We start from the raw sequence: 57,512 nt of genomic DNA on the forward strand, positions 1-57,512 counted from the left end.
CATTGGATAAGCGGCAAGTTCCACAGATATGGCAGTAATCTCCAATCCGGACATTCTTGATCGAGCCCGTATTGAGAATCATCACATGATTGCCAATACTGCCGACAGCAGAAGCATGTTTGTTGGAATAATAATCCGCAATGGATTTCATGCGGTTAATCAATTCGGGACGATGGCGGTACAGTGCAAGTATATATGCCTGATGTGCCGACAGCTTGTCGTTCATCAACACTTCACGACCTCCCGTTTCATTCAAGACTGCCACTTCCACCCCATTACCGAAAGTGCTCAACCCATCCACTAAGATAATATCTACATTCTCAATGAAGGTATCACTGCCAATTTCGTAATTAGCAATATAGTTCTGGATATTCTCAATACAACAGTTATCGCCCACCGATACATTATGCAACGTCACATGACGTAATCCCGAATGTTTCTTGATTCCCCCCGGCAATGTAAATTCTGCTTCGAATACTCCCAGTTTCACTTCACCCGAGAAACGGGTATGATGGACGTACTCACAATTAAACCCCTCTGCCACTGATACATTTCCCCAATCATCAGCCAGACACGACTGACTCTTCAACTGAAGTACCTCATCTTCAGTCAATCTACGATAGTCTTTCATTTTTAATAATGTGTTAATGTGCCCATATGCCAATGCGCCAATTCCGATGCAGTACACGCAGCCAGTTGGCACATCAGTACATAAGCATATTGATGAATTATTCCTCTTCTTCGTAGGTCTGATAAAGAAAATCGTTATAGGGATATTTCTGAACGTGTAATTCTTTCACTCGCTGATAAACTACATTTTTCAGTTCGTCTATATTGATTCGTTCGCGGGCGGAAATAAAGAGGCAGTTGTCCTCCATCTTTGCCATCCACGTCTTCATCAGTTCTTCGAGTGTTAAGTTTTCCTTTGTTCGGGGGGTAAGGTCGTCCGGCGCTTTCTCCACGTAGGTGTAAGCGTCTATTTTGTTAAATACAAGTATCATAGGTTTGCCACTGCCACCAATCTCTGCCAGTGTTTTGTTCACCACTTCAATCTGTTCCTCAAATCCGGGGTGGGAAATATCGACTACGTGTACAAGCAGATCCGCTTCACGCACCTCATCCAGCGTTGATTTGAAAGATTCTACCAGATCGGTAGGCAACTTACGAATAAACCCTACCGTATCCGACAACAGGAACGGTAGATTATCGATAATCACTTTGCGTACAGTGGTATCCAACGTTGCAAACAGCTTGTTTTCTGCAAACACTTCGCTCTTTGCGAGAAGGTTCATCATGGTTGATTTTCCCACATTGGTATAACCAACCAGTGCAACACGTATCATACGTCCGCGGTTCTTACGCTGGGTAGCTTTCTGTTTGTCAATGTCTGCCAGACGTTCTTTCAGCAATGACATACGGTTCAGGATGATACGGCGGTCCATCTCGAGCTGTGTTTCACCCGGACCACGAAGTCCCACGGAACCTTTACCACCACCGGCACCGGAACCACCTCCCTGGCGTTCCAAGTGAGTCCAGAGTCGCTGCAAACGTGGCAACATATATTTATACTGTGCCAGTTCTACCTGTGTCTTCGCATTGGCAGTCTGTGCACGCATGGCAAATATATCAAGAATCAGTGAAGTACGGTCCAGTATCTTCACTTTCAGTTCAGCTTCAATATTACGAATCTGTTTCGCAGAAAGTTCGTCATCAAAGATGACCATTCCTACTTCACGTTCTGCTTCCTCTTCGTCATGGATATATTGTCTGATTTCCTCCAACTTTCCCTTTCCGACATAAGTCACAGAGTTAGCCGTCGGTAACTTCTGCGTAAATCGTTTCACAACTTCCGCCCCAGCCGTCTCGGCAAGGAAAGCCAGTTCATCCAGATACTCGTTTGTCTTACGCTCATCCTGCGTTTGTGTGATGAGTCCTACAAGCACTGCTGTTTCTACTTTGGCTTCGGATATTACAAATTCTTTCATTCTTTTATTATATATAATATTGCGGGTGCAAATATAACAAAAAAAAAGAGGACAATGTTTTAGAGGACATTGAAAAAGTCCCCATATTACATTATCCTCATTTTTTATATACTTAGGTTCAGAAATTGTATACCAAACAGCCTCCTATTTTCCTCCAAACTGAAGTTCATCGTTATAGTCCGTCTCATTCAACGGCACATCCCAAGTCCATTTATTAACACCGTCAGCAGGAATAGTAATGGCAACAGAAGGATATGCATTGCCACCTTGTGCAACAGACTTCCGTACCACGGGACGGTTCCAACGCTTGTAGTCACTCCATGCAAAACCTTCACCCCAAAGTTCAAGTTCACGATAATCCATGATTTCATTCCAAAGATCATCACCAATCTTGGTGCAAGTATATGAAGGATTACGTCCGGAAGTGGCATTCAAATCAACCAATGCAGCTTGCGCATCAGTTGGCTTATCCAAAAAATAATTGGCTTCTGCTTCCACCAATACCATTTCCGAAGAACGGATGAAGGGCAAATAAGATACTCCCGGAGTGTCGAACACATAGAATTTCAACTGTGCACCCAAATAATAAGTTCCAGCCTGATAAGGAGCCTCCAAACCGGACACGGCTATTCTGTCTATATAATTTTTCACGTCACTATTCAAAGCATCGTCCCAGAAAATAGCATAATCAGGATCTAACACATCCTCATCCGTCCAATCATATCCGGGAAACTTATCCTCTGTCAGAAACAATGCTTTACGTGCGTCATTGTCAGGAATCCGGTTGATTAATTCGCGACCAATAGCTCCGGCACCTTCATATGCACCTTGTTTGTTCGCATAATAACCGTTACAAGCATACTGTGTGCCATAACTCCAATACCAGTTATTTTCTTGGGAGCTACCGAAACTGCCAAACAACCATTCACTTGTAGGATTACAGAATCCATTCTGATAATCAGTGTTGTTCATTAACGGATATCCCTCACGGGCAAGTTTGGCTTCGGAAAGAGCTTTCCCATAATCCTGTTTAGTCAAGGCAGCACGAGCATAAACAGCGTGGGCGACATTAATGTTCGGAATCCAAACTTTTCCATTTTCACGGTCAAAACCAGATTGCTGAAAAAGAGAAATAGCATCATCCAAATCTTTATAAATTTGCGTATATGTTTCCGCCAATGTAGAGTAAGGCATACTGCCTGTCGACTCATCCAACCGGAGGACAAGGCCTTGAGAAGCCCCGTTGTTGGAATCTTGCCAACGCCAGCAATAATAATGCGTCAGCTTCTCGAAAGCATACGCACGAAATGTCAGTGCAGACGCTTTGATGAAATTCTTTTCGCTATCACTTCCTTCCGCTGCGTCAATATTACAGATAATGGTATTCGCATTACCAATAATCGTATAATAATAGTACCATGCGTATGCATCATAAATGCTATTTGTGCGGTTATGAAACGTCTGATTGAAAATGGGCGCCCATCCGTTCGCATAATAGTTATAATTGTAGTTTTCGCTCGGATAGCTTTCATATTGAATCATAATGTTGTTTTCACCGCAAAAGCCACCACCGAAGTAATATTGCTGGGTAGTCATGATCTTAGCAATTCCATTCAATGCCTTCATGGCATTGTCGGTTGTACCGACAGCATCGCCCGTTCCGATAGAGTCGGTTGGAGCTGTATTAAGATAGTCGCTGCTGCAAGAAAATACCAGTAAAGATGCGCCTGCAACTAAAGCTCCTATAAACAATCTATTGATATATTTTTTCATAATTATTCTTATTGTTTTAAATGTTCCAGTCTTTAGAATTTGACAGTCAGCCCCAAGTTATAAACTCGAGCAGTTACATAAGTATCATCATATTCACCATTAAATGAGAATTGCGGATTCAATCCCTTGCGCGCAGTGACTGTAAAGAGGTTTTCAACACCGGCAGTCAATGTCAATCCACCAATCCCCCAATGATTCAACCATTTCTTCGGTAAACTATAAGACAAATTCAAATTTTTGAATACCAAGTAAGAAGCATTTGCCAACCAACGGTCGCTCACAGCGTTGTTATCAGAAGCGCGGTTAAAATCATAAGCGGGTGTTCCATTAGGATCAATGCGGTCAGCAGATGTAGCAGTCATTCCTTCAGGAACTCCATTCCATGATTTCAACACATCTTTATGCAACGCGGAACCTGATGACATCACTGATGAGCCCATCAACCCCTGATAACTACCATCATACACTTTACCACCCAAACCATAGGTTAACAAAACATTCATGCTCAAATCTTTCCAAGTAAGCGTAGAACGTACAGAACCATAAACCGTAGGTAACGCAGAGCCTGCCCAATCCCGCTTTCCATAAGAAGTTATAGTCGTATAATCCGTACCATTAATCGTAGTCAGCGCATCATTTTCCGCAGCAGCATCCTTTTTATCAGGATCAAGGGTATAAAGCGACTGTCCGGTCATTTGATCAACTCCAACGAAATGATAGGTATAAAATTCATAAATAGAATGACCTTCCGAATAATTTTGTCTACCGTGCAAGATATCTTTTCCATCCGGCAATTTAATCACCTTATTCTTCAGAAAAGTAGCGTCCATTCCGATATTCCATTTCCAGTCTCCTTTATTGACGGCATCCACATCCAAAGAAATTTCAAAACCACGATTGGACACCGTACCAATGTTCCGATATTGAGTAAGGTTCATCGGTGCACCATCATCCACCCAAGGATAGGAACCAGCCGAAAGTGGCAGTCTCACTTCAAACAACAAGTCTTTGGAACGTTTGTCAAAATAGCCAATCTCAAAATTCAAACGATCGAACAAACGACCTTCCAAAGCGAAATCGAATGTCTGGGTAGTTTCCCATTTGATGTCCGGAGCCGATAAAGATTTTTTCAACAAAGCGGCCTCATTAGCATTCTTGTCAATAGTATACAATGCCATATAACCATAATAACTTACGCCTGCGTCGTTACCCACTTCGCCATACGATGCGCGAAGTTTCAAATGGTTTACCCAGTCGATATTCTGCATAAAAGCTTCGCGCTTCACATTCCAACTTGCACCCAATGAATAGAAATTCCCCCAACGATTGTCCGGATGGAAACGGGAAGAACCGTCACGACGGAAAGAAGCCTCAATAAAATAGCGCTCATCATAGTTATAACGTGCACGCGCTAGATAAGACTCTGTTTTATATTCGTCATCATAACCAGCGAAATAAGAATTAGTAAGGAAATTACCCATCGTCAGATTACCATCGACAGCCATACCCGTATTCATTCCATAGGTCACTTTACGCTGCCAGCTATAATTTTCATGCCCCAGCATCACATCCACATTATGTATATTCTTATAAGTATGATTCCAGTTAATTAATTGTTGCATAGTATAATTGGTATACTGGTAAGCATAGTTAGTCAACCGTCCATTGTTTGTGGCACCGTCACCAATCTTGGGGTTATCATATTTCTTATTATTCGAAGTGCTGTTGCTCATATCCCCCTTGACTGTTACTGAAAAGTCATACGGCAGATTAATCGTAGCAAATGCTTGTCCACCCAATACATTACGACGGCTTTCTTCCTTATTATTACGCAATTCGTAAGCAATATTACGATTACTCAAATAAGAAGAAGTAACATCATATTGCTTTTCACCAAATTCATCCAAAGCATAAGAGCCATCGGCATTGTGCATAAACAACGGATATACCGGAGCCATATAACGAACAGTATAAAACGGATTGGCAAAATAATCTCCGGTAGCATTGTCATTGTAATCTCTCTTAGTTATAGACCCGTTTAAGTTAACCCCCGCTTTCAACCATTTGTTTGGAGTATAAACAGTATTAATACGTCCGGAGAAACGTTCGTAACCGGAAGCAATGATATATCCCTTTTCATTCAGATAACCAATAGAGGAATAAACATTCAGTTTCTCGGAAGAGGAACTGGCGGATAAGTTATATTCCTGACGGTATCCATTGCGTTCAATGTCCTTTGCCCAGTCAAGGTCATCATACCCTGGTAACATATTGGCTATCAGTTTGCCATTGGCATCGAATAAAGCATCGTCAGGAGCATCATAAATATTGCGACGCGCATACCCCTTTATAATATTCTTTGTGGCATAATCTGCGGCATCAGCTTCGTTATATCCCAAGCTACCGGTCATGGCATAGTTTTTCAACCCCATCCATGATGTTTCCATCCATTGATTAGCGCCAAGCCGTTCATATTCCGGAATACCACGATTATAAATACCTTGATTTATTTGCAAAGTAATAGTTGGTCTATCCGAGCCACGCCCGCTTTTTGTTGTAATCAACACAACACCGTTAGCAGCACGATTTCCATACAAAGCGGCAGAAGCGGCATCCTTTAAGATAGACATGCTTTCAATATCGTTAGAGTTCAATTCAGCAATATTTCCATCAAAAGGCACACCGTCTACAACAATCAATGGATCGGAAGCTCCTGAAACCAATGTCCCGAAACCACGTATACGGATAGAAGGCGCTTTACCCGGTTCCCCGTATGTATTATTTACCTGAACACCGGGTGCAGACCCTTCAAGCGCTCCGGTCACACTAGTGGTAAGACGCTTTTCTATCTTTTTTGAATCAACCACTGAAATGGAACCTGTCAATGATTCTTTCTTAGCCGTACCATAAGCTACGACTACCACTTCGTCCAATGCTTCTGCATCAGTCTTCATTACCACCCTCATTTTAGGCTTGATAGCCACTTCCTGAGTTTGCATACCGATGTACGAAATCTGCAAAGTCTTTGCAGAACTAATAATTTTGTAATATATTGAATGCTAAACAGTTATCATTCACGCAAACACGTGAAAAAAAAAGTATTATTTGATTAATAATGAACTAGATATTTAATTAACAGCTGATTACAAGAAAAAACGCGAACAGTTCATTTTGCATATGTGATACTATTTCTCTACCCAAATAACACACAATGAGTTAATAATCAGGTAAATAATAGTTTAACTAAAAATATTTATATAGGGTAAGTAGTATCTTGCTGTTTTCAGGCATCTTCATTTGTATATAATTAGTCAGATATTAGTAAACCTCTCAATAAAAATGTTGTTTGCTCTTTTTATTCTAGTGGAGATAAATCTCTTGTAAATATTGCAAAACTTTTTCTCCTTATATATTTAATGATTATGAGATATAAAAGGCCACTCCGAAATTCGAAGTAGCCTTTTATATGATTGTACGGTTTTCTAATTAGAAATCGTCAGCAGGAAATCCAGTACGACGGAATCCGGAAACTTTATAAGTTAATCCATTTTCATCGTCATCAAACTGTACCATGTATACAATACTATCAGCAGGCATACCACTAGGAGTTGTCGCTGCATTCTCTAATACTTTCCCATCACTGATCTTTACTTTAGATTCATAAATAACATTGTTCACAAAATCAGGAGTTGAGAAAGTCCGCTCGGCATAGTTCACATTCACTTTCAATTTATACTCCCAAAAATTATTTAAATCATCCAACCACATTTCAGTATTACTGTTGCTAGCGGTATTATAAGTACTCATTTGTATATGTCCGGCACCATATGGGTCTTCTACTTCTTCTCCATCAATTATTGCATTCACTGTAACCCACCAGTCACCAGCCATTTTTTCAATAGCAGTACCACCTGGTTCTGTGTCGTCATCACATGCCACAACTGTAAAAGCCAGTGAAGCCAAAAGCAATATCATATATTTCTTCATAATCATATTTTTATTTTTTTACTATAATATCAAAAGATAATTGACCGGCATAATCGATGCTCCATCTCAAAGTTCCTGTTGCAGGATCCAACGATGTATTAGTCATTTGATCCATAGAGTCTCCCCAGCCTGCAACATAACTTTCTATAGGAGTAATGGTATTGTCTTCATTTAATTCAAATTTTCCAACCATTGCATAATCTGGTCCGTAGCCTGTACGCTGATCATACCAGCCTCCCAAGAAATCCGTGATATAAAATATTCCCGGTTCTATTTGAAATATTACAATCTCATATCCACTAAAAGCCACAACTGAAGGAACTGTCCGTTTGCTTCCTTCAGCCAAAGTATAAATCCCGGACTGTAGTGGAGAAGGAGTATTATCTGCCACATATACTGTTCTCGTAAAGGTTTTGGCAAAACCATCTTCATTATATGCCGCATACACTAAGTTATAAATACCCGGGGTATTTACATCAACATTTCCTTTTATCTCTACGGATGATGTGATATCTTCCCCATTCATTTCTGCGTAGTATCCAGGCTCTACATAAGGTTGCCCTTTTTCTAAAACAATCTTTGTGTCACCCAGTCTTTCTAACGTTACGAAGTAGGTAACCTTGGAGGTATCATCCGTTGATTTGTCGCAAGACCCGAAGACAAACGACAAACATATCAATATGCTATATGCTATTTTTTTCATATGTAAAACTTGCTAAGTTATTTTTTATTTGATATCCCACCAGATAGGAGTACTTCCCGGTACCCCTGCAGGAGTATTTGCATTCTGTTGACGTGCACTTAACGGATAAGTCATCCGTTTCATCAGCCCGCCTGCTTCCAGCCCATTGGTCCATGGTGCAACTAAATCTCCCGGAGTGTATATTGATTCATTAGCTTGTATCTGTGCTGCCGAATAAGAAGATAGTTGCGGACAATCTGTGCGTCGGATCTCACTCCATGCTTCCATGTGGTCCATATAGAAAAGAGAAACCCATTTCTGCATATAAATCAAATTCAGTTTTTCAATTGATGTGGAAGCTGTAGACCATGCACATGCTCCCTCTAAGATAGTGTTCTCTTGTCCTGTAAATCCGCGAACAGCAAAATCAGCAGTTACCCCTGCTTCATATGCACTTTTCGCATTTGCGTCATCATTCAGAAAGCGAATATAAACTTCTGCTATTAAGAATTGTAATTCAGCCTGAGTAAAAAAGTAAACAGGTTTTGTTGGACCGATGGAATAATCAATAGCACTTACATTTTTATTTTTCCAATTATCAGTACCCAATATGCTTTGCATATGTGTTTTTCCTCCAGGAAGTTGTCCGACATATTTTCCATCTGCATCCGTTTTGTTAATACCATAGGCAATACGTGGGTCTCCTGTACTATTCAAATAAGAAATCAGCGGATATGCAGCGCAATGATTACCCGTCAATCCTACTGCATTTGTATTATACCATGGATTACGTTTGTCTGTTTCATCTACAAAGCAGTCTAATTTAACATCTCCGGTAAAGAATTCATTGTTTTGTACCAGATTTTTCACTTTCTCTGTGTAAGAGGCAACGTCTATATTGGCATCAATGAAACGTAGATACATACGAAGACGGAGAGCATTGGCAAATCCTTTCCATTGAGCAAGATCCTTATTGAACACCAAATCCGGTACGTCCATACCACTTCCATCCAAGACTGACTCTGCTGCATCCATTTCATCCAATACGCCTCTATATACAGTTTCGCCATTATCCCATTTGGGTGTTGCATTGGCATTCCCTTGCAAGGCTTCAGAATAAGGCGAGTCGCTTGTATTGTCTACCATTATTTGAAAAGCGTACGCTCTCAAGATAGTGGTGGCAAAACGGTCTGCCGGATTGGTCGTCTTTTCCAAAACCTGTTTGGCATCTTCTAAAGCACCTGCAAACAAGATTCTATATGAATAGTCCATTTGCTGTGATGATTCTGTAAAAGTGTACTCACATAAAGTATTGTATTGGTTCGCTTCCGGCTTTTGTTCATAGTATTGGGCGAAAAAGCCTGCATAATTATAAATTTCTCCTCCTACTGCCGAAGCGATAGAAGCACTAATGGAAGGGAATATCAAGTCGGCTGTTACCTGATCGTTCATCGGATAGTTCGGGTCGTTGTTGATATCCAAGTCGCAACTTGTAAATAATGCCGTTGTTGCCAATGATGCATATAATAATATTTTCTTCATATTTATTCCTGTTTAAAATTTAACCATTAAGTTGAAACCGAAACGGCGTGAGCTAGGATTAGCTGTGTATTCTCCATAGTTACCTTCAAGATCATTGCCAAATGAAGTCATTTCGGGATCAATAAATGTATTGCTGGATGGGGTCCAGATGAATAAGTTATTACCATATGCGGAAACTTTCACTGCCTGAAAAGGTGTTTTGGCCAGCCATCTTTTTGGCAAATCCCAACCTAATACTACAGAGCGAAGTTTTACATACGATTTATCTACAAGGAAGCAACTTCCCAGATCGGAACCTCCGTCGCCCCAGTATTTATAAATATTAGAACTGGTAATGGGCGTTGTATTTTCTACGTAAGTAATTTGATCTCCATTTACAATCTTATTTACAGAGTTTGGCACAATAAAAGGATTTCGATCGTTATAAGTAGTCTGGATTGCATTACCTGTAAAATAATTAATATCTTTGGTACGTGAATACATGACTCCACCCTGACGGATATCAAAGTCAATACCCAAGCTTAAACCTTTGTATCTCAATGTTGTAGAAACGCCCATTTGATATTTATTATTCATATCTCCACAGATTCCGAACTCACCAGCTTCAACAGGTAGACCTGTTGAAGAGTTGACAACAACTCGTCCTTGAGGGTCGCGTTCAGCTACTTGTGCTTTGAATACTCCGACAGGCATTCCTGTAATAGCGTACATACTAGTTCCCCCATTTAATCCATAAATATTTGTAATACCACCCAGTTCTTCAGGCAAACTGATTACTTTACTCCAATTCTTTGTAAAGTTCCATGTTAGTTCCCAACTGAAATCTTTAGTTCTGATCGGGGTTCCACTAATTAACAATTCTATACCACGATTTCGTATCTTACCTAAGTTCATGTTTTGCGCTGTATAGCCTGAAGCCGGATCCATGGCTAAAGAAAAAATCTGTTTGTCAGTATTACGATTATAATAAGAAACATCGAAAGACAAGCGATTTTTGAAGAAAGCCATATTTAAACCGATTTCAGCCTCTGTCGTCATTTCCGGACTTAGTGTATTACTACCTAAAATGTTACCTGCCGAATAAGCATTGACACCTCCTAGCGGGAAGGTGAGGTATCCAAAAGGTATTCTATTTGAAGATTGTGCATATACAGGATTAACCATATACACATCAGCATCATTACCGGTTTTACCCCAGCTGGCACGTATTTTACCAAAAGAAATGATATTGCTTAAATCACTATTTAATAATTCGCTGAAAATGAAACTGCCGGTAAAACCCGGATAGAAGAAACTGCGGTTCCCTTTCGGAAGAGTAGAAGACCAGTCGTTACGAGCTGTAACTGTCAGATACAGCATGTTTTTCCAAGAACCTTCAAACTGTCCGAACACACCCATCAGACGTCTAAGTTCCAAATGTTGTTCAACAATTGGAGTTTTACCAGAATTCTTCAAGTTAAACCATGTCGGGATAGTCAAATCGTTTACCTCCGAATATTGGTAAGAGACTTTACGCTCATTTCCATTGAATCCGACTAACGCATTGATATTAAAATCACTGATCGGCATATTGAAATTAACCATAATATCTTGATTAATTTCACGACGCCGGGTTATCTGTTCTGTATATTGTCCTGTCTCACCAGAGAATGGACTACTGGAACCTTGTCCTTCTCCGTTGGGTGTTCCTTCGTAATAAAGAGCATATAAATTAGGTTTTCCTTTATCGCTCTGGCCGGTTGTAGTATCCAATCCCATACGATATGTGAATTTGAAATATTTCAAGAATTCATAATCTAATTGGAATTTGCCATAAAATCTTTCAGATTCATATTCGTTCAAATAATTTTCCAGAATATAATATGGATTCATCACGCCATAAGGAGTATAATAATAGCCCGGAGTGTTAAACGGATCATTCTGGTCTTCCAGCCCTATAATACTGACATCGCGTGGTGATTGATAGAGGGAGTTCAGCATAGAGAGCCCTTGCCCCGTAGTAGCAAACTTATTTTTCTGATAGGCATAGTTTAATGAAGAAGAAAATGTTAATGCGCCTACCTTATGGCTGCCACGTGCGGAAAAGGTATATTTGTCATAACTGTCAGCGTCTGTTGGAATCATACCATCGTCGCTAATTTGAGAGAAAGAAACATAATAATCACTTTTGTCTGTTGCTCCATTAAATGAAAGGCTATTGCTATACCTGAACCCGGCATCAAAAAAGTCTTTAATGTTGTCAGGCATTGCTACATAAGGCTTCAACTTTTGCGAGTTATTATACACATTTCCCCATAATTGCATTGAACCATCAAAACGAGGTCCCCAAGAACCATTTTCCAACTCCGTATGGTTACCGTTCCATCCCATACCAAATTCATTCTGAAATTCCGGTAAACGTAAAATTGTAGACCATTGTACACCGCCATTGTACTCAATACCAACACCTTTATTCTTTCGTCCACTTTTCGTTGTGATCATGACTACACCATTTGCAGCACGACTACCATATAAAGCAGTTGCTGCCGCACCTTTTAGAATTGTCATGTTTGCCACATCATCCGGATTAATAGCGTTTGCTCCATTACCAAAATCATATCCGCTGTTCAAACCATCTGTAGAATATACTGTAGAGTTATTCAATGGTACACCATCCACTACATATAATGGTTGATTTGTACCCGATAGTGAACTAACACCACGAATAATTACAGAATTTGAAGAACCAGGATCTGATGAAGTACTGGAAATCTGAACCCCCGCAATTTTACCTGCTAAACTTGACATAACATCGGAAGTACGACTCTCCGCAATTTTGTCACCTCCCACAGAAGTCGCAGCATACCCTAATGCTTTTTCGGAGCGTTTAATACCCATTGCTGTAACAACAACTTCATCAATTTGCTGGGCATCAGACCTAAGTACTACCTTTAAATTAGATTTGATAGCTACTTCTTGAGTCTGCATACCAATGTACGAAATCTGCAAAGTCTTTGCAGAACTAAATACAAGTATAATATATTGATTACTAACAATATACACCTATCTACTTTCCTGTGACAATAAATCTTTTGTTGTGGTTATTGTGCAGATTATCAATATGTTAAACACCTGTCAAACATATTAAATTGCTGATTTATGATACCAGATTTCTATCAAAAATAGGACATAACCTTCTATTAATTAATTGTTTAAGCTCTTATCTTATATGATATAAACTAAAAATTATTTCCATCTTAACGCTTGAAGATGGGTTTTCTTGTTCTAAATTATATCCAATAATTACTGATTATAATAATATATCCATTAGTAAACAATAACCTATGAAAAAGAAAAACTCCAAATGAAAAAATGCATATTTTATTACTGTATATTTTTAAATATGCAGGGGCGGACTCAAATCTTCCTCAAAATCGTAGAGAATATGATTGATGAATATTCATATTGAATGGTTATATACTTATTTTATATCAAATAGATTGCATAATTACATATAACTATATCAAAGGAACCATTTGTCATTTATCTGATGAACAAATGGTAGAACCAAAAATACCGAATTTTAGTAGCTATTAGAGGTCGTCAGGTTTATAAATTAGCTTTTAATCCTCTCCTTTTAAAGAAAGCAAAGGCTTCTCTACGACCAATGACTCGTTCCTTTTAAAGGAACGCTTTATTCCTTTAAATGGGACGAGTAATAATATTCGTAATAATAATGTATATTTAGATTATGTATATGCGTTTTCGGAACTTATATTGCATATCCTTTCATTTAATTATACACACTTTCTTCTATTAGAGAAAATTATACCTTCCATTTCTAAAACCAAATCTTAAAAACAGAACACTTTCGTTTAGGCTTTGTGCTTATTATTATTTGAAGAGGCAGTTTTCTCGAGATCACGCACCACTGTAATATCCATTATATTTGCATATACCTGTGTGGTCTTTACACTTTTATGCCCTAATAGTTTTTGTACAGTAGTTATATTGGCACCATTATATAATAATAAGGTAGCATTTGTATGACGGGCGGTGTGAAACGATACACGTTTATCAATTTTAGCCAGACCTGCCAATATATTTAATTCCTTATTAATATTAGAATTGTCTTTTAACTTGAAAAAACTGTTGAGGTCATCTTTATAGCGTTGCAATATTTGGATTCCTTTACCTTCAAATAATAAATATAAAGGAAGACGTACTTCCATACCTGTTTTGACAGATTTGTATATTATCCAAGTTTCCTGATGAAACTCAACAATATTTGCAGAGGTCAGATTAGTGAAATCAGAATATCGTAATCCTGCATAACAACAAAATAAAAATGCATCTTTTGTTTTTTGCAGTCTCGTATATCTTCCTGTCAACTGTAAATTCTCAAATTTGTGTAACTCTTCCGGAGCTAAGTGTGTATGGCTTCCTTCTATACTTTTAATTTTATATTTTCTAAAGGCATACTTCTGTATATCCATATACTCCTTATTTATTGCAACATTAATATATCGTTTCAGATGCTTCATGTGCTTGGCAATAGTATTAAGGTGATAACCTTTAGATTGCAGGTAATTATCAAAGGAAGACACAAATTCAAATGTCAAATCGGTAAATAATACCTCTTTCTTGAATTCCTGAAGTAATTCAAGCGTGGAAAGGTGATTTTGACGGGTACTCTCTTTCAAAGAAGAATTAGCTATCTCCTCTTTAAAAAAAGTCAAAAATGACCTTCCGTTGCTTAGGGGTTTATCAATAGAATTTTTTAATAAATCTAACGATATGGACTTTCCCTGTTGCCATAGTCCAAGTTCTGTTTGCTCAATAGCCGCTATATTTTCATATAACATACGATTCAAGACATTCGCATTAGGATGATTCCTCACCATTTTTCGTTTGGTATCCCACTGTTCCGGTTTGAGATATATTTTGGTGGAGAAATACATTTTTTTTCTGTTCAAGTATGCCTCTACCTGAACTAATGCCATTCCTCTTTTATTCAATCTCTTCTTTCTGTTAAACACAAGGTTGTAACTGATCTTTTCCATACTTTTATTTTTTAATTAATAATAGAACAAATTAGACGTGATTCTGTGCTATATTAGAGGCAAATAAGCATTAATATCTCTAAAAAATAAATCCTCAAATCACTTGGTATTCACAAAACTTTAAATTAAATGCCACTTTTTTATTCCTTTTTTTGCGGAAAAAGCAAAAAGAACAACTTTTAAAGACGTTTTATGACCAAAAACGAGTAAAAGAAATATTAAAATATACATTTTGTTTATGCAAAAAGCTATTACTTGCTTTATTGATCAACGTTTTTAATTAATACAAATATGCTTTTCAACATGAATTCAGTATAAAAAATAACAAAATGTTATATTTGCAACCTTTTTTTATTAATATAGTTGTTAGTTTCAGTTTTATTAATATATTTGCAAATTGTTAGAGTAAAGATACAAATAATGTAAAGTTAAACTTTAAGAGAGATTTTATGAAAAGAAAATTAATGCTGTTATTGGCATGCCTTTTTGTGGGCATAGGTCTAGTAACTGCCCAAACTCAAAAGGTCACAGGCGTTGTGATTTCTGAAGAAGACGGGCAGCCAGTTGTTGGCGCTTCTGTGTTAGTAAAAGGTACTACTCAAGGTACAATCACAGATGTAGATGGTAATTTTAATTTATCAAATGTACCAAGTTCTGCAAAGACTTTGCAGATTTCGTATATCGGCATGCAGACTCAGGAAGTGGCGATAAAGCCCAATTTGCGAGTGATTCTCAAATCTGATGCACAGCTAATAGATGAGGTTGTGGTAACCGGATATGGGGTAACTAAAAAAGCGGCATTTACGGGATCTGCCCAAACGGTGGATAACAAGGACTTGATGAAAAAAACAGATGCAAACTTTATGAAGTCTTTGGAAGGATCAGTTGCTGGTTTACAAGTAAACAGCTTGACTGGACAACCTGGTGCATATGCTTCTACTACTATTCGTGGGGTCGGTTCAATGAACTCCGGAACTGAACCTTTATATGTAATTGATGGTATTGCCATCTACACAGACAAAATGGGAGCTTATAACAAAGCCGGAACAGGGGATATGGCAGCAAGTCCGATGGCTAATATCAATCCTAACGACATTGAGTCCATCACAGTTTTGAAGGATGCTACAGCAACGGCTATTTACGGAGCTCGTGCAGCGAATGGAGTAATTGTAGTTACTACTAAAAAAGGTAGTCTGGGAAAAGCGCGTTTTAATGTGAACGCAAAAGTCGGAACTAGCTTTATTGGTAAGATAAATCATGATTACCGTACGACAAATCTGGATAAATACAAAGAAATCTGGACTGAAGGACTAACAAATGCAGGATATGACGGTGAAGATGGCATGACTTCTGCTGAATGGCTGAATGCCTATGTTATGGATTGGTATAATGTGGACTTGACGCAAAATATCAAGAGTGTGGATTGGCTGAAGGAGATTCTGCAAAATGGTTTTTCACAAGAATATGATATCAGTGCTCAAGGTGGGAATGAAAATTTGCGCTATTATATTAGTGGAGGATATTTTCAGAATACAGGTATCGTCATCGGAACTGGAATGAAACGCTATAGCGGACGTATTAGTTTAGATGGAAAAAGCGGGCGGATAGGATATGGACTTTCTGTGAATGGAGCACTCTCCGATATAAACAACACGATGACTGAAAGCCAATATACTAATCCTATTGTAGCAGTATATGACATCCGTCCGTTTGAACAGGTGCGCAATGAAGACGGAACATATAATACAAATGTTAATTATAATCCTGTAGCTATTAACGATAAAGAAAAAGGTGATAAACGTAATCAAAAGCAGATTACATTGGTTGTGAATCCATATTTTACTTATAATATTATTGATGGCTTAACATGGAAGACAAATGCAGGATTGAGCCTGATTGACTTGGACGAGTTCTTTTACAGTTCAATTTATAATCCTCAATATTCCGGTAGCGGTATGCTTGGTCAAAGAAACCAAGAAAGGGCAACAACCTTAACCATTACCAATACCGTAAACTTCAACCGCACTTTCAAAGACATGCATCATTTGAATGTATTGTTGGGACAAGAAGCACAGAAAATATCTTATAGAACAATTTATGCAGCTGCCAGTGGATATCCTAGTGATGCTGTTTTTGAACTGGACAATGCTTCCAAACCAACAGGGGCAGGATCTTCAACCAAAGCAAGCACTCTTTCTTCATTCTTTATGAATGCAGAATATAATTTGAATGATAAATATTATCTGTCAGGCAGTTTCCGTTATGACGGTTCGTCGAGATTTGGTATAAACAACAAATGGGCTCCTTTCTGGTCTATAGGAGCAAAATACCGTATTTCTAACGAAAGCTTTATGGAAAACACCAAAAGCTGGTTGACAGATTTGACTATCAGAGGCAGTTATGGAACTGTAGGTAATCAGGATATTGGTTATTATGCAGCAATGGGATTGTATAATTATGGATATTCTTATAATGGCAAACCTGGAGCTATTCCTTACCAAATAGCCAATCCGGATCTTAAATGGGAGACTGTTGCGAAAGCCGATATCGGTATCCATGCTGTTTTCTTCGAAAGACTGACACTCGAAATAGACTATTATAACCAACGGACAAAAGATATGATATTTGATGTACCACTTTCTTACACAACTGGGTTCGGGTCTATTCTGAAAAATGTAGGTGAGATGGAAAACAAAGGTATAGAATTCTTGATTAACGCTAACGTACTTAGAAATAAGGATTTCAGTTGGGATGTTCGTTTCACTGGTACGGCAAATAAAAATAAAATCATAAAACTTGCCACAGAAAAACCAATTGAGAATACTCTAACTATCAGAAAAGTTGGCGAAGCATATAATACATTCTATATGCCGGAATATGCAGGAGTGGATCCTGAAACAGGAGAAGCAATGTGGTATAAAGGACAAGAAGGGGATGAGAAAACAAAAAATGTAAATGAGGCCGGTCAGCGAATTGTAGGCTCCGCCGATCCTAAATTTTATGGTGGCTTTGGAATGAATTTCAAATACAAAGGTTTTGACTTCTCTTTTGATACCAGTTTCACCCTGGGAAATAAAGTGTATAACTCCGGATTTGCATTTGACATGCAGGTTGGACACTATTTCTTAGGCCCGGTGTCCAACTATGTTTATGACAATCGCTGGCAAAAGCCGGGAGATATAACCGACGTACCCAAATTCGTAGCTGGAGACAACTCGGGAGCAGAAACTAATTCCAGCCGTTTCTTAATGAATGGTTCTTATTTAAGAATGAAATCCATGGTTTTAGGATATACTCTTCCAAAGAACCTTATGAATAAAGTGGCTATTGACAATTTAAGAGTTTATATCTCTGCTGACAATTTGTTCACTATCACTGCTAAAGATTTTATAGGATTTGATCCACAAACTAGATCTACCGGTATGCAGTCTTGGGCATATCCTGTAGCTAGAAATATCATGTTCGGTCTTAATCTCAGCTTCTAAAAAAATAACTTTAGAAATTTATGACAATGAAGAAAATATTATTTGCTTTATTAACCGGTTGGATGGCAATTTCATTCACCGCATGCGATGACTTCTTGACAGAAACGCCATCAACTTCTGTTCCGACAGAAGAAGCCTTGGTTACTACCCAAGATTTTCAGAATGCTCTAAATGGTGTATATTACACATTAGGTTCATATCGTTTTCTGGGACGTGATGTATTAGCAATTGGAGATGCGCCAACGGATATCACTTCACATTCCGTTGCAACGTCTCATTTCTATGACATCTTCCGCTATCAGATACTGGATACTAATTCATACATAGAAGAAATATGGGCATACGGATATTGGGCTATCGACCGTTGTGCACGTATCATTAAAGAAGGTGCTTCATTTAAAGAAGTAACAAAGGGGGATCTGGCAGAAGTGGAAGGATGCATCGCTCAAGCCTATGCAATTAAAGCCCTCTGCTCTTTCTATTTGACTAATATGTTCGGTTTGCCATATTCGGAAGCCAATAAAACGACATTAGGTATCGTGAACGTTACTGAACCCGTTCCTGCCTATTCACAGGTGTCAAGAGTCAGTGTAGAACAAAATTATAGCCTGATTCTTGATGATATAACGAAAGCTAAAGAATATTATGCTAAAGAAGGTGTTGAAAATGTAGGTAAACAGTATATGAATACGGCTGCAGTTGCTGCACTTGAAGCTCGCGTAAAACTCTATATGAAAAATTACGAAGGGGCTATTACAGCGGCTCAAGAGGCAATAACCCTAAGTGGCGGTACAATTGTATCAACCAAAGAAGACTATAAGAATATGTACACGACATTAGCTGTTTCGACAGAAGACATTTTCTTTATAGCAAAAGCCGAAGATGATTATTTGTCCGCTAATGCTCTGAATACTTTATGGAATAAATACGGTTTGTCTATTAACAGCGCAACAATAGCAGAATATTCACCTAATGATATTCGTCTGGCACTTCTTGGCGATACGTGGACTGGTGGAAAAATGCGTGGTATTACAACCAATAATCAGATTTCTAATTTGCCGGTTTTCAGACTGCCTGAAATGTATTTAATACAGGCAGAAGCATATGCAAAACAGTCAACTCCTGATTATGGCAAAGCCAAAGAAAAACTATTGGAAGTAGCTGCAAAAAGAAACCCGGACTTGGATGACAGTGAAATTGCAGAGGATCAAACGGTTATTGATGCCATTGATAAAGAAAGAAAATTAGAACTGGTTCAAGAAGGACATCGCTTCTTTGATGCAAGAAGATTAGGCAAAATTATTAGTGTAGCAGATGGATCGTACACTAATTTCAACATCGCAAAATTTGTGTACCCAATACCTTCTTTTGAAGTCAATTCAGGTTTTGGAGTTATACAAACAGAGGGGTGGAGTAATAATCTACCTCGATAATACTTTTTAAAATTGTCTTTAATATAAGGATCAGTTTTAAGTAAAAGATGAGACCTGCAAATTTTGAGTCAATCGAATTTGCAGGCCTCACTATTTATAATCAGATAACCCTTTATTACAATAGAAACACCCATCTCGCTTATTCATTCAATCTCATAAAATACACTTTTCCGTACATTCGACCAACCAACATATTTTCTTTATAAAAAGAATTTAAAATAAAAAATGTTCCTTATATTTGCCATCCATTTAAAACCTTTACATTAAAAGAGCATATATTTTCCCTTATAAACAACGATTAAGAGACTTATGCTTCTCTAAATGTTCTCTGAAAGAAACTGAAAACACAAAATTATATGGATCAATTTTTAGAGAAAATAGATACACATACTTTATCACTTTTACAAAAAGGTGATGAGAAAGCCTTTGATACTATTTTCTGGAAATACAATTCACGTGTATTCCACTTTATTCATTCACTTCTATATGATAGAACACTAGCAGAAGACCTCACTCAAAATGTATTTCTGAAGATTTGGGAAAGACATCAGGATATCAAACCGGAAGAAGGTTTTGAAGCCTATCTTTTCACGATAGCACGCAACATGGTATATAAAGAAACAGAGAAGCGGCTGCTCTCGGAACGTTTTCTGGATTCAATCAAACAAACTGATGCCGACAAGCACTTTGAAATAGACGTTGACACCGACTCCCTACAAGAATATATAGACGAGCTGGTAGAACAGTTACCCTCTTCCCGGAAGAAAATCTACCTCATGAGCAGGAAACAACATCTGACAAATAAAGAAATAGCAACCCAATTGTCTCTATCTGAAAAAACAGTTGAAACGCAATTATATCGTGCCCTTCATTTCTTACGTTCTAAATTAGCTAATGAAATTGTAGCTTTGGCTCTATTTTTTCTTTCTTATAATTTTAAATAGTGTTAAATACAGAGTAAAATCTTTGCCCCCTGTAAGGATTCTTGGCTCCATGGAGATATACATAATAAAAGCCCATGGAGAAGAATACGAATATATTATTATTAGAATGTTTTATGCGGGGAGAAACCTCTCCGGATGAAGAACGAATACTGTCGGACTGGCTCCACAGTCAGGAAGCAAAAGAACAGTTATCCAACTATTATCAGGAAACCTGGAAAGGCTCTAATAACAAGCTCATTGCCGAAGTACAAGGACGTATGTTTGAACGGGTCAAAAGTCAAATGCATAATGCTGCACAAGAGTTGAATAGACTCAAACAGAAACGGACAATGCGAATCAGACGTTTATTCCAGTATGCAGCAATCATTCTTTTAATTATAGGAGCAGGAATAGGAGGTCATTTATATACAGTTTCTCTCACAGAACCCACAGTAACGGACAAGAGCTATCTTGTCCAGACAGGAAAAGGCCAACGGGCAAATATTACCTTACCGGATGGTACAGTCGTCTGGCTAAATTCATATACCCAACTGCATTACAATGCAAATTATGGAGCCACCCAACGAGTGGTGTCATTGACAGGCGAAGCATATTTCGAAGTAGCTAAGGATAAGGAGAAACCATTTATTGTAGAAACGGCGGGAATGAATGTAGAAGCTTTGGGAACTACTTTTAATGTAAAAGCCTACCGGGAAGACTCTCAAATCATCGCAACACTTTTTTCCGGTTCGGTCCGTGTTTCTTCCGATAGAGATAACGTTATTCTTTCTCCTGACGAAAACGCTACATTTGAACGGAGTTCTGGCAAGCTGATAATGCATAAACTGGATAATTCATCGTATGCAAAAATGTGGCGAAACAATGATCTTGTCTTTAATGGAGAAACGCTGGAAGAAATTGCCGTGCTACTTAACAGGATGTATAATGTCCAAATAATATTTAAATCCGAACGTATCAAAAAACACCGCTTCTCCGGAGTGATCTGCAACAATAGCCTTGATAATGTAATCGAACTAATTAGCCTAACCTCTCCCATCACTTATGAAACTCGTGGAGACACCATAATACTAGGCAATAGGTAACCCAATATATTTCTAATTATTAACCTTTAAAATCCAATGCGTATGAAATAGCCCCGATAGAATAAAAAAAGATAGCCTGACAAGGTCAGGACTATCTCCTTTAAGCTTAAATCGGAACTTGGAAACTCACTCTGATACTGACAACTGGCGGAAGGCAGTGTCAGAGGGTATATACACCCGATTTTCAGCTTGTAAAGTTACATCTTTTTTATTGTTTAATGATTAATTTCCTATAAAATGAGTAACATCAAGCATCTCTTTTCCCGAATATTATATATTATTATATTTTTATCAAGTAGTCTAAGTGTCATGGGGCAGATCACTCTCACCATGAAAGACAAACCTTTGAAGAAAGTGATAAAACAGATAGAAAAAGTAAGTGAATATCGTTTCTTCTATAATGAAGAGTTGGCTAATCTCAATAAGGCAGTCTCTCTCGAAGCACAGAATAGCAGTATAGAAAAGGTTTTAAAAGAGCTTTCTTCGCAGGCTCCATTCAGTTATCTAATTAAGCCTAATTTCCAGATTGTATTATCTGACGAATTGCCTTCACAACAGACAAAATTACAGAGCATAACAGGGCGTGTAGTAGACACAGCGAACAATCCTATAATCGGTGCAAACGTGTTAGTGAAAGGAACTACCAATGGAGCCATCACTGATATTGACGGTAATTTCTCCTTAGAAAAAGTTCCGGTACAATCACAACTGCAGGTATCTTATATCGGATATGAGACTAAGGAACTGGCCGTAGTTTCCGGAAAGACAAATGTCAAAATCATAATGGCAGAAAACACCAAATTATTAAATGAAGTCGTAGTGACTGGCTTTGGCCTTGCTCAAAAGAAAGCCACCCTGACAGGAGCTATCGCCTCCATAGGAGCTGATGATATAGGCAGATCTTCAGCGGTAAACACTTCCGGAGCATTAGTTGGAAAGGTAGCCGGATTGAACTACAGATCTACAGACAGTCGCCCGGGAAATGCCACTACCTTGCAAATCCGTAACATGGGAACACCCTTATTTGTAATTGACGGCGTGCAGTCTGATGAAGGCCAATTCAATAATATTGACTTTAATGACATCGAATCCATTTCCATTCTGAAAGACGCCTCTGCTTCCATTTATGGTGTACGTGCCGCTAATGGAGTCATTGTTGTAACCACCAAGAAAGGAAAGAAAAACAGCAAAAGTACAGTTACGCTAAATACTTATTATGGCTGGCAACATGTATCACGCTTACCGGAACCGGCAGACGCCGTAACGTATGTAGAGAATTACATACAGTCTGAAACGATTCAGGGAAAGACGTCCCGTTTATATAATAAAGAAGATCTGGAGAAATGGCGGCAAGGTACAGAAAAGGGATATGTGCCATTTAACTGGTATGATTACATCTGGGTGACTTCTCCGCAATATTATGTCAATGCCAATGTTTCCGGAGGTTCGGACAAGATCAATTATTATTTCAGTGTCGGACACATGAATCAGGAATCTGCCATTCGCAATTATGGCGGTATGAAACGATACAACGTACAAATGAATGTCGAAGCACAGGTCACTGATAAATTCAAAATCGGCATGAACATGAACGGACGTATCAAACAGTTGAAGAATCCGGGTGTACCGGGAACCGACGACTATTCAAACCCGACAGCGGCCACCTACCGCAATCTACCGACTGTCCGCCCGTTTGCCAATGACAATCCTAACTATCCGGCATCAGTAGGCTCTGACAATGGCTTAAACTTCGGATTATTGAATTTTGAGAAAAGCGGAACCTTTGAAGACACTTGGCGAATGGCCCAATTAAACCTGAACGCAGAATATGAAATTATCAAAGGACTCAAAGCTAAAGCCTTGTTCGGATATTATTTTGCAAGCGAATTACTTAACAATCAAGAATATACCTATCGTGTCTATAGATATGACGAAGCAACGGACGAATATGTAGATGTAGGTGGACGCGCCAGTGCCTGGAGGGAAAGAACGAATGCTTATGTGGAAGAGTTGACTTCAAACATTCAACTGGCTTATGAAAAAGCATTCGGAGCACATTCCATCAATGCAGTTGTCGGCTTTGAAGCAATAAAAAGAGACACCCCAAAGTCTTGGCTGCATGCCATCCCGGCTTCCAACTCATTGCATCTGATCTATTATGATACGATTGACAAATACGAAGATACCGGTAACAATACGGAAGCACGTTTAGGCTGGCTGGGACGTTTCAACTACAACTACGCCAACAAATACCTGATAGACTTCTCCGCACGCTATGACGGTTCATGGAAATTCCCGCCCAATCATCGCTGGGGTTTCTTCCCTTCCGCCTCATTAGGCTGGAGAATATCAGAAGAAAACTTCTGGAAAGAATCAAGAATAGCTTCAATTTTCAGCGATTTAAAGATCCGGGGATCTTATGGATTGGTAGGAGATGACAACGTTGACGGCTACAGTGCTTTCGACTATATGACAGGCTACGACTACAAACAGGGAGGAGGAGTAATCGACGGTTCCTATATCATTGGTACTACCCCACGAAACCTGCCTGTTACCACGCTCTCATGGGCAAAGGCTAAAATTCTGGACATTGGTCTCGACGTTGCTTTCCTGAACAACCGTTTATCAGGAAGCGTAGATTTCTTCCGACGTATCAAAACCGGTATTCCGGCTTCCCGTGACGATGTATTACTTCCGGAAGAAGTGGGCTTTGAGCGTCCCAAGGAAAATCTCAATTCCAATGTTCACATACCGGATATGATTTGCTTGCACGTTGGAGTGATAAGGTCAATGACTTTCACTATTCTATCAGTGCCAATTTCACCTATTCCCGTTTCTACAACTGGGAACAGTATAATCCTAAGTTCAGTAATTCATGGGATGAATATCGTAATTCTACATGGCATCGTTTCGGAAATGTCAACTGGGCATACGAGGCAGACGGCCAGTTCCAAAGTTGGGAAGAGATTGCGTCGTGGCCGATTGACAATGACCAGAAAGGAAATACGACATTACGCCCGGGTGATATCAAATATGTCGATCAAAATGGGGATGGCATAATCAACGATATAGACAAACGCCCCATCGGATACAAAGAAGACTCCACACCCGTTCTGAACTTTGGATTTAACCTTGCATTCGCATGGAAAGGTTTCGATTTAGCATTGGATTTCTCCGGTGCGGGAATGTCTACCTGGAATCCGACATTAATTCAAAAAATCCCATTTAACAATAATGGAAACAACCCGGCTTACTATATGGAAGATACATGGAGACTAGCCGACATTTTTGATGCAAACAGTGACTTGATTCCCGGAAAATACCCGACATTACTAATCGGAAACAATGCCAATAATCACAGTAATTATTGGGAAAGTTCTTTCTGGAAGTACAATGTCCGCTACTTAAAACTGCGTAATCTGGAATTTGGTTACACTTTCCCTAAAGAGTGGCTGCAAAAATGCAGAATTAACAGTCTAAGGTTATATCTTGCCGGACAGAACCTGTTCACACTCACCAATGTACCTATCGATCCGGAAGTTTCAGCCGGTAACGGAACAGCTTATCCAAGTATGCGAATTATCAATCTGGGTTTAACACTTAAATTCTAAAAGCAATGAAATATATAAAAGGATACCTGTTATTGGGTTTAACTTTGATATTAGGATCTTGTTCAGATTTTTTAGATCGTGATCCCGATCAGATATTGACAAATGACCAGATCTTCAGCGATGCTAAAATGATTAACTCCGTATTGGCCGGTTTTTATGGAAATACAGAGAATTGGGGACAAAGTTTTGCTACTCCCGCCAGCTTTACTAAAGTGGACGACGGTTGCGTGACCGATGGCGGCCGTGATAACATGCAGGAATACAGTGACAATCAATGGCGAGTTTATCCATATAAATATATTCGCAATTTAAATCAGTTCCTGGCGGGATTAAGAGCTACAACCGTACTTGAATCTACAGAGAAATTGCGATATGAAGGTGAAATTCGCTTCTTACGCGCCTGGGCATATTTTAGTATGTGCAGAGGTTTAGGCGGTGTACCTATTGTGAATGATAACGTATACGAATATGAGGCAGGAATGGATGTTTCAGGTTTGGCTGTTCCCCGTTCCAAAGAATCAGAAGTCTACGATTATATCATCAATGAATGTGCGACTATTGCAAATTACCTGCCTACAAAGCCTACCACCAATGCCGCCCGTGCCACACGCTGGGCTGCCCTGATGTTAAAAGCACGTGCTGCCGTTTATGCAGGATCATTGGCCAACTACAATAATAAGATGGTTGCCCCTATACGCACAGAAGGAAATGAAGTCGGTATTCCGGCGGAAATGGCTACCCCATATTACGAAACAGCATTGGAAGCAGCCAAAGAGGTGATAACTCAAGCTTCTGCCTATTACAACCTGGACATAACGGTTCCTAATGATCTGGGACAGAATTTTTATAATGCAGTCTGTGTCAAAGAGAATAATCATGAAGTGATCTGGGCCAAAGATTATGCATATCCAGGAGCCACCCATGGATTCACACAAAAGAATATTCCCGCTTCTCTAGCAGAAGATCAGGAACGTTGTTATTCCGGCGCAGTATTAAATCTGGTAGAAGCATTTGAATACAAAGACAACCGCGACGGCACAATCAAAGTTAAGGATGAATCCGGAAATTACATCATGTACAGTCGGCCGGAAGATGCCTTTGCCAATAAAGATGCCCGGTTGTGGGGAACCGTACTTTATCCGGGAGCCAAATTCAGAGGTAGTGAAGTAGTGTTGCAAGCTGGTCAGAAAGTGCCCGACGGAAACGGAAATTGGAAAGAAATCATAGGTAAAGCCGATTCTTACGATGACAATAACCGCCTGATAACTTCTATCAACGGACCAATGGAATCAAATGAAATCCGTATAAACAAAACAGGTTTCTTCTTCCGCAAATTCCTGGACGAAACCATCGGTGCTTCTACCAATTCAAAGATGAGTACCATGTGGTATCCTCGTTTCCGTATTTCAGAAGCATATATGATAGCTTGTGAGGCTGCTTATGAGCTTAATAAAACCGGAGAAGATGATCCGTTGAACTACATCAATCCTGTTCGTACACGCGCCGGTATCAGCGAACTGGAATCAATCACATTGGAAGATATTGTTCACGAATACCGGGTGGAATTTGCATTGGAAGATCATCGTTACTGGGATCTGAAACGCTGGCGCCTGGCTCACGAAATCTGGGATGGTAATTCGGAAAATCCGGATGCGCAGCTCTACGAGCTATTCCCTTATCAGGTCAATGATCCGGGAAGCGCCAATGACAAGATGTGGGTATTCGACAAAAAGAAAGCCTACATGGTTCCTTACCCCCGCTATTTCCAGATGAAGAACTATTATAACTTCTTCGATAACAGCTGGCTCAACAAGAACCCGCTATTAGTGAAAAATCCGTATCAGTAAAACATAAAACTGTAAAACAATGAAAAAAATAGGAACTATATTTTCTTTGCTTTCACTTTCCCTGCTTGCCGTAAATTGCGGTTTAGACAATTACGACGAACCCGAATCATTTCTGGAAGGGAAAATCACGTATGAGGGAAAACAACTCGGTTTGAAAGGTACAAACGGAGGTATTCAACTACAACTGTATCAGGATGGTTATGCCAACCATGATCCTATCACCGTGTATGCCACACAGGACGGAACTTTCTCTGCAGTACTTTTCGATGGTCCGTACAAACTGGTAACTAAAGACAAAAACGGTCCCTGGCTGAATAAACGCGATACCATATATGTGGAAGTAAAAGGAAAAACACAGTGTGAAGTAAAAGTCACCCCTTATTTTACAATATCAGACGAAAATATCACATTGGATAACAACATCGTATCCGGCACGTGCAATATACAGCAAATAGTACAGGATGCAAAGATAAGCCAGGCAATGCTGCTCGTCAGCAAAACAACTTTTGTTGACGAGAACACGAATATAGCCCGGCAAAATTTATCCAATATAAATCCCGGAGTAACAAATATTTCGCTGGATATTACGAGTAATCAGAATGTACAGTCGGCCAAAGCCCTATTCGCCCGCATCGGTATAAAAGCGAACGGAGCGGACCAAGCTGTCTATTCAGAAATTTTCAGACTGAAATAATTCACCTGAGAAATAATTTATAAGTATATTTGTCAAACAAATAAACTAACCCAAAAATAAAACAAAATTGTATGACAAACAAAAACATGTTATTAATGGGAACTGCATCCTTACTGTCTCTGCATGCAGCAGCCCAGAATGACCCAAAGCCCAACATTGTCTTAATTATGGTGGACGATATGGGATATTCCGACCTAGGGTGCTACGGAGGAGAAATTCCTACGCCCAATTTGGATAATCTGGCAAAGAAAGGAGTACGCTTTACCCATTTCTGCAACACAGGACGCTCCTGTCCTTCCCGTGCCAGTCTGCTGACCGGACTTTATCCCCAACAGGCAGGTATCGGAATGATGTCCGAAGATCCTCACTCTGCCGAAGATCATGGAGTGCACGGATATATGGGATATTTGAACCGTAATTCAGTCACTATAGCAGAAGTGCTGAAAGAAGCCGGTTATCATACCTATATGTCGGGGAAATGGCATGTCGGTATGCACGGACAAGAGAAATGGCCGTTGCAACGTGGCTTCGATCATTTTTATGGTATCTTGTCGGGAGCTTGCAGTTATCTGCAACCTCATGGAGATCGCAATCTGACTTTAGACAATCAACAGTTGCCTCCACCGGAACAACCTTATTACACTACTGACGCATTTACTGATTATGCGATTAAATTTGTCGATGAACGCCCCAAGGATGACAATCCGTTCTTCCTTTACCTGGCATACAACGCTCCCCATTGGCCGTTACATGCTAAACAGGAGGATATAGACAAGTTTGTAGGCAAATACCGGAAAGGTTGGCAGAAAGTACGTGAAGCCCGTTTGAAACGTATGATTAAAATGGGATTGGTGGACAAAAACTGGGACCTTGCTCAATGGGAGGGTCGCCAATGGTCCGAACTGACCGAGGATGAACAAATAGAACTGGATAGAAGAATGTCAGTATATGCGGCACAAGTTCATTGCATGGATTATAATGTGGGACGGTTAATAAAGTACCTGGAAGAAAAAGGGGAGCTGAATAACACCTTACTTATTTTCTTGTCGGATAATGGTGCATGTGCCGAGCCTCATCGTGAGAAAGGTTTCGGAACCATCGATATGATTAACAATCCAAATGAATGGGTCAACCCGTCTTATGGTCTGCCATGGGCACAGGTGAGCAATACACCGTACCGTAAGTATAAAGTAAGAGCGTATGAAGGCGGAACTTCCACTCCATTGATTATTTCCTGGCCCGACAAGTATGCAAAATACAATGGCGAGATAAGACACAACAGAGCTTTCCTGCCCGACATCATGGCAACCTTCATCGATGCAGCGGAAACAACCTATCCGAAGACCTATCACGGAGGAAATGAGATCATTCCTTTGGAAGGCGCAAGCATGCTACCGATACTAACCAATACGGACACCGAATTGCACGAATATATTTTTGGTGAACACTTTGACAACTGTGTAGTATGGTGGAAAAACTGGAAAGCCGTTAAAGACCAGAATTCTAAAGTATGGGAACTTTTCAACTTGGAGAAAGACCGTACAGAACGTGTTGATTTGTCCAGGGAAAATCCCAAAATTCTAAAACAAATGGTAAATGAATGGAACAAATGGGCAAATACACATTATGTATATCCCAAAGGAAAATAGCCACAGAAAGGTAACATAAAGACATGCAAAATGTCTAAAAAACGTATCTAAAAGCACTTGCCCCTGTTACAAAAAGAGTTGTAGCAGGGGCAAGTTTCATTATAGGAACTCTCCGTCCCTCATATTCTTATTCATCAGGGAATCATCCCTTCTCTCACAATATCTACCAGAATCGGCTTCAATCCGCTAACGAAACATTCCACTGCAATCACCATCAAAATCAATCCCATAAGACGCATCATCACATTATTACCCGTTTCACCCAAGACTTTTACCAATCTCGTGGAAGCACGAAGAATAAAGAAAGTCAGCAGATAAATCAGGGCAATAGTACCGATCAGTATCCCCTTCATTTCATAAGAATGAGCATCCTGCATCAAAACGATTGCATTGGCAATCGCTCCGGGACCGCATAACATAGGAATACCGAGAGGCGTAATAGAGATATCATCCGCATACGTTTTGATTTCTTCGTCCTTCAACTTCATCGGTGTATAACGGGCTTGAAGCATATCAAAACCTATCTTGAAGATAATCACCCCACCGGCAATACGGAAACCATTGGTAGAGATACCGAAGAATTTGAAAAGAAACTGGCCGGCAAAGACAAATACCATCAATGTAATAAACGACACAATAGTAGCACGACGTACGATAGACTGACGTTCTTTATCCGTCATACCATGAGTCATGGTAAGAAAGACAGGCATCGTTCCCAATGGATTGGTCAATGTGAAGAATGAAGTGAAACAAAGCAAGGCGAAAGGTAGAAGCGTACTATCCATGATTATATCGTATTTTATGCAAAACTAAAACGCAACAAAAATACGACTTAATCCAGAAAACCTATAATAAATCCATTAATTCTTTCAAGGAATGGATGTGATAAGTAGGGAGGAAAGGGAAAGCAGTCCGTTCTGTCACATTGTAGAAAGCCTGATGCATGCCTACTCCGTGTGCTCCGGTTATATCCGCTTCCCAACTGTCACCAATCATCAAGGATTCGCGCAACTCGGATTGAGTAGCAGACAAAGCAAAATTGAATATCTCCGGCCAAGGCTTCAGCACTCCGAGATCTTCCGAGAGAATCACCTTTCTGAAATACCCGTCCACTCCTGCCGAACGCATCTTACGTGATTGCAATTCACGAAACCCATTGGAAAGGATATAGAGATTATATTTGGGAGCAAGATATTCCAATACCTCCTTTGCATAAGGCATCAAAGTACTTTTGGTAGGAATAATAGCGAAAAAATCTTTCGAGAACTGTTCGGCGAGGGCTTCATCTTCCACTCCCACAGCCTGTAAAGGATAAAAGAAACGCTGGCTGTTCAATTCATCCTTCGTTATCTTTCCTTCACCGTACTCAATCCAGAGTTCTGTATTTCTTTGTTGATAAAGAGTATAATAATGATTGAATGAGTCAAAATAGCGGTCGAACGAATATTTCTGATATACTTCCTCAAAAGTGTCACGGGCATTTTGAGAAAAAGCCCAGATGGTATCATCAAGATCAAAAAAAAGATTTTTATATTTCATCAGTAGTTATGCGTATAATAAGAAACAAAAAAAGCCAATGTGCTAATTTCTTGAATCCAGGAATCAGCACATTGGCAATTCAAAAGGGACATCTACCTTATTTTACCTGGATAACCAAGTATCTGGATACACTCCAGAATTCAGTAGGATTAGTAATCTTCAATGTCAACTGACCTTTGTCATCTTTTACCAATTCATAAGAACCGGTCGGATGAGTAGTCAGTAACTCAGCGCGTTTAGAGTACAACTTGATTTCTTTGGTTGTACGGATATCGATCTGAGTGAAATAATCCTTGTTGAAATCAGCGCTCTTCAATACGTCTCCGCTCTGAAGAATCTTTTGAGCTTTCAATTCAGATTTAGTACCGAATACAAACCAGGCAGCATTCAAGCTCTTTTCCTGTTCGGCAACGGTTTTAGCTTTCGCTTCGTTTTCTGCAGCCAGAGTTTCTTTTGCTACAGACAGATCGCTGACAGCAGCATCCAATTCCTGAATACGGATATTCTTGGAAGCCAGTTCAGTTTGCAGTTCCTCAATACGCTGTTGTTTAGCATTCAATTCAGCAGTCAAAGCGGCAACAGCTTTTTTCATCTGTGCAGAATTGTAATTGCTGTTCTTCAACTGTGCCTGTAACTTTGCAATCTGCGCTTTGTTTTCTTCCATTTGCTTGGAGATGAATTCGATGTCAGAAGCAATCTGTTGCTTGGCACTGGCAGAGTTCTCAGTGATGGTTCCACGCTGCAAGTCAACACGGCTTTCGGCAGCATTGATCTTACGGAAACCTTCCTGAACTTCATTGAAAGTACCCATCATATCATCCAGTTCAGCATTACGCTGGTTCAGTTCCATCAAAAGAGAATCATTTTCAGCTTTCAGGTCTTTACTTCCACCTTTAAAGCCATCACACGAAGCCAACATGGCTACGCATACAAATAAAACAGCTAACTTTTTCATACGTTTACGTTTTACGTTTTTTAATGAAGTTATTTAATCATCTATTCCTGCTAATACAATCACAATCTCGCCCCGGGGTTCGGTAGCGGTAAAGTGTTCTATCAATTCAGCCAAACTGCCCCGAACTGTTTCTTCGTGGAGTTTGGATATTTCACGCGACACGGTTGCCTGACGTTCAGCGCCGAAATATTCGGCAAACTGTGTTAACGTCTTCAACAGACGGTGGGGTGATTCATAAAACACCATCGTGCGGTGTTCTTCCGCCAATGTCTTCAGTCGTGTCTGCCGTCCTTTCTTCTGGGGGAGAAATCCCTCGAAGCAGAACTTCTCGTTCGGCAATCCCGATGCAACGAGTGCCGGAACAAAAGCGGTTGCTCCCGGCAAGCACTGCACTTCAATACCGTTGCGCACACATTCACGAACAACCAGAAATCCGGGATCGGAAATTCCAGGCGTTCCGGCATCCGAAATTAGTGCCACCGTTTCACCTGCCTTTATTCTATTAACAACACTTTCCACCGTTTTATGTTCATTAAATTTGTGGTGGGATTGCATTGCATTCTTTATTTCAAAGTGTTTCAGCAAGATACCGGAAGTACGTGTATCCTCCGCCAAAATCAGATCGACCTCTTTCAGGACTTTGATAGCCCGAAAAGTCATGTCCTCCAGATTCCCTACCGGCGTAGGTACCACATATAGCTTTCCCATCTTGTTTTTGTTTTATGCTGATTGATTAAAATATTTCTTTAGTAGCTCCAGAAAGTCGTTCACCGCTTCTTTTTCTTCATTCAATTCGACTTTCGAGGACAGAAACGCGATTGCAGTCTTGTAGGAACTCATTACTGATATCTGTTCGATAACCCGATTCATCAAGTCAGTGTTGCCTCCGAACAGTTCACGAGAAAAACGGAAAGAATCATTCAAACTGATAGAATGTCGCAAGCCAGCAGATAGTTTGAGACTTTCTCCCAACACAGCCGATTTAGGTTCTTCCTCTTTCACAACAGTTTCAACGACAGGTTTCTCCACTATTGCAGGCTCCTCTTCTGCTATTACTACAGGGGTCTCTTCCGCAACAATAGTCTCTCCCTCCTCGTCTTCTTTCACGTCAACCGATTCGAGAGATTGTATAATAACGGGGGAATCTTCTTCAGACCCGGCAACTTCATCCTTCTCTTCCGCTGTCTCTTCCACAGCTAACGGAGAAATTACCTGAACAGCATCCACCTCCTGTTGCAGTTCGTCCAAACGTCCCTGCATCCGTGTAATGCTCCGCTTCAACAGTTCAGACAAAGTCGGAGTCGGCTCCTTGGTAAATAAATCCATGAGATACTTCAACTCATGAACATCCAACTCAATATCTGTTAATAGCTTCTGTTTCATGTCAGTCCATTGTTTATACGGTGCGAATGTAGGAATAATTTATGCAATAACTTAAAATAATGGATAATTTAACAGTTCTTGCACATTGAATTGCTTACCTTTGTCCACATATTTATTTAATCAAGAAAACACAAAATCTCATGGTATTATTTTCAGAAGACCACATACAGGAAACTAGAAGAAGAGGCCGGATCGAAGTAATCTGCGGTTCTATGTTCTCCGGAAAGACAGAGGAATTGATTCGCAGAATGAAGAGAGCGAAATTCGCGAAACAACGTGTCGAGATATTCAAACCAGCTATCGACACCCGTTATTCAGAAGAAGACGTAGTCTCTCACGACAGCCATTCTATCGCCTCCACTCCCATCGATTCGTCAGCCAGCATTTTACTGTTTACTTCCGAGATAGATGTAGTAGGTATTGATGAAGCGCAGTTCTTCGACAGTGGTTTGATTGATGTATGCAACCAGCTTGCCAACAATGGAATCCGTGTTATCATTGCAGGGTTGGATATGGACTTCAAAGGAAATCCGTTCGGTCCAATGCCACAATTGTGCGCCATTGCCGATGAAGTCTCCAAAGTTCATGCGATCTGTGTGAAATGTGGTCAGCTGGCTTCTTTCTCACATCGTACAGTCAAGAATGAGAAACAGGTTCTTTTAGGCGAAACAGCCGAATATGAGCCTCTGTGCAGGGAATGTTATCTCCGTGCACGAGGGGAAGATGAGCAGAAAGTATAAACTCTATAAAAGAAACAGATTATGGAAAGGAAAAAGATAACATTCGACAGTTTTATACGCGGTTCCATCGGATGTGTGTTAGTTGTAGGCATATTAATGCTTGTGGAACGTCTTAGCGGAGTGTTATTACCTTTCTTTATTGCGTGGCTGATAGCTTATATGGTCTATCCGTTAGTCAAATTCTTCCAGTATAAACTACGATTAAAAAGTCGCATTATTTCCATCTTCTGTTCCTTATTCCTCATTACAGTTATCGGAATCACTTTATTTTATCTGTTAGTGCCGCCGATGATTTCGGAAATAGGCAGAATGAACGACTTGCTGGTGACTTACCTCACCAATGGAGCCGGCAACAATGTGCCTAAGAATCTTTCTGAATTTATCCACGAGAACATCGATCTTCAGGCACTGAACCGTGTATTAAGTGAAGAGAATATTCTGGCGGCAATCAAAGATACCGTCCCCAGAGTGTGGACTTTGCTTGCAGAATCTCTCAACATTCTATTCAGCATCCTTGCCTCCTTCATTATATTATTATATGTAATCTTTATATTATTGGATTACGAAGCGATAGCTGAAGGATGGTTACATCTGCTACCCAATAAATACCGTACGTTTGCCTCCAACCTGGTTCACGACGTACAGGATGGTATGAACAGATATTTCCGTGGACAGGCTTTGGTTGCTTTCTGCGTAGGTATTCTTTTCAGCATTGGTTTCCTGATTATCGATTTCCCCATGGCTATCGCTTTGGGACTTTTCATCGGAGCATTGAATATGGTTCCCTACTTGCAAATCATCGGTTTCCTTCCCACTATTTTATTGGCGATCCTCAAAGCTGCCGACACCGGACAGAACTTCTGGATTATCATTGCATGTGCATTAGCCGTCTTTGCAATCGTACAAATCATACAGGACACCTTCCTTGTCCCCAAAATCATGGGAAAGATTACCGGACTGAATCCTGCCATCATCCTTTTATCTCTTTCTATCTGGGGTTCATTAATGGGAATGCTCGGCATGATTATCGCCTTGCCACTAACAACTTTGATGCTCTCCTACTACCAACGCTTTATTATCAACAAAGAAAAGATAAAATATGATGAAGTAGAAACTACTGATAATCAAGAAACAAGCCATAACAAGGAAAAATAATTGAAACTTTTTTCTACGGAATGCTTGCAAATTAAATAAAAGTAACTACCTTTGCACCCGCAATCAGGAAATAACTGATTCGCAAATAAGGATTGATTCGCTAGCTCAGCAGGTAGAGCACAACACTTTTAATGTTGGGGTCCTGGGTTCGAGCCCCAGGCGGATCACGAAAATAAAAAAGCCTCTGATTTTCAGGGGCTTTTTTATTACCCTACGGCTTTCTCCGGCTCAGTTTGAAAAAGGAGGATCAAGGGGGATCAGTTGTAATTCGGGGCAGTAGAAATTTAGTGGGGATATCCATATATCTTTGCCATTCTAAACAGAAAAAACTTTCTGCCTGCCACTCCATGTAAGTTTGCCCTAAAGAGTTTGATCTTGGCGTTGAAAGACTCTGCTGCCGCGTTTGATGTCCTCTTGTTATAGAAGTTTAGAATATCATCATAGTGTTCGTAGAATGTAGCCGCAATGACATTGAAAACTGGAATACGTATCGGAACACTAATTTAGTGTAACAAGACATGCTGCATGAACTGAAATGTTAAGTATTCACTCTTTTTTGATTTTCAGAACCTTAATCATATTATAGTTTCGAAATTATTAGTAACTTTGTTATTGATTTTAAATTTCACCGTCGTAAAGTTTACGATGGTAAACTTTACGACGGTGAAATCAAATATAAAAAGATAGGATATGAAATTCTACAATAGAGAAAAAGAGCTAGCATTATTGGAAAAGGTCCGCCGAGTGTCTTTTTCCGTACATTCACAAATGACGGTACTTACCGGTCGGCGGCGTATCGGTAAGACCAGTCTTATATTCAAAAGTTGTGAAGATACTCCTACGGTATATCTATTTGTCAGCCGAAGCAATGAAACAGATCTTTGTTTACGATTTACTTCCGAGATCCGACAGGCACTTAATATTTATGTACCAGAACTTACCAATTTTGCAGAAATGTTTCGTTTCTTAATGGATTTGGGAACACGGATGGAATACAATCTGGTTATTGACGAGTTTCAGGAATTCTATTACATAAATCAAGAGATTTACAGTTTGATACAGGATACTTGGGATCGGCTGAGGAAGCAGAGCCATGTCAATCTTATCGTGAGCGGTTCGGTTTATACACTTATGAATAAAATCTTCAGAGATTCCAAAGAACCGCTGTATGGTCGTGCTGACAGTATAATGAAATTGTCTTCTTTCACTACTTCCATATTAAAAGAAATCATGTCGGATCATAAAGCAGACTATACCAAAGATGATTTGTTAGCACTCTATACCTTTACCGGTGGTGTTCCAAAGTATATTGAGCAGTTTATGGACAATGGATGTACGAGTATGGAAAACATGGTTGATTTCATGTTGCAACCCGATTCGTCCTTTCTGACCGAAGGACAGGCTTTGCTGATACAGGAGTTCGGAAAAAAATACGGCAATTACTTTTCAATCTTATCAGCAATCTCCAACGGTAAGAATACCTTGCCGGAAATGGAAACTGTTATGGGTGGAATGAGTCTGGGCGGACAATTAAAGAGATTGGAAGAAGACTATGATTTGATAAAGAAAAAACGGCCTATACTCTCAAAAGAGGGTTCCCAGACAGTCCGTTATGAAGTATCGGATATGTTTTTACGTTTCTGGTTCCGGTATTTTATCAAGTATCAAAATTATATAGAGATACAGAATTTTGAACGCTTGGCTGATATTATTAAAAAGGATTATCCAACTTTTTCCGGCTTAGCTTTGGAAATGTATTTCCGCCAACAGATGATGGAAAGCAAGGAATTTGCAGATATAGGTTCTTGGTGGCAAGGCAAGAATAATAAAGATCAGGATGAAATAGATATTGTCGGACTATATGCAGAAGAGAAAAAAGCTCTGGTAGCAGAGGTGAAAAGACAATCCAAAAATTTCAAACCGGATTTGTTCACACTAAAAGTAGAGGAATTACGGAAAAAAATCTTGTTTAAGTATGAAATAGAGAGCAGGCTTTTTTCAATAGAAGATATGTAGATGTGAATTCTATTTAAAGCACCATGATTACTAAAATTAATATTGAAAGACTTGGATTGTTCTCAAATTATTATTGGAAACAAAATATTGGGACATTAGTGAATCAGAATAGAAAATCACGATACTACAGTATTGTGAACACTACACCACAATACAGTAAACTTAAAAATGTATCCAAACTCCTTGAACTAAAGAGAGTTTGGATACCTCAATATTTACAGTAAAAAATATTATTTATAAAGTTTCAATCAAATCTTAATTATGCTTACAACATAAATGTGATAACTACCCATATAAACAGACAGAAGTGTATCACATAATTATGACAACATCATCTCATATCTTTTCGACCACAATTCGCAGCAATTTTTCATTTTCCCCTCTTAAAAACTTAATTTCTTCTTTCAACCAATCTATTTCCTTGTTTTTTGAGGAAATCAATTCAGCTATCATTGCATCAGGAATATAATTACTACTGATAAAATTCAATATCTTGGAGATATTTATTTCTTCTCTTTTTTTAAAGTTTCAAATTGCTCCTTCTGTTTATCCAAAAGCTTTTCGAAAAGCTCAATTACCAGTTCAACAGGGAAACTATTAAAGGTCTGATTATTGCCCGTATTACTGACAGCACTTTTAACACCACAATTCTCGTAGAAGTTATTCGTATTATACAGGATTGTCTCTTCATTAAAGTTCTTCAGGCCATCTACAGTAACACCTAGTGCTGAAGCAATCTCGCCTAATCGTTCATCGTCAAACTTCTCTGTTTGTTCTATTTTTGAAACAGCCTGTTTCGTTATACCTAACAGATCACCGAGTTCCGCTTGAGTCATTCCCCGAAGCCGACGTACCCGTTCAATTTTTCTTCCCAGATGAATCGTATTTGTGTACTTTTCCGTTTCCATATTCCAGTCTGTTAATTATTTGCCCTGCTTTATGCACTCTCTTAGAATCTCTATTTTCTCCTGTTCACTTTTCAACAAGCGTTCATACAGTTCAACCACCTTTTCAATGGGATTAATCTGTTGCGTATGAGCTGCATAAACAGTAGCGGTTGCTCCCGGAGAAATCGTGGCATCTTTATAGTTATTAATATTACAAATGGCTTTTTCAACATCAAAATCCTTGATGACATCAGTAGATATTCCCAAGACTTCAGCTATTTTTGTTAGCAGTCCATCTTCTATTTCATCTTGTTTTTCTATCTTCGAAATCTCCTGTTGACTAATACCCAGATCAGAAGCCAACGCTTCCTGTTTCATACCCAGATACACACGGATTCTTTGCAGATTGCGACCGACATGCCTTTGATTCACCTTGTCCTTTACTTTAATATCCATATCATTATTGCTTTAGTAAATACATTGAGACAAAGATAATGAAAATAAAATTCGCAACTACATATCGCCCTTTGAAAAAGACAGCTTTCTATCTGTTTCTCTTTTGATATAACCTAATTAGATCTATTTTATCCCAGTCTTTATCATTCTTATCTACTTCTAAAACTTTACTACCGTAAAGTTTACAACGGGTAAAGGTTTAATCAACAACAATATTACCTTATAAAATCAAATATACAACAGGTAGTAAGAAACAACTCTGTCCTGATAAAAGTCAACTTTATTTTTTTCAGTTCCCAGTTCTATATGCATAATTTTGTCCTGTCAGTTTTTTACTGACAGGAATCGTGGCGCCACATTCAAAACAGTAACAGAATAATGTTTAATTAACATTGACATTCTGAACAATCATTATTTAACCAATAAAATCTAATAGCCTATGGGGTAAGTAAAGTCGTTACAATCGAGACATAGCTTTAAATTGTCCGGAAATTTAGCTATCCAAAAATAAATTAGTAAACATACAATTAAACAAAAAACATGAAATCATTTTCTGATAAAACAAACATAGGGTGGAATAATCCCCTAAAGACTGTTTATAGAATGAATTTTTACCTATTATTCTTATTAATAGGTTCATTATCGATACTTGGATCAACACGGGCTTATTGCCAACAGAGCAAAACAATCTCAGGTATAGTGAAAAACTCTCAAGGAGAGACGATTATCGGAGCGAATATCGTTGAAAAAGGTACCAGCAACGGGACGATTACGAATGTAGACGGACAATTCACACTGCACGTAGCACCCAATGCAATATTAAAGGTATCTTATATGGGATACACGGAACAGGAAGTCAATACACGCAACAAGAACAAGGTGGAAATCATACTGACGGAAGACGCCAGACTGATTGATGAAGTAGTGGTGGTAGGATACGGATCGGTCAAAAAACGGGATTTGACGGGTGCGGTAACCTCTGTCAAGAGCGCGGAAGTGCTGGCCGCTCCTACCAATAATGTAATGGAAGCACTTCAAGGCAAGATACCCGGAATGGATATCACCAAAACTTCAGGACAGATAGGGGGTGATGTCACTATCCTGCTGCGCGGATCGCGATCCATCTATGGCAGCAACGAACCGTTGTTTATTATCGATGGAATCCCCGGCAGCTATAGCCAGGTCAGCCCGTCGGACATTGAGAGTGTAGATGTGTTGAAAGATGCTTCCTCCACCGCCATTTATGGTTCCGCAGGAGCAAACGGCGTTGTCATCATCACCACCAAAAGAGGAAAAGAGGGGAAAGCTACCGTAAACTTCGATGCTTATTACGGATTCAGCGGTTCACCCAACTACAGGCATGGGATGACGCGGGATGAATGGGTCACCTATCAACGGGAAGCCTATAAATATAAAAACGGTGACTATCCCACCGATATGTCCGCCCTACTGGGAAAACAGGATTTTATAGATGCATACAACAACGGCAAATGGATAGACTGGGTGGATGAAGTATCGGGCAATACAGCTACCACAGAGAAATACAGTCTTTCGGTCAGTAGCGGCACTGAAAAGACAAAATTATTTGCTTCGACTTCCTACAACCGGGAGGAAGGTTTACTTAGCAACGAGAATCTGAACAGATATTCGTTACGCCTCAATCTGGATCAGCAGATATTTTCATGGGCAAAGGTAGGCTTTACTTCCAATTTAGTCTACCGGGACTTGAACTCCGGCGTGAAAAACACATTCACCAAATCTCTCTCCACCATCCCGCTGGGTGATGCTTATACCGAAGAAGGGGAGATCAATCACGAATTCATCACGGGACAATATTCCCCGATGAGTGATTTCATAGAGAATCAGTATGTAGACAACACCCGTTCCACCTACCTGAACATGAGTGGCTATGTCGAACTAGCTCCCGTCAAAGACCTGACTTTTACCAGTCGTGTCAATGGAACTTTGAATCACTCACGCCGCGGGCAATACTGGGGAGAAAAGTGTAATGCCAACCGTCCGTCTTATGCAGGTTCACCGCATGCTTCCATCACCAACAACAATGCCTGGAATTACACTTGGGAAAATATTCTCGCTTACAACACAACCATCGCAAAAGACCATAATCTGGGAGGTTCACTGATTACTTCCTGGAATAAGAACCAGTCGGAAAGCAGCATGGCTGCCGCCAGCGGTCAGATGGTAGATCAATGGTCTTTCTGGCGACTGACATCGGGCACTTCCCAACATGTGGAGTCCGACTTCGCACAGACACAGAAAATGTCTTTTGCCTTCCGTCTGAACTATTCGTACAAGGGCAAATACCTGTTTAATTTCTCGACCCGTTGGGACGGTGTTTCACAATTTTCTACCGGACATAAATGGGATGCCTTCCCCGCAGGCGCACTGGCGTGGAGAATATCCGACGAGGCATTTATGGAAAAGACACGCAGTTGGCTGGACAACCTGAAGTTGAGAGTGAGCTACGGTATCACGGGTAACTCGGGAGGAACCACCGCATACAGCACCACAACACAAGCATACGTATATACCGCTTCGGGAATTTCCATTAATGGGAAAATCGTTCCTTTCACGCAATACGCTGATAGTTACGGTAGTTCCGATCTCGGATGGGAGAAATCATACAACTGGAATGTGGGGTTGGATTTCGGCATCCTGAACGGTCGCATCGACGGCTCGTTAGAATGGTTCAAAACAACAACCAAAGGATTATTATTCAAACGTACATTGCCCATCACTAGCGGTCTGACCGGATGGGGATCGCCTCTGGCCATCTGGCAAAACATCGCCCAGACCAGCAATCAAGGTGTGGAAGCAACGATCACTTCACACAACATACGGCACAAGGATTTCACTTGGAACACCACTTTATCCGTCACCTGGAACAAGGAACAAATAGACGACCTGCCCGACGGTGACCTGATTGCTGAAAATCTGTTTGTCGGTGAACCGATTAAAGCCATTTACGGATATAAGTATGCCGGAATCTGGAGAACCGATACTCCACAGGAGACATTGGATGCCTACGGCGTAAAACCCGGCTTCATCAAGATAGAAACCTTAGACCAGAAAGGTGACGGAGGCGTACATAAATACAGTACGGAAGACCGACAAATTCTGGGACACTCCAATCCGGACTGGATCATCGGATTCAGCAATTCCTTCACCTACAAGAATTTTGATTTATCTGTCTTTGCCATGGCACGTTACGGACAAACGATCAACAGCGACCTGCTCGGCTATTATACCGCCGAACAGAGCGTAACCAAGAATCAGCTGGCAGGTGTAGACTACTGGACAGAGGATAATCAGGACGCCTATTTCCCCCGTCCCGGAACGGCAGATGAGCAAAAAACCGTATATCCTTCATTAAGAGTACGCGACGGTTCCTTTATCAAGATTAAGAATATCACACTGGGATATACACTGCCCGTAAACATATCACGCAAGGTTTTGATGGAAAAATGCCGCATCTATGCCACAGCCTACAATCCGTTCATCTTTGTAAAAGACAAACAATTGAAAGATACTGATCCCGAAACCAACGGTTCGGATGCATTCCCTACCTACCGGCAATTTGTTTTTGGCGTTAATTTGACATTTTAACTAAAGATTATAATCATGAAAAGTATATATATAAAATTCATATTTTGCAGCGTGCTGCTCTCGGCTCTGTCTCTACACTCCTGCACTTTGGACGAGTACAACCCGGGCGCATTTACCAAAGAGGCTTTGGCTACTTCCATTGATGGATATGAAACCCTGATTAACCAGTGCTATTTTGCTATGGAAAGATTTTATTATGGTGCTGCCGACTGGATGTCACTGACTGAAGGCGACACCGATCTTTGGACGTATAAAGCCAACGAATCAACCAGTTACACGCAGTGGTTCTGGTTTTTCGCAGGAACATCGCCCAATACGACTTACACCAATAATTGGTGGAACGGGACTTACGACGGTGTGGGAGCCTGTAACGAAGCCATCGCATTAGGAAACAAACCTCCTTACACCACGGAAGAGGAACGGAATGCAAAGATTGCGGAAGCCCGTTTTCTTAGAGCTGTGTATTATTTCAACGCGGTGGAACAATTCGGAGCAGTGACGATGCTCACAGAACCCGTAGTGACGGAAACGTTGACCTACTCCCCCACCCGCACCGATCCGATGACCATCTATCAGGAGGTTATTATCCCCGATTTAAGATTTGCATCCGAATGGTTGCCAACAGGTACGCATGCAACAACTACCACTCCGACAAAGAAAGCCGCTCTCGGTTTTCTGGCTAAAGCCTGCTTACAGACGTACGAATATGGAAGCACCGAATATTTGCAGGAAGCTTTGGATGCAGCCAAGAAATTGATTACCGATTGCGAAACTGGCGGTGGGAAATACAATACGTATATGTATCCATCGTATAGCGAGGTGTTTAAAGAGAGCAATAACTGGGAAAACAAGGAAGCTCTCTGGAAACATCGCTGGTATGCAGGAGCAGACGGACACGGATCAAGCAATGGGAATTATAAGTTGAATCGCAACGACGAGTATTTCTTATGTAATATCAATAAATTCGGTGCTCGTGAAGACAATCAGGAGACACGGCTTACCTGGGAAGGCTCAATAACCGGTATCTTTATGCCTACACAGCATTTATTGAGTTTGTATGTGCAGAAAGACGGAACATTAGACCCCAGATTTCATGAATCGTTCACTACAGAGTGGAACGCGAACAAGAATTACACTTGGGACGAAAGTGCCGTACACATGTATGACAAGGAAGAAACCGTCATTGGCAAAGCTCTGAATAAAGGTGACTTAGCTATTAAATTCATCATGCCGCAGGACATCGATTATGCAACAGAGAAACAAAAAGAACACATTTCTGATTATTTGCTGATTGATTATCATCATGTATATAGTGACGACAATCATAATGTGAACATGAATTATGCTTATACAAACGTCACAGGCAATTACAAGAATGACGGCACAAACGAGAACCAGTTCCGCTACTATTATCCGTCACTGAATAAGCATAACAGCAGTAATTATTATGTAGCCAATGCTTCCAAACAGAGAAACGGTAATCTGAATGCAACGTTTATCATGCGTATGGCAGAAGTTTATTTGATTGCGGCAGAAGCAGATATTTACCTGAATGGTGGTGCAAATGCAGCCGATTATATCAACAAGGTTCGTGAACGTGCCGGAGCAAATCCGCTTACCGGAAGTATTACGGTCCGAGATATCTTAGACGAAAGAGGCCGTGAACTTTGCGGGGAATATTGCCGCTTCTACGACTTAAAACGGACAGGAATGTTTAAGAACTCGGAGTATCTGGAGAATACTCATCCGGACTTGGCCCGGTTCTTCCATCCGAATTATGCGTTACGTCCCATTTCAACCACATTTACCGCAACAATCACTAATGGCAGTGAATATCAGAATCCGGGATACTAAATAGATATTTCAATATGTACAGGTGCTATGGAGTCAATCCTGGCACCTGTACATTTCGACTACAGATTCGCATTGAGAATGAATATCCGCTACTTGGCAAAAGGTCATAGGCAGGCGATAACTCCCAAGCTCCATTTATCTGTGTTCTTTGACGTGTTTTTAAAAATCGAAGTGCAAAATCTAACTTTTTTACAAGATTGCTATAATAAATCAAAGTTTTTCCCTATGTTTGTATTAAAGGGCAACAAGATTTAAAATCTCGGAATTAGATGATAATACAAAAAAGTATGATGTATCAGCCTATACAATAAATGAGATTTTTTATAAGTTCCAGGTTCCATCCGACAATTTGTAGAAATCAGATTAATACATATACCACCATGAAAAACAATTTTCAAAAATCAAGGAACATCAGGATATTTATTTCATCCACCTTTCAAGATATGCAGAGCGAAAGAGATATGCTGGTTACCAAAGTTTTTCCAAGACTGCGGCAGATTGCCTACGAACGCAATGTCACACTGACTGAAGTCGATCTGCGATGGGGAATCACCGAAGAAGAAGCAAAGTCAAGCAAAGTGGTGGAAATATGTTTGGACGAGATACGGAATTCACACCCGTTTTTCATCGGATTATTAGGAGAAAGATACGGTTGGTGTCCATCGAAAGAAACACTCATTGAACACCAGGCCATGCCTGACAGATACGAATGGCTTGCCGCTGACCTCGATCGTGGAATGAGCATTACGGAAATTGAAATTCAATATGGCGTGCTTCGGTCGCTCGAACCGGTCTATGCTTCGTTCTATATACGCGAAGCAGATGAAAAGACGATGGAAACCGATCCAAGGCAGGCGCAGTTAAAAGAAACAGTAAGAAATAACAAAAGATATAACACCTATGATTACTGTTCCCCCGAACAATTGGGCGAACAGGTGGAATCGGAATTCAAAACATTACTCGACCACCTTTTCCCCAAAGATAAAGTCGAAGATCCCGCCGTACACGAAAGACAGAAACTACAAGCCTTTCTGGATGACAAATCGGATAATTATATACCCAATAAAGCTTATATCTCCTACCTGGACAAGTTTCTAAACAATACACCCAACCAGCATCTGGTGATTACCGGAGAAAGCGGTATGGGTAAGAGTGCCCTTTTGGCTTATTGGCTTAAAAATATCATCGAAGATGATCGGTGGAATGTGGTAGCACACTTTAGCGCCAACTCATCGCTGAGTTTGGACACGACGGATATTGCGAAGCATATAACCACCCAGATAGACTCTCTATACGGGCTTGAGCAGATGGAGGAAAACGACCGACAAATCGAACACAATGCTACCGATACAGATAATATAGATTACCAGAAACTAGCCTTGAGGGCCCAACTAATTGCCGGACAAAAACCTTTACTAATCGTTTTGGACGGCGCCAATCAACTTTCAGACCGGAATCATAGAACAAAACTATTAAACTGGTTGCCTGACTTCCCGGACAATGTAAAAATAATCTTTTCAACTATCGAGGAAGATAAAACCATGCAGGTATTCAAAAAACGGAAATACCCTGTAATAACAGTCTACCCCTTACTGCTCGACCAACGCAAGGAACTGATTGTAGACTTTTTCGATCGTTATCGCAAGCGGCTGTCCGAACAACAACTGACCATGATACTCAAAGGCAGTGACATAACAGACAACACCATGGTACTGATGTCATTACTTGAGGAAATCAGATGTTTCGGAAATTTCGACAGCCTGACCAGCTTCATCAGCCAAATGACTAACCTGCCAGACATCAACTCGTTTTTTGACAGACTATTACAGCGCAAAGAGCAAACATACAACACCCCACTTTACCCCTCGCTAACATCAGACTTGCTGTCACTGATAGCATTATCCAAAGATGGATTATCTGAAACAGAACTGATTGCAATTAGCAACATCCCGTCGCTCTACTGGTCTCAATTCTATTGTGCAAACACGGCCCACCTAATGATTAGGGACGGACGAGTAGTTTTTGCACACGACATGATACGACAGGCTATTGAACAGAAATACCTTAACAGCGAAAGAAAAGTACAATTAAGACAGAACATTATAGACTATTTCAATCGCGAAGAAAACAATAACTTCCGCAAGATGGAGGAACTCCCCTATCAACTTTATCACGCCGAAAAATGGGACGAGCTCCACGAATGTATTTCAACACTCGGCTATATGAGCCGACAGTTTAGCACCAACAACATTCACGAATTCATACTTTACTGGCGTACACTAAAACAAGCCGATGCTTCAAAATATAAAATTTCACAAGCCTATATTGAACAGATTATAGGAAGTATGGCTGAAAAGGCTGAAATGGCAGTTATGCTACAATGGGCTTATTGGCAGATGTTCCGCAATGACGTTATCCGGCTGACCAACATCTGTATTTCTTATCTGAATGATTTGGATGCAGCCTACGAACTGGTAGAATTCCTAATCCGTATGTGCGACCAGATGGCCGACGGCGATACCAGTGAAGAACGCTGCTCGTTCCACAATCTGGCTGGTATGATCTGTATTCGCAAAAAAGAATACATCCAGGCGTTAAAGGAATATAGGGAAGGATTATCACTTGCAGTCCATGCTTACGGAGAAGACGACCTGAAAATAACATCTTACCTGTGTAACATCGCTGATGTATACCACAGTATCGGCGAATCACAAGATCCGGTCGATAAAGACGCATTGGAAAAAGCGAAGCTGATCCTCGAAAAAGTCCTTAAGATGCGCAAATCCATCCTGCCGGACATGCATGATGATATTGCCGTAGCATACGATAATCTCGCCGGTATATACAGGTTGCTTGGTGAAGAAGAACTTGCTAAGGAATATCGTCTGAAAAGTCAGGACATATATGTCAGTCTCAAAGGTGAGAATGACATTGATGTAGCCATCGCATATCATAATTATGCACTCGAATGCCGCATGGAACAAGATTTTGACCAAGCCAGAGAGTATGCCGAAAAAGCCCTTACGATATATCAGCACATATTAGGAGATGAAAATACGCATACCCAAGAAGAATATCACTCGCTTGCAGAAATTGAGATGTATAGTGGAAACTATCCCAAAGCGACCGAATATATGAGACATGCGATAGATATTTACCAAAAGATTGGAGACCGTGACATAACGCTGGCCGAGCTACTGAACAGCCAGGCCTCCATATATCTTCGGGCCAACCAACCTGATCTGTCTCTCAACACAGCATTGGAGTGCATCAGTCTACTCGAAACATTAAAACAAACAGACTCAAAACTGGCTGCTACCATGTATGACAATCTGGGTAAAGTCTATCTCGTCCTAAATGATGAAAAGCTTTCAGAACATTATTATCTGAAAGGAGCCGAAACCTGGCATAATATGGATAACCAGGAAAAAGAAGCTGCCTCATACTCCTATCTGGCGGCAGCATACAACACTTTCAATCGTTTCGAAGATGCAGCAGTTGCGCTCGAAAAATCACTTGCTTTGCTGGAAGAATGCGATAAAAGTCAGGATGAAGCAGCTGCCTATGCGAACAATAATTACGGAGCAATATGTTTCAGACTAGGACACATAGACAAGGCAATCGAACACATTGAAAAAGCCTGGGAGATACGCTCCGCCCTGTTCGGTCCCGACGATCAGATGGCAAGGCAGTACAAGGACACGGTTGAACAACTGAAACAGGCAAATAAAAATACAGAAGATTCGGCCAATGACAAACCCAATGAAAAGCAAACAGCCAATGCAAATGCCGAAATCGAAGAATTTGCAACCTACATCGGTATAGATGATCCGGCATTGACCGATACCTTCCGACAAGGGAGAGACGCCTTTCAGACGGGTTATTTTGAAAGAGCTGCCGATATGTTCAATCGCGCCCTTCATCATTGCAACCAAAAGGGGGTTGAAAAAATGTCAGTAGCCCGAAGCCTGATTTATCGCTATCTGGCTTATTCAATGGAAATGAAAAAGGAAGAAGACCAAGCAGAAGAATACTATCGTATGGCAGCCGACATCGCTATCCAAAATGATAATGATGCTGTGGCCAAACGGGTATTCAAAGACATGGCCGAATTCAATTGGAATCGAGGTAATTTCGAGCAGGCAGAAATGAGCTACTGGCATGAAATACGATGCTTGCTAAGTTTGTATGGCTTCTACAACAAGAAAACGATAGCATGTCTGAACAACATAGCGCAGGCCATAACCAAACAAGATACTGTATATTGGCAAGTCATCCTCCGATGCTTCGAATTTGTTTATGTCCTCTCCAGCGATAACGAAGAATACAAGCAGTCACACCAAAGTGCAAGCAATGGAATCGGTACGTCGATTGAACATCTAAAACAAGAAGACGAATCGTTTGATGACCAAAACTACCGAATCGATCTCGAAAGTGCAGTAATTGTTCTGATGGATTACACAATCGGCTTAGGCATGTACAATACAGCACATCAACTGTACATCTCTTTTCTTGAAGAAATAGCTGCAAACAGTGGAATAACCGTAGACGGCTATTACCTGATTAGTTTACGAAGAATAACAATGGACGCCGTTTTGGATAATCCGCACAGGGTAATCACGGCGGGACTCAACTTGCTACAGAAGGCTGAATCACAGCCTCCTTCCGACGAAATAAAAAGCCAAATAGAGATAACGATAGCAAATGCCTACTGCGACACCATGCAATATCATAAAGCCCTGCCGCTCTATGAAACCAACCTGACTTACGAACCCAATCTCATCATACCACTGGCCAAATGTTACAATGCATTAAGCCACCCGCAAGAGGCTCTTCAGATGCTGGAAAATGCCATGAAGCAAGATCCGTCAATTTCCACATTGCCCGGAATTGACAAAGTTCTCGGTAAGATACTTCTCGACACAGGGCATATCAAGGAAGCTCTGGACGCCTTCAACCGTTACGAAGCTGACAAAACCGATGCAGGAATCTCCCCTATGACTATCCACAAAGCTCTCGCACTCTATTTGTCCGGTAGCGAAATGGATGCCACACAGCTGGTACATTCTGCCATGAAACTACTGAAAGATGAGAGCAACGACCTTTTGTACAGGATATCCATCGGCATTGAATTGATTGATTATATGTTCCAAACAGGCAACATCGAACAGGCAGAAAAATTGATCGACCAACTTCACGGACTGTTGGAGGAATTGCCCGACAGTATGCAAGAACCCTATAATACCCGCATTGTCGCAATAAGACAAGCCCCAAACTAAGAAAGAATAATAAACAGGTATAAAAATAATAATGTAATATGAATATTCAGGAAATTTTAAATATGGTTGACGAAGACATAGCACGTGCCGAAGAGCAACAACCAGATAACAAGGAGGAGAATATCGATTTTCTGTTGTCCGAATTGGAAGCATCCCGTGAATTGGACGAGGACCGGCTTGCGGAAAAATACCTGGCCATGCACACTATGTATCAATTCCTTACCCGACCAGGTAATCTTATCAAAATACTTGACTGTAAAGATCAGCTTACGCTAGGTGAATGCCTGCCTATGCTCACTTATCTTCCGTGGGTAAAAGACACCGAATTTGAACGGCTCTGTCTGGAAGCATCATTTTGTTCCCTGTATAACCATTTTCAATATGGAAATGAACTGGAAAAAGGTTTTGCAGCCATTGCAACCATAAAATTACTGCTTCATCACTCAGAGCAGCTTTTACCTTGTTTCGAAGAGTTTCAACAAATAGCCTACGAAAACGAGCACTTGCATAAACAGATGGACGAAGTGGATTTCCAGTATGAACCCCAAATACTACTTTATCAGGTGCAGGCTTCGATGGTACCTTTCGTCCGGCGAGTTTACGAAATGTATCCGATGCTGGAAGAAGAAAGAATAAATGAATTCTGCAATAGAATCGAAGCAACGCTTGCTGATTTAGAATTGTCGCAGGAGAGAATGATGTTTAAAACCCGACTGATTTATAATTTCATGATTGAAGCGGATATCAGGTGCTATGAAGGAATAAATGAAGAAGAGGAATGATAGTCATTCGACTACAAATAAATCCCGGCCTTGCGGTTTCATCCTTGAGCCGGGATTTATAAATGAAAGAAGAACCCGATATCTCGTTTCTGACTTTTCTTACCGCCAGTACTTATTATTTATTCAAATATCCATTTTTCGCAGCCTCCCAACCAATAATTGCAGTCTTTCGAATCTCTCCCCAGTGGTAATTACCCAACTCACCGGAAGAACGAATGACACGATGACATGGAATAAGGAAAGCTACGGGATTCTCACCGACAGCCGTTCCTACAGCCCGGCAAGCCTTCGGGTTATTAATACCTGCGGCTATATCTCCATAAGTAGTCAATCCGGCGACAGGGATTTTCAGTAAAGTCTCCCAGACCTTTAGTTGAAAGTCAGTACCTTTCAAATGCAGCTTTATATCTTTAAGTTTCCTCCAATACTGCGTGAAGATGGATAAAGCATTTTGCTGCATCTCATCCACAGCCGGAGTAAACGTTGCATTAGGAAACTTCTTCAACAAGGAATGAAATGCCGCATCGTGATCGTCTGCAAACTCCAGACAACAGATACCTTTATTGGTAGATGCAATAAATAGTTCACCAAAAGGACTTTTGGCAAAACTATAATTGATAGAAAGATTTTCACCACCGTTTTTATACTCACCCGGTGTCATACCTTCTATATTTACAAACAAATCATACAATCTGCCTGTACCTGAAAGTCCCGTTTCCTGTGCCGTATCAAACAAAGACGCATGAGTCTCATCCAAGATTTTCTTGGCATATTCAATACTGGTATATTGCAAGAACTTCTTAGGACTAACCCCTGCCCACTCCGTAAACATACGTTGGAAATGTGCCGTACTCAACGCCACTTCCCGGGCAATCTCATCCAATCCCGGTTGCCTTTTGAAATTCTCCCTTATATACCCGATTGCCTGTGCAATACGTGCATAATCAAGCGTTTCTTGCTCATTCATAACAGAGGTTTGCCGTTTAATTCCAAATCCAGTAACCGTTTTTTAGCAGGAAGACCGCCGGCATAACCCACAAGCGTGTGGTTACTGCCGATAACACGATGACACGGAGCAAAAATAGAAATAGCGTTCGCACCATTAGCAGCGGCAACCGCACGGACAGCCTTCGGCATATCCAGCTGTTTCGCCAATTCTCCGTACGATACAGTCGAACCGTACGGAATATCCAGCAACTTATACCATACGCTTTTCTGAAAATCCGTACCTACAAAAAGCAAAGGCACTTCAAACGCAGTCCGTTCACCATTGAAATATTCGTCCAACTGCTGAATCGCTTCCTGTATAACCTCGGATGTACTTTCTTCATAACAGGCTTTCAACACTTTCCGCAACCTCTTGTCTACCATATCTCTATGACTTTCAACCGCCCAGTCACAAAGACAAAGCCGATCTTCAAACGAGCCAAGCATCAAATCGCCACAAGGAGAATGATAACGCTGTATCTGAATGACATTGCCAACTATTTCTTTCCTTTTATCTTCCATCTTAACTTATTTTCGGGGATTGATAGCACTGCTTTTGTTTTCCACACCTGCAAAAATACATTTATTGTACTTACAACTGAAAAAGCAATCCATCATATTTTGACTTTCAACCCCATTTTAGTTTCCAATGCCACAAAATTAGCACACAAATATCTGATAAACGACCCGAAAATTGCGATTCTTATAAAAAGAGGACAACTAAATTCAAAATAAGCCGCGATTTTATTTTTGTATACGATTTACCCTCACACCCTCACCCTTTGAACCAAATCCTTTACTCATGGGAGTTACAGGTGTGAGGGTAAAGGTGAGGGCAGAGTGAGGGTGACTTTTACCCTCACCCTGCCCTCACTCTGATTCCGATTGACTATTCCCCTTATCAACTACTCCACCTTCATCAAATGATAAAGCGTTCCCTTACGAGATTTACGGCAAGGAATATTCAGTTTTTGAAGTGCGCGCCCGAACTGTCCCACCTTACTAATAGCCAACTTATCCCGTGTTTTCGTCTGTAAATAGCTCAAAATCTGCATAGCAGTCAGCCATTCGCCTTCCATTTCCTCCTCTACCGGATTAAGATAACAATGAAACAACTGCTCCAACGGACTAGCCTGTTCGAACTCACGGTTGGTCTGTTTCAATATATTTTCATCTTCATCATTCAGCCAATAACGTTCCCCTTTATAAATCGCCTCCATTGCTTGAGCATACAACTGTTTATAATTGATGGTAACGTTCGTTTGAATAGGAGCCGTCACCTCGATACAAATGAAACGGCGGCTACCACTGGGATCGGTAAGCAAATCTTTCTGATTGCTGGTTCCGATAAAAGAAGCATAACGCCTCATTTCCCGAATCGTATTACCGTAAGGCTTACGCAAATTCGCGACAGGCTTCTGCAACAAATGCTTCAGGAATCCCTGCTGACTGACATTAATCTGATCGAACTCATCAATATTAATCAGAAAAAAGCGCCCCAAATAACGTTCCGCCTCCTGCTTACTCTTGAAATCAATACTGTCCGTATAGCCGAAACGAAGTTCCGGCGGCAGGATAATGCGACAAAATGTAGACTTGCGATACCCTTGCGAACCGACTAGCAAAGGCGAAGTACTATTACCATGCTGCCGGTCAACTCCCCTCCAATGCGCCACCATACTAAGAAACCAACGGTAAAACAATTCCTGCCAATGCGGATTATCACAAGGAACCAAACCAGCCAATGCACGAATACGATCCTTCCCGTCCCAACGCCCTGCCTCATAAAGATATTCTTCGACAGGATTGTACAAAGGAACACATTCCGAATTCAGAAAACGATCCACATCACGGTCCCACGCACTGATTCCCTCTTTCAATGCATTGATTGCAATGCTGTTGCGCACCCGTTTATCCACCGGCTTAAAGCAAAAATGAACGGAGTCACGCTGACGATATTCCAAATCATCCAGCACCGTATTGTAACGGAATTCATAACGGCGTTTCATAAACTCTTCCAGCAGAAAAGCCGTCTCCTGCTCTTTGCTGATGCTGCATTTCTTGCCGAATCCCTTACATTCCTGATAAAGATTATGGAGTATCGAACGAATCACCAGTTCTTCCTCCTCACGATAATAATGAATCATCGTCTGCCGTATCGCTTCCTCTTCGGGGATACCCGCCTTGAAACAATGCTCGGCAAGGCGGACCAGCAAAGGTTGCAAGTCGTCCCCACGTTTCCAGTTCTCCATTTCCTGAAGTGCCCTGTTCAATGCCGCTTCATAAATCTTCGTGAACGTTTGCGCCGACTCATATCCCGGTTGCAATCGCAATAAGGGATTCTTCTCGCCCTGCTTCCGCTGGCGGAAAGTCTCTTCTCCCGGCATCGTAAGCGGCTGTTCCAGACAAAACGGCACTGCATCCGGATTATAATAAGGAGCCTCATCCAACGTCATACGACATTTCTGGGTCAACACAGGTTCCTTCAGATCAATATCGAAAGGTAACATCGGCTGATAACATGTCACAGCCAGCCGATAAGCATGGACATGAAACAATTCCGCCTCCGCCTCTTCAGATGGCAACCCTCCATCATCCGGCAAGGCAAAACGCACCCATATCTTCACACTACGACCACTGGAACCACAAAAAGCGGCAAAAGTCTGTGGCAGAAGTGCCGCTTGCCGTTTCACAAATTCCGCTTCCGACCCACCGGCCAGCCGGCTCACTTCCAACTGTACCAATCCGTTATACTGCTTCATCTTCCGTTCACCCTCTTTGGTCCGGGTATATTCCACAGCAGAATAAATGTATGGCAACTTATCTATATGTTCGTACCGGGCATATGTACCTTCCAATAACGGTATAATTTCCCGCAAAGCCGTGATATGCCCCGCTTTCGTTTCCGTTTTCATTTTGTCGAATAATGTGCCTGCCTCGCAAATGCTAAGAGCTTCTTTTCCGCTCCCGTTGTCTTGTCTGATTAAAGTAATTTTCATCCTATTTTTGTCTATTTTTTCTACAATCAAATATAAATGTTTAATTCCTGTAAAGATACGCTTTTATCTTCCGGAAAACAAGCATTTCATCTGATAAATACCCGTATTTCATTTGCATTTGCCTTATTATTTATGTATCTTTGCTTAGTAGTTGCCAAGGGCTCACCCGTGTGAACAAACAGGCTATCAATTGTAAATAAAAACGTCCACAGACGTAAACAGTCTTGTTCACATGAGTAAGCCCTTGCAAAGCATTAGAGCTTAACAAAAGAAACATTAAGCGCTAACGTATTACTACTTAAGAGAATACATAACAAGAACCGTTACTTTAAAAACAAACAAAAGCTATGGCAATATTATTCGATTGGTATGAAGACCCGAAACCTTCAGACAAACAGCAGGGAGAAAACAAAAAGACCCTGCATCCGCGCATCAAATACAACGGTTCCACAGGGACCGACGTACTGCGGCGGCGTATTCAGGAACGTTGCTCACTGACGGAGACGGACGTCTCTGCCGTGCTCGACGCTCTTTCGCACATCATGGGACAGGAATTGGCGGAGGGACGCCAGGTACATCTGGACGGCATCGGTTATTTCCATCCCTGCCTGACCACCACGGAACCTGTGACGATAGGCACTAAACGGAAAGCAACTAAAGTGAAACTGAAAGCCATCCAGTTTCGTGCCGATCAAACATTGAAAAACGAATTTGGCGTGCTTAAAGTGAAAAGCCTCAAAGGAGGACTGGATTTCACCCAACTAACGAATGAGGAAATTGACCTGCAACTGACAAAGTACTTCCAAACCCACCCATTCATGCGAAGATATGATTTTCAATACCTTTGCGGAATGGCAAGAAGTACAGCTATGCGACATATCCGGCGTCTGCGCGATGAAGGTAAATTGAACAATATGGGTGGAGCCATGCAGCCGATTTATGTGCCGGGAAATGGATATTATGGTAATAATGAAGCAATTAGTGTAAAAACGGAATAAGATTAGCCAACCCAAATCAGGACGAATCAGGGTGAGGGTAAAAAGTTACCCTCACCTACTCTCACCTTTACCCTCACACCTGTAACCCCGATGAATAAATGGATTAAGCATAGGGTGAGGGTGTGAGGGTAAAAACGTCACCAACATTTATTTGAGAACATTCTTAATGCAAGCAACTATTGCACAAGAGTACCTCCATACAGTTCCATCTTTTACCGGGGAATCTTAACCATTTCAACCGGCTGCTCCTGTATCTTATCCAACGGGTGTGACTGATATCTTACCTTTGAGAAATCAATAGCCTTTAAATCGATGCAACGTATCGAATTGTTATAGGCCGTTTCATAATAAATCTTCCGGTTCGTCAGGTCGATAGCCGAGGTCCATTGCGTAGCACTTGGAATATCAGGAATATCCCCCTGCGAATGTTCTATACCGATAGGAACATCAAAATTGTTAAGCAAGTGGAAACATTGCTGCACGGTATCAAAGCCTGTAGCACGTTGAGGAGCTGTCCCCCGATAAAAGGCAGCACGTACAAACCGAGAAGGAGGCGTGGCATCGCCCGGAATGCCGAGAAAACCGGAGTTACCACCAGTCGGCTGCAACGTAATACCGCTCAATTTTTGCACGGAAGCGTCACCCGGATGAAGATTGACGTAGTTGTTCAAATTAGTAAGTTGCCATTCAAAGCCGGGGGCATTCGTCAATACCCCTACTTCATTCTCATAAAAATGCGGCACACCACCTACAATTTCCAACACAACCTGACGTCCCGACGGTTCACCGATACGCCAGTGTACTACCGCTGTCTTTTCCAGCCCTACGACACGTACAGAAGAAAGGGCTGCCTTCACCTCGTCAATAGTGGAAAACTGCGACAACAGCCACCCCGCCACTTGAAGGTCTGCCAGTGTCCGCTGGTTCTGTGCAGCATCATACGTCTCATAACCACCATAGTGAGGAAAGAAAAATAGTCCGGCTGAAAGTCCTGCCTCATTGATTCCTTCGGCAATAAACTCTTTTTGCACAACAGCCAGACCGACCACCCCATATTTTGCCGTAAACGTCAGTCCATTGACACCTGTAGGAGTGAATGACGTGAGCTGTTGGCCACGTGGAATAATCACATATTCGCTTTGCAACACACCGCGCGCCCATTCAATCGTACGGGCTTGCACATAACTGCCGTCACGGGATGTCAGTGAGATTCCCGTACAAGCTACAGCCTGAAAAGTGCTGCCACATACGGCGGCAGCAATCCCTAACAATAAGTTCTTTGTCATCTTCATCATTATCTATATATTTATCGCTAAAAACTCAATACTGTATAAAGACAACAAAATATGGGTTATTTTAGTTTGCAGATAAATGCGGCATATTGAAACGTTTTTGATCGCCATACTCTGGATGGTGTACCAACGTTCGGTTTTAGGATTATAGTCTTCCCAAAGATGAACACCCGTGAGTTTACGGTCGGCATCGAGCAATTGCGGTTTCGGGACTACATCAGTTTCAATCCTATGATTGAAAGAATCAAAGTCGTCATAAAAAACAAACGCCCCAAAGTGACCGGTTCATGGAAAAACAGAATACCGACCAATACGGTTCCCACTGCCCCTATTCCCGTCCAAACAGGATATGCAGTGCCGATGGGTAATGTTTGCGCAGCCTTTGCCAACAGGTACATACTTAAGGTTACAGAGATTACAAACCCCGCTCCCCATAAATAAAAGTCAGCACCCGTTGCTCCTTTTATCTTACCCAGACAAAAAGTGAAGCCGACTTCAAAGAGTCCGGCAATAATCAATATTATCCAATTCATATCTTTCTATTTTAAAATCAGACTGCAAAATTAGGCAGACAGCTGGAGCTTTCACTTTACATTTGATAAGAAATGACTGCATAAGAGTATGAACAATTCCTCTTTCCTAATCTAACTTTTTGTATTTTTGCAGAAAATGGTGCGACAAGAAGTCGTACAAGTAATTGTTCAGCATAATGTCTGAACCTGTTGTTCCGTCAACAGTAGCCTAAAGAGGCGTGCTTTACGAGTAATTGTTTGGTGCGAAGCCCTCTTGACAATATGGTTCTATGCA

General features: G+C 40.7%; 34 protein-coding genes, 1 tRNA gene and 4 pseudogenes (1 of these 39 only partly in view). 17 read left to right on the forward strand and 22 right to left on the reverse strand.

Annotated features, from left to right (window positions below):
* The 9 genes and pseudogenes from I2I13_RS06940 to I2I13_RS06980 all read right to left on the reverse strand — a co-directional run.
* A protein-coding gene (locus I2I13_RS06940; RefSeq protein ID WP_148365286.1) for a DUF4954 family protein crosses the window boundary here: on the reverse strand, positions 1-631 show its start. Its footprint begins 1,361 nt before the window's first position; only the first 631 of its 1,992 coding nucleotides appear in the window; it begins with the start codon at positions 629-631; its stop codon lies off the left edge, out of view.
* Between the two features lie 97 nt (positions 632-728).
* The gene (gene hflX / locus I2I13_RS06945; protein WP_074637991.1) at positions 729-1,985 is read right to left on the reverse strand and encodes a GTPase HflX; all 1,257 of its coding nucleotides are present in this window, start codon (positions 1,983-1,985) and stop codon (positions 729-731) included.
* Between the two features lie 144 nt (positions 1,986-2,129).
* A complete protein-coding gene (locus tag I2I13_RS06950; RefSeq protein ID WP_195649171.1) occupies positions 2,130-3,758 on the reverse strand; it encodes a RagB/SusD family nutrient uptake outer membrane protein in 1,629 nt (542 codons plus the stop codon).
* A gap of 32 nt (positions 3,759-3,790) precedes the next feature.
* Positions 3,791-6,793: pseudogene (locus I2I13_RS06955) on the reverse strand (SusC/RagA family TonB-linked outer membrane protein); the annotation flags it as partial.
* A 451-nt stretch (positions 6,794-7,244) separates the two neighbouring features.
* On the reverse strand, positions 7,245-7,745 hold the full coding sequence (locus I2I13_RS06960) for a lipid-binding protein (RefSeq protein WP_074638015.1): 501 nt from the start codon (positions 7,743-7,745) through the stop codon (positions 7,245-7,247).
* 10 nt (positions 7,746-7,755) lie between these two features.
* Entirely contained in the window at positions 7,756-8,448 is a 693-nt protein-coding gene (locus I2I13_RS06965) for a BT_2262 family domain-containing protein (protein WP_074637983.1), read from the reverse strand.
* A gap of 24 nt (positions 8,449-8,472) precedes the next feature.
* Positions 8,473-9,969 (reverse strand): SusD/RagB family nutrient-binding outer membrane lipoprotein, encoded by a 1,497-nt coding sequence (locus I2I13_RS06970; protein WP_195649173.1) that lies wholly within the window; start codon positions 9,967-9,969, stop codon positions 8,473-8,475.
* A 12-nt stretch (positions 9,970-9,981) separates the two neighbouring features.
* Positions 9,982-12,972 (reverse strand): annotated as a pseudogene (locus I2I13_RS06975) (SusC/RagA family TonB-linked outer membrane protein); the annotation flags it as partial.
* Between the two features lie 851 nt (positions 12,973-13,823).
* The gene (locus I2I13_RS06980) at positions 13,824-15,011 is read right to left on the reverse strand and encodes a site-specific integrase (RefSeq protein ID WP_195649174.1); all 1,188 of its coding nucleotides are present in this window, start codon (positions 15,009-15,011) and stop codon (positions 13,824-13,826) included.
* Positions 15,012-15,460: 449 nt separating this feature from the next.
* Here I2I13_RS06980 and I2I13_RS06985 point away from each other — a divergent pair, with 449 nt between their 5' ends.
* The 8 genes and pseudogenes from I2I13_RS06985 to I2I13_RS07020 all read left to right on the forward strand — a co-directional run bounded on the left by I2I13_RS06985 (position 15,461) and on the right by I2I13_RS07020 (position 29,756).
* Positions 15,461-18,496 (forward strand): TonB-dependent receptor, encoded by a 3,036-nt coding sequence (locus tag I2I13_RS06985; RefSeq protein WP_195649175.1) that lies wholly within the window; start codon positions 15,461-15,463, stop codon positions 18,494-18,496.
* Positions 18,497-18,516: 20 nt separating this feature from the next.
* The gene (locus I2I13_RS06990; protein ID WP_074638703.1) at positions 18,517-19,929 is read left to right on the forward strand and encodes a RagB/SusD family nutrient uptake outer membrane protein; all 1,413 of its coding nucleotides are present in this window, start codon (positions 18,517-18,519) and stop codon (positions 19,927-19,929) included.
* Positions 19,930-20,285: 356 nt separating this feature from the next.
* Positions 20,286-20,873 (forward strand): RNA polymerase sigma-70 factor, encoded by a 588-nt coding sequence (locus I2I13_RS06995; protein ID WP_074638704.1) that lies wholly within the window; start codon positions 20,286-20,288, stop codon positions 20,871-20,873.
* Between the two features lie 74 nt (positions 20,874-20,947).
* Positions 20,948-21,955, forward strand: a complete 1,008-nt coding sequence (locus tag I2I13_RS07000; protein WP_195649176.1) for a FecR family protein — start codon at positions 20,948-20,950, stop codon at positions 21,953-21,955.
* 237 nt (positions 21,956-22,192) lie between these two features.
* Positions 22,193-25,566, forward strand: a pseudogene (locus tag I2I13_RS07005) (TonB-dependent receptor).
* A gap of 5 nt (positions 25,567-25,571) precedes the next feature.
* Positions 25,572-27,413: a RagB/SusD family nutrient uptake outer membrane protein gene (locus I2I13_RS07010; protein ID WP_195649177.1), complete on the forward strand. Its 1,842-nt coding sequence runs from the start codon at positions 25,572-25,574 to the stop codon at positions 27,411-27,413.
* A gap of 19 nt (positions 27,414-27,432) precedes the next feature.
* On the forward strand, positions 27,433-28,107 hold the full coding sequence (locus tag I2I13_RS07015; protein ID WP_195649178.1) for a DUF3823 domain-containing protein: 675 nt from the start codon (positions 27,433-27,435) through the stop codon (positions 28,105-28,107).
* A 71-nt stretch (positions 28,108-28,178) separates the two neighbouring features.
* Positions 28,179-29,756, forward strand: a complete 1,578-nt coding sequence (locus I2I13_RS07020; RefSeq protein ID WP_074638709.1) for an arylsulfatase — start codon at positions 28,179-28,181, stop codon at positions 29,754-29,756.
* 134 nt (positions 29,757-29,890) lie between these two features.
* On the opposite strand, the gene I2I13_RS07025 is transcribed toward I2I13_RS07020, so the two are convergent.
* From I2I13_RS07025 to I2I13_RS07045, 5 genes are all read right to left on the reverse strand, one after another.
* The gene (locus tag I2I13_RS07025) at positions 29,891-30,541 is read right to left on the reverse strand and encodes a MarC family protein (RefSeq protein ID WP_074638710.1); all 651 of its coding nucleotides are present in this window, start codon (positions 30,539-30,541) and stop codon (positions 29,891-29,893) included.
* Between the two features lie 61 nt (positions 30,542-30,602).
* A complete protein-coding gene (locus I2I13_RS07030) occupies positions 30,603-31,295 on the reverse strand; it encodes a YjjG family noncanonical pyrimidine nucleotidase (protein WP_195649179.1) in 693 nt (230 codons plus the stop codon).
* 97 nt (positions 31,296-31,392) lie between these two features.
* Positions 31,393-32,250: a hypothetical protein gene (locus tag I2I13_RS07035; RefSeq protein WP_074638712.1), complete on the reverse strand. Its 858-nt coding sequence runs from the start codon at positions 32,248-32,250 to the stop codon at positions 31,393-31,395.
* Between the two features lie 33 nt (positions 32,251-32,283).
* Entirely contained in the window at positions 32,284-32,958 is a 675-nt protein-coding gene (gene rsmI / locus I2I13_RS07040; protein ID WP_004299177.1) for a 16S rRNA (cytidine(1402)-2'-O)-methyltransferase, read from the reverse strand.
* A gap of 12 nt (positions 32,959-32,970) precedes the next feature.
* Positions 32,971-33,633 (reverse strand): hypothetical protein, encoded by a 663-nt coding sequence (locus I2I13_RS07045; RefSeq protein ID WP_195649180.1) that lies wholly within the window; start codon positions 33,631-33,633, stop codon positions 32,971-32,973.
* 140 nt (positions 33,634-33,773) lie between these two features.
* Here I2I13_RS07045 and I2I13_RS07050 point away from each other — a divergent pair, with 140 nt between their 5' ends.
* The 3 genes from I2I13_RS07050 (at position 33,774) to I2I13_RS07060 (ending at position 35,695) form a co-directional block, all read left to right on the forward strand.
* A complete protein-coding gene (locus tag I2I13_RS07050; RefSeq protein WP_004299175.1) occupies positions 33,774-34,373 on the forward strand; it encodes a thymidine kinase in 600 nt (199 codons plus the stop codon).
* A gap of 21 nt (positions 34,374-34,394) precedes the next feature.
* Entirely contained in the window at positions 34,395-35,528 is a 1,134-nt protein-coding gene (locus I2I13_RS07055) for an AI-2E family transporter (protein WP_099147502.1), read from the forward strand.
* 94 nt (positions 35,529-35,622) lie between these two features.
* Positions 35,623-35,695: transfer RNA gene (locus I2I13_RS07060), tRNA-Lys, on the forward strand.
* 117 nt (positions 35,696-35,812) lie between these two features.
* Here the strand turns inward: I2I13_RS07060 and I2I13_RS07065 are convergent.
* A pseudogene (locus tag I2I13_RS07065) lies at positions 35,813-36,004 on the reverse strand (transposase); the annotation flags it as partial.
* 214 nt (positions 36,005-36,218) lie between these two features.
* On the opposite strand from I2I13_RS07065, the gene I2I13_RS07070 reads away from it, so the two are divergent.
* Positions 36,219-37,544 carry an ATP-binding protein gene (locus I2I13_RS07070; protein ID WP_148365367.1) on the forward strand — a complete coding sequence of 442 codons (1,326 nt, stop codon included), beginning with the start codon at positions 36,219-36,221 and terminating at the stop codon, positions 37,542-37,544.
* 503 nt (positions 37,545-38,047) lie between these two features.
* On the opposite strand, the gene I2I13_RS07075 is transcribed toward I2I13_RS07070, so the two are convergent.
* Together I2I13_RS07075 and I2I13_RS07080 are read right to left on the reverse strand one after the other, a co-directional pair.
* Entirely contained in the window at positions 38,048-38,452 is a 405-nt protein-coding gene (locus tag I2I13_RS07075; protein WP_195649181.1) for a helix-turn-helix domain-containing protein, read from the reverse strand.
* 15 nt (positions 38,453-38,467) lie between these two features.
* Positions 38,468-38,887 (reverse strand): helix-turn-helix domain-containing protein, encoded by a 420-nt coding sequence (locus I2I13_RS07080; protein WP_148365369.1) that lies wholly within the window; start codon positions 38,885-38,887, stop codon positions 38,468-38,470.
* Positions 38,888-39,427: 540 nt separating this feature from the next.
* On the opposite strand from I2I13_RS07080, the gene I2I13_RS07085 reads away from it, so the two are divergent.
* The 4 genes from I2I13_RS07085 to I2I13_RS07100 all read left to right on the forward strand — a co-directional run bounded on the left by I2I13_RS07085 (position 39,428) and on the right by I2I13_RS07100 (position 50,429).
* Positions 39,428-42,514, forward strand: a complete 3,087-nt coding sequence (locus I2I13_RS07085; protein WP_195649182.1) for a TonB-dependent receptor — start codon at positions 39,428-39,430, stop codon at positions 42,512-42,514.
* A gap of 15 nt (positions 42,515-42,529) precedes the next feature.
* On the forward strand, positions 42,530-44,368 hold the full coding sequence (locus I2I13_RS07090; protein ID WP_195649183.1) for a RagB/SusD family nutrient uptake outer membrane protein: 1,839 nt from the start codon (positions 42,530-42,532) through the stop codon (positions 44,366-44,368).
* Positions 44,369-44,748: 380 nt separating this feature from the next.
* Positions 44,749-49,647, forward strand: a complete 4,899-nt coding sequence (locus tag I2I13_RS07095) for a tetratricopeptide repeat protein (RefSeq protein ID WP_195649184.1) — start codon at positions 44,749-44,751, stop codon at positions 49,645-49,647.
* Between the two features lie 38 nt (positions 49,648-49,685).
* Positions 49,686-50,429, forward strand: coding sequence for a hypothetical protein (locus I2I13_RS07100; RefSeq protein ID WP_148365375.1), 744 nt, complete (start codon positions 49,686-49,688; stop codon positions 50,427-50,429).
* 115 nt (positions 50,430-50,544) lie between these two features.
* Here the strand turns inward: I2I13_RS07100 and I2I13_RS07105 are convergent, their stop codons facing one another.
* The 3 genes from I2I13_RS07105 to I2I13_RS07115 form a co-directional block, all read right to left on the reverse strand.
* Positions 50,545-51,396 carry a methylated-DNA--[protein]-cysteine S-methyltransferase gene (locus I2I13_RS07105; protein WP_195649185.1) on the reverse strand — a complete coding sequence of 284 codons (852 nt, stop codon included), beginning with the start codon at positions 51,394-51,396 and terminating at the stop codon, positions 50,545-50,547.
* Positions 51,393-51,938 carry a methylated-DNA--[protein]-cysteine S-methyltransferase gene (locus tag I2I13_RS07110; protein ID WP_195649186.1) on the reverse strand — a complete coding sequence of 182 codons (546 nt, stop codon included), beginning with the start codon at positions 51,936-51,938 and terminating at the stop codon, positions 51,393-51,395. The genes I2I13_RS07105 and I2I13_RS07110 overlap by 4 nt, the downstream gene beginning before the upstream one ends.
* Before the next feature lie 383 nt (positions 51,939-52,321).
* Positions 52,322-54,415, reverse strand: a complete 2,094-nt coding sequence (locus I2I13_RS07115; protein ID WP_148365379.1) for a BT4734/BF3469 family protein — start codon at positions 54,413-54,415, stop codon at positions 52,322-52,324.
* Between the two features lie 347 nt (positions 54,416-54,762).
* On the opposite strand from I2I13_RS07115, the gene I2I13_RS07120 reads away from it, so the two are divergent.
* Positions 54,763-55,413, forward strand: a complete 651-nt coding sequence (locus I2I13_RS07120; protein ID WP_148365380.1) for an HU family DNA-binding protein — start codon at positions 54,763-54,765, stop codon at positions 55,411-55,413.
* A 212-nt stretch (positions 55,414-55,625) separates the two neighbouring features.
* Here I2I13_RS07120 and I2I13_RS07125 read toward each other — a convergent pair whose 3' ends face one another.
* Positions 55,626-56,708, reverse strand: coding sequence for a linear amide C-N hydrolase (locus tag I2I13_RS07125; protein WP_148365382.1), 1,083 nt, complete (start codon positions 56,706-56,708; stop codon positions 55,626-55,628).
* Positions 56,709-56,917: 209 nt separating this feature from the next.
* Entirely contained in the window at positions 56,918-57,238 is a 321-nt protein-coding gene (locus I2I13_RS07130) for a multidrug efflux SMR transporter (protein WP_074557503.1), read from the reverse strand.
* Positions 57,239-57,512 lie beyond the last annotated feature (274 nt).

The organism is Bacteroides sp. D55t1_190419_B8, assembly GCF_015558905.1.
Taxonomy (GTDB): domain Bacteria; phylum Bacteroidota; class Bacteroidia; order Bacteroidales; family Bacteroidaceae; genus Bacteroides; species Bacteroides vicugnae.

Excerpts from the sequence above, each read along its gene's own strand:
- I2I13_RS07000 (WP_195649176.1), top strand. The coding sequence starts at position 20,948 with ATGGAGAAGAATACGAATATATTATTATTAGAATGTTTTATGCGGGGA.
- I2I13_RS07025 (WP_074638710.1), bottom strand. The coding sequence starts at position 30,541 with ATGGATAGTACGCTTCTACCTTTCGCCTTGCTTTGTTTCACTTCATTC.
- I2I13_RS07080 (WP_148365369.1), bottom strand. The coding sequence starts at position 38,887 with ATGGATATTAAAGTAAAGGACAAGGTGAATCAAAGGCATGTCGGTCGC.
- I2I13_RS07030 (WP_195649179.1), bottom strand. The coding sequence starts at position 31,295 with ATGAAATATAAAAATCTTTTTTTTGATCTTGATGATACCATCTGGGCT.
- I2I13_RS07055 (WP_099147502.1), top strand. The coding sequence starts at position 34,395 with ATGGAAAGGAAAAAGATAACATTCGACAGTTTTATACGCGGTTCCATC.
- I2I13_RS06995 (WP_074638704.1), top strand. The coding sequence starts at position 20,286 with ATGGATCAATTTTTAGAGAAAATAGATACACATACTTTATCACTTTTA.
- rsmI (WP_004299177.1), bottom strand. The coding sequence starts at position 32,958 with ATGGGAAAGCTATATGTGGTACCTACGCCGGTAGGGAATCTGGAGGAC.
- I2I13_RS07085 (WP_195649182.1), top strand. The coding sequence starts at position 39,428 with ATGAAATCATTTTCTGATAAAACAAACATAGGGTGGAATAATCCCCTA.
- I2I13_RS07020 (WP_074638709.1), top strand. The coding sequence starts at position 28,179 with ATGACAAACAAAAACATGTTATTAATGGGAACTGCATCCTTACTGTCT.
- I2I13_RS06980 (WP_195649174.1), bottom strand. The coding sequence starts at position 15,011 with ATGGAAAAGATCAGTTACAACCTTGTGTTTAACAGAAAGAAGAGATTG.
- I2I13_RS07070 (WP_148365367.1), top strand. The coding sequence starts at position 36,219 with ATGAAATTCTACAATAGAGAAAAAGAGCTAGCATTATTGGAAAAGGTC.
- I2I13_RS07045 (WP_195649180.1), bottom strand. The coding sequence starts at position 33,633 with ATGAAACAGAAGCTATTAACAGATATTGAGTTGGATGTTCATGAGTTG.
- I2I13_RS07130 (WP_074557503.1), bottom strand. The coding sequence starts at position 57,238 with ATGAATTGGATAATATTGATTATTGCCGGACTCTTTGAAGTCGGCTTC.
- I2I13_RS07105 (WP_195649185.1), bottom strand. The coding sequence starts at position 51,396 with ATGAATGAGCAAGAAACGCTTGATTATGCACGTATTGCACAGGCAATC.
- I2I13_RS07075 (WP_195649181.1), bottom strand. The coding sequence starts at position 38,452 with ATGGAAACGGAAAAGTACACAAATACGATTCATCTGGGAAGAAAAATT.
- I2I13_RS07095 (WP_195649184.1), top strand. The coding sequence starts at position 44,749 with ATGAAAAACAATTTTCAAAAATCAAGGAACATCAGGATATTTATTTCA.
- I2I13_RS07010 (WP_195649177.1), top strand. The coding sequence starts at position 25,572 with ATGAAATATATAAAAGGATACCTGTTATTGGGTTTAACTTTGATATTA.
- I2I13_RS07015 (WP_195649178.1), top strand. The coding sequence starts at position 27,433 with ATGAAAAAAATAGGAACTATATTTTCTTTGCTTTCACTTTCCCTGCTT.
- I2I13_RS07120 (WP_148365380.1), top strand. The coding sequence starts at position 54,763 with ATGGCAATATTATTCGATTGGTATGAAGACCCGAAACCTTCAGACAAA.
- hflX (WP_074637991.1), bottom strand. The coding sequence starts at position 1,985 with ATGAAAGAATTTGTAATATCCGAAGCCAAAGTAGAAACAGCAGTGCTT.
- I2I13_RS07115 (WP_148365379.1), bottom strand. The coding sequence starts at position 54,415 with ATGAAAATTACTTTAATCAGACAAGACAACGGGAGCGGAAAAGAAGCT.
- I2I13_RS07125 (WP_148365382.1), bottom strand. The coding sequence starts at position 56,708 with ATGATGAAGATGACAAAGAACTTATTGTTAGGGATTGCTGCCGCCGTA.
- I2I13_RS07050 (WP_004299175.1), top strand. The coding sequence starts at position 33,774 with ATGGTATTATTTTCAGAAGACCACATACAGGAAACTAGAAGAAGAGGC.
- I2I13_RS06985 (WP_195649175.1), top strand. The coding sequence starts at position 15,461 with ATGAAAAGAAAATTAATGCTGTTATTGGCATGCCTTTTTGTGGGCATA.
- I2I13_RS06960 (WP_074638015.1), bottom strand. The coding sequence starts at position 7,745 with ATGAAGAAATATATGATATTGCTTTTGGCTTCACTGGCTTTTACAGTT.
- I2I13_RS06970 (WP_195649173.1), bottom strand. The coding sequence starts at position 9,969 with ATGAAGAAAATATTATTATATGCATCATTGGCAACAACGGCATTATTT.
- I2I13_RS07100 (WP_148365375.1), top strand. The coding sequence starts at position 49,686 with ATGAATATTCAGGAAATTTTAAATATGGTTGACGAAGACATAGCACGT.
- I2I13_RS06965 (WP_074637983.1), bottom strand. The coding sequence starts at position 8,448 with ATGAAAAAAATAGCATATAGCATATTGATATGTTTGTCGTTTGTCTTC.
- I2I13_RS07035 (WP_074638712.1), bottom strand. The coding sequence starts at position 32,250 with ATGAAAAAGTTAGCTGTTTTATTTGTATGCGTAGCCATGTTGGCTTCG.
- I2I13_RS07090 (WP_195649183.1), top strand. The coding sequence starts at position 42,530 with ATGAAAAGTATATATATAAAATTCATATTTTGCAGCGTGCTGCTCTCG.
- I2I13_RS06950 (WP_195649171.1), bottom strand. The coding sequence starts at position 3,758 with ATGAAAAAATATATCAATAGATTGTTTATAGGAGCTTTAGTTGCAGGC.
- I2I13_RS07110 (WP_195649186.1), bottom strand. The coding sequence starts at position 51,938 with ATGGAAGATAAAAGGAAAGAAATAGTTGGCAATGTCATTCAGATACAG.
- I2I13_RS06990 (WP_074638703.1), top strand. The coding sequence starts at position 18,517 with ATGACAATGAAGAAAATATTATTTGCTTTATTAACCGGTTGGATGGCA.